Raw genomic sequence first — 57,289 nt, 5'->3', positions numbered from 1 at the left:
CCGCAACACCCCGTTGCTTCAACAATCAGCTCTAGATTCACACGACGGAAGACCTCAACCCATTGCTTGCTGCTCGCAGGCACATTGGTCTTCTCCGTACAGTGGGCCAGCAAACGAAATGTCCCAGGCATCTTGTGAGTAGGAGCTTGTCTCAAACAATCCAGTAACCACTCTTGAGGCAACTCAACCGCGGGAGGCTCCGCCAGGCCCGGTACTTTTGAGTACTCCTGGCGGTATACCAATGTCATCGCAGGATCCAGACCGACCAAGCGCACACCCGATTCACTCAAGGCTTGGAGCTGCCTGGCATTGCGCACCGCAGCCTTGTTGAATGCCGCTAGAAAGCCCTGTACATGAAGCGGCTTACCGTTGGGGCTGTACGGCGCGACAAAGACTTGAAAACCCATGCGCGATGCCAGTTCGATAAACGAGGCCAGCAAAGGCGTCTCGAAATACCGTGTGAAAGCATCTTGCACGATCACGACACTTTTATCGGCCTGAGCAGGACTCAGCATTGCCAGTCGTTCGGGCGTTGCCGATTCGACATTCCAACGGTCCAGCACAGCTTGGAAGTTGAAGCGACTGAGCAGTGGGCTGTCGACCATGCCTACTTTTTCGGCCAACCAGCGCTTCACAAATGGCGAAATCATCAGCTTATTGTAAAAGCCGGGAACCTTCGCAAAGTACGGGATACTGAACTCCAGCGAACCAATCAGGTAATCGCGCAAAGGTCGAAGGTAACGGCCATGGTAAAGCTCCAGAAACCGTGAGCGAAACTCCGGCACATTGACCTTGATCGGACACTGGCCCGCGCATGATTTGCAGGCAAGGCAACCGGCCATGGCGTCATAGACTTCATGGGAGAAATCGGGACTTCCCTGGCGCTGCGCCTGGCTGTTGCGCCAGCGTTGCGGCAAGCTTTTGAGAAAATGCGGGCGCCGCAGATGGGTTGAAAGAACATCGACACCTGCGTTCCCCTGTAGACGCAACCACTCACGGATCAGGGAAGCACGCCCCTTCGGTGAATGTTGTCGCTGCCGCGTAGCCTTCCAGGAGGGGCACATTGCATCGTCCGGATCGTAGTTGTAGCAGGCGCCATTACCATTGCAATGCACCGCAGACTCGTAGCTATTCCAGACGCGCTCGTCTATCTGTCGATCAAAATCGCCACGCATGATGGCCTCATCGATTTTGATTAATGATTCGGTGCTCTCCAGCGGGGTGGCAATTTTTCCGGGGTTGAATTGGTTGTAGGGATCGAAGGCCGACTTTACCGCTTGCAAGGATGGGTACAGTTCACCAAAAAATGCCGGGGCATACTCGGAGCGAATTCCTTTCCCATGCTCTCCCCAGAGCAAGCCGCCATAGCGCTGCGTCAGCGCTGCCACGCCATCGGAAATAGGCCGAATCAATGCGGCCTGCCGTGGGTCCTTCATGTTCAGTGCAGGGCGCACATGCAGGACACCGGCGTCGACGTGCCCGAACATTCCATACTGCAAACCAAAGCCGTCCAGCAATGCACGAAACTCGGCGATGTAATCCGCAAGGTTTTCAGGTGGGACTGCCGTGTCCTCGACAAAGGGCTGAGGTCGAATTTCGCCTTGTACATTACCCAGCAAGCCGACCGAGCGTTTGCGCATCGCATAGACTTGCTTTACCGCCTCGTCACCTTGCGCCAACGTATGACCGAGACGCTCTACGGTTTCATCCGTATGCAAATGCTCAACGAACGCTGCCACCCGACTTTCAACTTCCGAAATGTCGTCGCCACTGAACTCGACCAGGTTAATGCCCAATGTCGGTCGATCAGGGTTCTCTGGAAAATATTCAGCGACGCTGTGCCAGACAATGTCTTTCATTGCCAGCATCAGCACTTTCGAATCGACCGTCTCAATCGACAACGGTTTATGCTCGATCAATGAGCGAGCATCCCGCAAAGCATCCATGAAACTGACGTAGCGCACATTCACCAGCACCGAGTATTCGGGAATGGGCAAAACGTTCAATAGCGCCTCGACCACAAAGCCCAATGAGCCTTCGGCACCACACAGCACACTATTGAGGTTGAAACGCCCGTCTTCGCCACGGATATGCGCAAGGTCATAGCCGGTGAGGCAACGATTGAGTTTGGGAAACCGGGCCTCAATCAGATCGGCCTTGTCGGTGTGAATCCCTCGCACGACTCGGTGAACTTCTCCAATCCGATCATCGCGAGCACATTCGCCTTCCAGCTCATCTTCATCCAAAGGCCGGGAGTGAAGATGTTCACCGCCTAGCAGGATACTGTGCAGTTCAAGCACATGGTCCCGGGTCTTGCCGTAGGTGCAGCTGCCTTGTCCACTTGCATCGGTGTTGACCATTCCGCCGATAGTCGCCCTATTGGAGGTGGATAGCTCAGGAGCAAAAAACAGTCCATGAGGCTTGAGCGCAGCATTGAGCTGGTCTTTGACGACACCTGCCTGAACTCGTACCCACCTGCTCAGCGGATCGATTTCCAGAATTTTGTTCATGTGCCGCGAAAGATCCACCACGATCCCATCGGTCAGAGACTGCCCATTGGTGCCCGTGCCTCCGCCCCTCGCCGTGAGTTTTATTGCGCGATAATCAGGCGCAGCCAGAAGCCGTGCCACACACGCCACGTCGTCTTGATCCAAGGGAAAAATGACGGCTTGCGGCAGACGCTGATAAATCGAATTGTCCGTCGCCAGGACCGTGCGACTGGCGTAATCGGTTCCTACCTCACCTTTGAATCCTTTCGTTTTCAAGGCCGCAAGAAAATCACTGTAGTCAGGTGTTGTCAGGCTCGGCGGGAGCTGGGCAATCATTGAAGAAGTCTCACGAAGACGGGGACGACAACGCCACCACGCCAGTACAAGGGACCAAATGCACTGGGGTGGATGACATCCGTTGGCTTTTAGAAAAGTGTTCCGATTATTCGCCGAGGTAGGCTTTCTGCACTTGCTCGTTATGCAGCAATTCGTCCGCCTGCCCTTCCAGCGCAATGCGGCCACCATCAATCACATAGGCACGCTGACAGGTCTGGAGGGCGAGTTTCGCGTTCTGTTCCACCAGCAATAGCGTGACCCCGCCCTTCACCACTTCGCGAATGGTCTCGAAGATTTTTTGCACAATGATCGGCGCAAGCCCCATGGATGGCTCGTCGAGCAAGAGCAACTTGGGTTTGCCCATCAGCGCACGGGAAATAGCCAGCATCTGCTGCTCGCCGCCTGACATGGTGCCGGCAAGCTGGAACGCCCGCTCTTTGAGTCGGGGAAAGATGCCAAACATGCGCTCGATGTCGGCTTCGATGGCTGTCTTGCCATCGGTGCGTGAAAAGGCGCCCATTTCCAGGTTTTCGTAGACCGTCAGCTTAGGGAAAATGCCACGCCCTTCAGGGACCAGCGCCAAGCCTTCGCGTATCAAGTCGAAGCTCTTGATCTTCGAATGGACTTTTCCATCAAAGGTAATTTGTCCTGCGGTCGGCGTCAGCAGCCCGGCAAGCGTCTTGAGCGTCGTGGTTTTACCGGCACCGTTGGCCCCGATCAAGGCGACCATCTCACCCTCACCCACATGAAAGTCCAGCCCTTTGATCGCCTGAATGGCGCCATAGGAAACCTTGAGATCGTTCACCTGAAGAATATTTTTCATGCTCAAGCCACCGTCTCTGTGCCCAGATAAGCCTCGATTACCCGAGGATCTTTTTGTACCTGCGCAGGCAGGCCGTCAGCGATTTTCTTGCCAAACTCCAGCACCGTGACGTGATCGCACAGGCCCATCACCAGCTTCACGTCATGCTCGATCAGCAAAACCGTCTTGCCATCGCCTTTCATCTTGCACATCAGCTGACGCAAGCCCTCGGTTTCCGAGGCATTCATACCGGCAGCCGGCTCATCCAGGGCGACCAGCAGCGGCTCCGTTGCAAGCGCTCGCGCTATCTCCAGTCGACGTTGATCACCGTATGAAAGGTTTTTTGCCAACTCACCTCCGAACCGCCCAATGCCGACATAATCGAGCCAGTAGCGCGCCGATTCATGAATCTCGCGCTCCTCCTGGACACAACGACGGGTCCGCAAAATAGCGCCGAACACACCGCTTTTCGTCCGCACATGACGACCGATCATGACGTTCTCCAACGCCGTCATGTTGTGAAACAGGCGAATGTTCTGGAAGGTGCGGGAGATGCCGGCCTCAACCACTTTATGGGGTTTGCTGATCCTCAACGGCTTGCCATTGAAATTAACCTTGCCTTCCTCGGCGCGGTACAAGCCGGTCAAGACGTTGAATAACGTCGTCTTGCCTGCACCGTTCGGCCCCAGCAAGCCACGTATTTCACCGCGCTTGATACTCAGGTCAATGCCATGCAAGGCCTGTAGCCCGCCAAAAAACTTGCTGACTTTATGCAACTCCAGCAGTACGTCGCTCATACCTTATTCACCCCTTTCAGTCTGAACTCGGCTGTCGCTGGTTCCAGATGTTCTACGGTGCTATCCAGCACAGGTGCAGGAACCAACGGTTCGCCTTCATCTTCATGCAACTCGGCACGACGGCGGCTCGATGGCCAAAGTCCCTCTGGCCGGAATCGCATGACCAGGATCAAGGCAAGACCGAATACCAACATCCGCAACGTTGAAGCATCGAGGATATTGCGCAGTACTTCGCGGCTGATGAAGGTCACGTTATCCATGATGAAAGGTTGCACCCAGTTGACCAGGTCGCGGAATACTTCGGGCATGATCGACAGAATCAACGCGCCCAGCACCACGCCGCGGATTGAGCCCATCCCACCCAGCACCACCATCGCCAGGACCATGATCGACTCCATCAGGGTGAAGGATTCCGGACTGACAAACCCTTGGTAAGCGGAAAACAGTGCGCCGGACACGCCACCGAAGGTCGCGCCCATGGCAAAGGCCAGCAGCTTGAGGTTGCGCTTGTTCAGGCCCATGGCCTCGGCAGCTACTTCGTCCTCGCGCAACGCCATCCAGGCACGACCGATGCGCGACACTTCCAGACGCTTGGACAAAATGATTGCGAGGATGACGACCGCCAAGAAGAACAGGTAGTAGCTGATCACCGGTGAAACCTGCAAACCGAACAGACTCCACTTTGTCTGCAACGTCAGGATGGTGTCCGGCGCATGCCCGCTCGCGTAGCTCCAGGCGCCGGCATCGATGTGCAACGGGGCTATTCCTGAAATGCCCTGAGGACCGTTGGTGATGTTCACCGGCTGGTCCAGGTTGTTCATGAAGATCCGGATGATTTCGCCAAAGCCCAGCGTAACAATCGCGAGGTAGTCACCGCGCAACTTAAGCACCGGTGCACCGATCAAAACACCACATATCGCGGCAATGACGGCAGCCAACGGAATAATGATCCACAACGGCCAGTTCAATACCCCTTCAGCTAATCCCGCCATGTTCAGGTGAGGAGACGAGAGCAACGCGTACAGGTAGGCACCAATCGCATAAAAGCCGATGTAACCCATGTCCAACAGACCGGCGTAGCCGATCACGATGTTCAGCCCTAGCGCCAACAGCACATAGAGCATGGCAAAACCAAGTATTCGTACCCAGGTCGGTCCGAGGAAAGGAATCGCATCGACCACAAACGGCAGAGCAACGAATGCCAGTGCGAGTAGCGCGTATTGAGCGTAATTGTTCTTCATGGCGAAGCCTCCTATGCGCGGTCGGCCTGGCGCTCGCCCATCAGACCGTTAGGCCGGAAAAGCAAGACCATGATGAGCACCATGAACGCAAAGATGTCCTGGTAATTCGCACCGAGGAATCCTCCGGTCAGGTGGCCGGTGTAGCCTGCAGCGAGGGACTCGATCAGCCCCAGCAGGATGCCTCCGGCCATCGCGCCGAAGAGGTTGCCAATGCCGCCCAGCACCGCCGCCGAAAAGGCCTTGAGCCCCAGCAGTAATCCCATGTAGGCATCAGCCTGGCCATAGTTGACTGCCCGCATGACGCCAGCGACGGCACCCAGCGATGCACCGATAACGAAGGTGGCTGAGATAACCCGATTGATGTTTATACCCATCAAGCCAGCGACTTCCTGGTTCTGTGCCGTGGCCCGCATGGCCTTGCCGAGCCGGGTTTTGTCCACCAGCACCCAGAGGGCAAACATGATGACGACCGAGATGATCATGATGCTCATCTGGATGTTGGTAATGGTGGCGCCGAACACTTCGACAGGCCGGGTTTCAACAACCTCGGGAAAGGTCTTGTAGCCTCGCCCCCAGATCATCATCGCCAGGTTCTGCAGAAAAATTGAAATCCCGATCGCCAGGATAAGGGGTGTCAAGCGCGGTGCTTTGCGCAACGGTCGGTAGGCGAATTTCTCCATACCTTGTGCCATCAGCATGCAGACGACAGCCGCAATCATGATTGCGAACATCAGCGTCAATACACCTGGTGCAAATCCAAACCCTGCCAGCATGGTCAGCACCGAAATCGTCACCATCGCACCGACCATGACGATCTCGCCATGGGCGAAGTTGATCAGACCGATGATGCCGTAAACCATGGTGTAGCCCAGCGCCACAAGGGCGTAGATACTGCCGAGCACCAGACCATTGAGGATCTGCTGCAACAAGATACTAAGATTGGCGTCCACTTGGTGAATCCTCAAAGCTGCGTTGTATTCACCGGCGATCTCTTGCGAGAGCACGCGATGAAACTCATGGCAGATCAGAAAAAATATCTTCTTGTTGTTGTCGCGGGCCGTGGGGGCCCGCTTATCGTTCTAGATGTCGCTAAATCTTTATTCGCGTTCTACAGCCAAGGTTTTCCATTTACCGTTTTCGAACTGGAAAATTGTCGCGGCGGCATTTTTAAGATTGCCAGCCTCGTCGAAGGCAATGGTTCCGGTCACACCGTCGTAACTGGAACTTTTCAACACCGGCAGGTAAACGGCAGGATCGTCCGATTGCGCCTTGACCATTGCATTGATCGCAGCCCAGGTAGCGTCGTAAGCGGCCGGCGAAGATTGCACGACACCCATGCCATACTTGTCCTTAAGCTTTTGCTCGAACGCGGCGCCCTTCGGCATTTCCTGCAAAGGCGTTCCGTAGTTCCAGGCATAAGCCCCTTCAGCTGCGCTGCCGGCCATCTTCTTGAACTCGTCGTTCGGCAGGTTGCCGATGTTCATGAACTTGGCCTTGATACCCAGGTTTTTCATCTGCTTGGCCATGGGGGCCGCCTGGTAATCCAGGGCGGCAAAGAACACCGCGTCTACTTGTTGTGCTTTAGCGGTGGTCAGGATGGCGTTGAAATCTGTGGCCTTATCGTTGGTGTATTCACGCACCACGACATTGCCGCCAGCCGCCTTGACCGCCTTGTTCACCTCATCGGCCAGCCCCTGGCCGTAAGCGGTACGGTCATCGAAGATCGCAATGCGTTTGGCACCGAGTTTGTTGACCAGGTAATTGCCGGCGTAACGACCCAGCGTGGCGTCATCGTTGACCACACGGAACACCGATTTGATGCCTTGCTTGGTCAGCGCTGGATTGGTGGCCGAAGGAGAGATTTGGGGAATGCCGGCGTCGCCGTATATTTTCGAAGCAGGGATACTGGTGCCCGAATTGTAATGGCCGATGACGACCGCCACCTTGGCATCGACCAATCGCTGGGCCACCGCGGTACCGGTACGAGGGTCAGCCACGTCGTCCTCTGAGACCAACTTGAACTCGGCAACCTTGTCGCCAATTTTCAGTTTTTGCTGGTTGGCCTCTTCGATGGCGATGCTCACGCCATGTTCAACATCCAGGCCCTGGTGGCCGGAGGGGCCGGTCAGTGGCCCGGCAAAACCGATTCGGACCAGCTCGGTCTCGGCAGCAGTGGCGACCCCGACACTGAGCGCCGAAGCCATGGCCGCAGCAAGTGCTGTGCAGATCAGGTTGTGTTTACGCATATACGCCTCCCAGAAATCATCGGACAAACGAATTGAGCACGTTGGCGTGCAAGTCTTCTTTTCCACGCCCGGCGCCCTGTCACGGCAACCAGACCTTATTCGGGACAATCTCACTGCATTGCAAAGTCGCATTGGCGACTGCACTTGTAAGATAACAGTCAGCAGGCAACTGTCAATGGGTGTATGCTAGGTGTTAGCGAAAATGAGAAAGAAGAATTTCTGGCGGCGGGAAAAATGCACAAATCCGACGCGCACCCATCGCCAAGATGGGACGTTCGCACCATGTGAGGTCAGTTGTTTGATAACATACGGGTATCGGTCAACTGGCAGGAACATCGGCCAAATGACGAAAGAAACAAAGACTTTGCATTTATTTGACGAGGTCCAGTGAGCTGTACAACCATTCATCTTCCGTGATGAGCATTCAGTTTCAGGAGCAACAAAATGGACGCGACGACTGGTACGCGCAGGGAAAATCTTGCAGAGACGGTGATTCGTGAACTGTCCAATCGTATTGATGTAGGCACATACGGTCCTGGTGAAAAGCTGCCTTCCGAACAGGCGCTGTGCAAGGAATTCAACGTCAGCCGACCGGTGATCCGCGAGGCCGTCGCTTCGCTACGCCTGGGTGGCCGCCTGATTGCACGCCAAGGTGTGGGCGTGTTTGTGGTGGAGCAGGACGTAAAGCGCATCGGCTATGCACTCAGCACCGCCGTGGATGATGTCCGAGCAGCAGCCCAAGTGCTGGAGCTTCGCCTGGGCATTGAAACCGAGTCTGTTGCCCGGGCCGCCGAACGCCGAAGTCCCACCAGCATGGCCGACATCACCCAGGCTTTCGATCGCTTCAATGCACTGGACGGCACCGACCTCGAAGAAGAAGCCAAGGCCGATTTCGAGTTTCACCTGGCCATCGCCCGCGCCACCAATAACCCACATTTCACCCAGCTGCTAGAGGCATTGGGGCCGGACATCATCTTTGACCTGCACCTCAAGCACGGGCAATCCACAGGCAAGAGCCGCCAGGCACACATCAAGAAAATCGGCCGGGAACACGGCGCGATTCTTTCGGCGATCACCATGGGTGACATCAACGGTGCCCGCAATGCACTGCGCAAGCACCTTGAAGAAAGCCTGTCGCGCTATCAGCGCCTGGTACAGAGCGGAGAGTGATCTCCGCCCTGCGGTTCCAACTGATCAGCCAAGCCCCAGGCACAAGTATTTGATCTCGACGTAGTCTTCGATACCGTAGCGCGAACCTTCGCGCCCCAGGCCAGAAGATTTGACGCCGCCAAAGGGTGCAACTTCCGTAGCCAGCACGCCCACGTTCACACCCACCATCCCGTATTCCAGCGCCTCAGACACACGCCACACGCGCCCCAGGTCACGGGCGTAGACGTAGCAGGCCAGGCCGAACTCCGTGTCGTTGGCCAGGCCGATCACCTCGCTCTCGCTACTGAAGCGGAACAAGGGCGCCACCGGGCCGAAGATTTCCTCCTGCGCCACACGCATATCGGCGGTCACATCGGCCAGCAGGGTCGGCTCGTAAAAAGCGCCGCCCAAGGCGTGACGCTTGCCGCCCGCCACCACCCGCGCGCCGGCCTCACGCGCATCGACCACCAGGGCCTCGACACCGGCCAGCGCCTTTGCGTCGATCATCGGACCGACTTCGATACCAGCCTGGGTGCCGTCGCCGACTACCAGACTATTGATCCGCGCAGCAAATTTCTCGACGAATTGGTCGTAGATGCCATCTTGGATAAAGAAGCGGTTAGCGCACACACAGGTCTGGCCTGCGTTGCGGAATTTGGCAATCACAGCACCTTCAACCGCTGCGTTCACATCCGCATCGTCAAACACAATGAAAGGTGCGTTGCCCCCCAGCTCCATCGTGACTTTTTTGACCGTAGCGGCGCATTGCTCAAGCAGCTTGATGCCAATCGGCGTAGAGCCGGTGAACGAAAGCTTGCGCACGATGGGACTTGAGGTTAGCTCTCCGCCGATCGCTCCGGAATCACCCGTGACCACGCTCAGTACACCTCGGGGAATGCCCGCCCGCTCAGCCAGCACGCAGAGTGCAAGCGCGCTGAAAGGCGTCTGTGACGCCGGCTTAAGCACCAACGTGCATCCCGCCGCCAATGCTGGTGCAGCCTTGCGGGTAATCATGGCCGCCGGGAAGTTCCACGGCGTAATCGCGGCACAGACACCAATGGGTTCCTTGGTCACGATCAGCCGTCGATCAGCGTGGGGTGACGGGATCACATCGCCATAAATGCGCTTGCCCTCCTCCGCATACCACTCCACGTAAGCCGCAGCGAAGGCAATTTCTCCGCGCGCCTCGGCCAGTGGCTTGCCTTGCTCGGCCGTCATGATCTGCGCGAGATCTTGCTGATGGTTCATGATTTCGCGAAACCAGGCTTGCAGGCGCGACGCCCGCTCTTTGGCGGTGAGTGCACGCCAGGCAGGCAGTGCGGCCTGGGCAGCGTCAATCGCGCGGCGGGTTTCACTGGCGCCCATACGCGGCACACGCCCTATCACTTCACCGGTGGCCGGATTGGTGACGTCGATGGTTTGGGCATTGTCAGCCGCCACCCATTGACCATCGATGTAGCAAAATTCACGCAGCAGTTCAGGATCGGCAAGTCTCATGATGAGGCGCTCGTATAAATTGAAGGCAAAAAAAAGGCGGGACGATCAATCCGTCCCGCCCGAGGTCAATCAGCGCGAAGCGAGGGCTTTTTCGCGTATCTGGCTCAAGGTCATTCGCGGTGTCAGCGCTTCCGGATCGACCTGGATTTCGATCAGTGCCGGCTTCTGCGAATTGACACACCGCTCGAACGCCTCGGCGAACTGTTCGGTCGCCACGACCGTCTCGGCATGGAAACCGTAGGAACGGGCCAACATGGCGAAATCCGGGTTGTGCAGTTCGGTTCCGGAAACGCGACCCGGATAGCTGCGCTCTTGGTGCATGCGGATGGTGCCGTACATGCCGTTGTTCACCACGATCACCACCAGACGGGCGTCGTAGTTGGCAGCCGTTGCCAGCTCCTGACCGTTCATGAGGAAACAGCCATCGCCAGCAAATGCCACGACTGTACGATCTGGAGCGGTGATCTTGGCCGCCACCGCCGCCGGCACCCCATACCCCATCGAGCCATTGGTTGGGCCCAGCAGCGTACGGAAGGTGCGGTGCTGATAGCCGCGATGCACCCAACCGGTGTAGTTGCCCGCACCGCAGGTGATGATGCTGTCGTGGGGCAGGCGATTATTGAGCCAGGCAATGACCTCGCTCATTTGCACAGGACCCGGCGAAGCTGGGCAGTCAAAATTGGCGCGGTAACCACGGTTGAGTTGTTCCGTCCAGTCAGCCAGCCCTTGCGGGTTGACGGCTGGCAAGGCTGCCACCTGCGCCGCGAAGGTTTTCATCCCGGCATTGATCGCAAGGGTGGGTTGATAGACCCGACCCAGCTCTTCAATACCCGGATGCACGTGAACCAGCTTTTGCTTGGGAACCGGAATGTTCACCAGCGAGTAACCGCCCGTGGTCATCTCGCCGAGACGAGCACCGATCACCAGCAACAGATCCGAATTTTTAACAGCCTCAACCAACTCAGGTCCGGCAGCCAGCCCTAAGTCACCCGCGTAATTGGGCAGCGTGTTATTGAACAGATCCTGGCAGCGGAACGAAGCGGCTACCGGCAAATTCTGTTTCTCGATAAACGTGCGGATATTGTCAACCGCCTCCCCGCTCCAGCCGCCACCGCCAAGCACCACCAGCGGACGCTGCGCCTGACCGATCAGGCTTTGCAGTTGTTCGAGCGAAGCAGGCGAAGCGGCCGGCTCGATGGCCTGCGCAGGACCGGCATCCGCAACATCCACCAGATCCGTCAGCATGTCTTCCGGCAGCGCCACGACGACCGGACCCGGCCGACCGTTGGTGGCGCGATGGAAGGCCTGGCTGAGTAGTTCCGGCAAACGCGCAGCGTCGTCCACTTCGACGACCCATTTGGCCATTTGACCAAACATGCGGCGATAGTCGATTTCCTGGAAGGCTTCGCGCTCTACCTGATCCCGGGCAACCTGACCGATGAACAGGATCATTGGCGTGGAATCCTGGAACGCCGTGTGCACGCCCACCGAAGCATTGGTTGCGCCCGGACCACGAGTCACGAAACAGATGCCCGGCTTGCCTGTCAGCTTGCCGTACGCCTCGGCCATGTATGCCGCCCCGCCTTCCTGACGGCAGACGATCAGTTCGATATCGTCCTTAGCATCATGCAGCGCATCGAGTACTGCCAGATAGCTTTCGCCGGGCACACAGAAAGCACGCTCGACGCCGTTGATGCGCAATGCATCGACCAGCACCTGACCGCCTGTGCGGGTCGCTATGGAATTGTTGTTAGTCATCGTTGTTCTCCATCAGGCCTCGCGGTCAGATGACCGAGTCTTCCAAAAAGGGACGGTTTTCCACCACGCGGTCGTAAGACAGCGCGCTCAGATCCAGGCTGCGGTATTCACCGTAAGTGATCAGTTCACTCAGGCCGCGACCAATCGCAGGCGCCTGTTGCAGGCCGTGACCGCTGAAGCCATTGCAGAAAAGGAAGTTGCGCACCTCATTGTGCGGCCCGACGATTGCGTTGTGATCCAGCACGCAGAAGTCGTAGTGCCCTGCCCAGGAGTTCACCACCTTGATCGCCTCAAACGCTGGGACACGTTCAGCAAGGATCGGCCAGACCTCTTCGTCGAATTCGTCGTGCAAGACCTCGAAGTCATCGAAATCCACTTCGGGATCGACTTTGGGATAAGTGCCGCCGAGGTACAGATGGCCTTCCGGACGAAAAAACACGCCGGTCGGATCGATCGTCAGCGGGACCACACCTTGCAGCGGTGTGTGGCAGTCGAACACGAACAGCGAGCGCCGACGCGACTCGACCGGGATCTGCAAACCGGCCATTTTTGCCACTGTGGGGCCGCGGGTGCCGGCAGTGTTGACCAAGTATTCACAGGTGATGCGCTCACCACCGGCCAAGGTCACGCCAGTGACCCGATCGCCCTTGCGCAAGACTTCAACCACCTCGTTCTCGATGTACTCGACACCCATCGAGCGCGCTTTCTTGCGAAAGCCGTTCATGATGCCGTAATTGTCGAACCAACCCTCGTCCTTCTCACCATAGGTTCCGCCAGCCAGGCTGTCGGGGTTGACCCAGGGGAAACGTTTGATCAGCGCTTCCGTGTCCATGAGGGTCACATCGGCGCCGTTGTCCAGCTGTGTCTGATGCAGACGTTTGAGCACGTCGAAGCCCTTCTGGTCGGCCAGGAACAGATAACCGTTTTCCTTGAAGGCCAGGTCAGGCTTATCGCCATTGACCTCCATCAGTTGCGGGAAATCCCGGATAAACTGGGCACCAAACCGAGAGATCTGAATATTGATCGGGTTGGAAAACTGCACGCGGATCGAGCTGCTGGAGAGCGCCGTGGCCGACTGCGCATAGGTCCAGTCACGCTCGATGACCAGCACCGACCCGGTGAAGTCCGGGTTGTTGGCCAGGAAATAAGCCGTCGCACTGCCGTTCACCGCGCCGCCCACGATCACCACGTCGTAGTGTTGCTTTGTAGCTGTCGAAGCCATGGTTCGGACCTCTAAGAATTCGATAGGGAAACGTTACTTCGGATCTTCGAAATGACCCGCGCCGGCAAAGTTGCCACCGTGGTAGCGCGCGGCAGGCTCATTGGGGTCGAGGGGCGGGAATTTCGCTTCGACTTTTTCCCGGTAATCATCGGCGCTATCCTTTGGCACGTAGCCAATCGAGGAGGCCGTGCGGTTGTCCCACAGCGATTCTCGGTTGGCCGACATGCCATAGACGATCATGTGCGCAACGCGCGGCGCGGTCAGCGAGCGCTCCACCAGTTGAGCAAAGTCGGCGAACGACAACCAGGTCGCCAGCATGCGGCGATCCAAAGGCTCCTCGAACGAGGAGCCAATGCGCAGATTCACCGACTCGACCCCGAACTTGTCCCAGTAATAGCGACCCAGATCCTCGGCAAAGCATTTGCTCACGCCGTACAGGCTGTCGGGACGATGCGCAACAGTGGAGTCGATGGTTTCGGTACGGTCGTAGAAGCCAATGGCATGGTTGGAGCTGGTATAAACCACTCGCTTCACACCATGCTGACGCGCGGCTTCGTAGATGTTGTAGGTGCCGACGATGTTGCCATTGAGGATCGCGGCGAAGGTATTTTCCAGCGGTACACCACCGGCGTGGATGATCGCATCAACACCCTCGGCCAGCGGTAAAACATCGGCCAGGTTGCCCAGATCGCAGCGCACCAGCTCCTCGTGCGGTGCCGCCGCGCCCATGTCAGCGATATCGGTCAGGCGCAGCTCATCGGCGAGGTCCCGCAGGTGCTCGCGCAAGACCTTGCCCAGGCGGCCGGCAGCACCGGTGATCAACAGTCGTTTGAAAGGCTTGCTCATCAGATCAATCTCGAATTAGTCAGTGACTGCAACGCTTAAACCAACAGGGCCAGCGCATCGCGCATCTGCACGATGGCCTGCTCAAGCTTTTGCCGGGACGTTGCGAAAGACAGACGGATGTATGGCTCAAGACCAAACGCAGAGCCCGGAACCGTTGCAACCTTGCCGACCCGCAGCAGGTAGTTGGCGAGATCGGTGTCGGTCTCGATCACTTGCCCATCGGGCGTACGCTTGCCGATAAACGCCGAGCATTTCGGGAAGGCATAGAACGCCCCTTCCGGCATCTGCAATTCCAGTCCGTCGATTGCCGCGAGACCTTCGACGACCATTGCGCCTCGGGCCTGATACTCACGGTTGGCGTCACGCACGAAGTCTTGCGGACCGCTCAACGCTGCCGCGGCTGCCAACTGCGAGATGGCCGAGGGGCATGTTGTGGTCTGCGACTGGGTTTTGTTCATCGCGACGATCAGTTCTTTCGGACCCGCTGCATAACCCAGGCGATAGCCCGTCATGGCGTAGGCCTTGGACACCCCATTGATCAGCAGGGTGCGCTCACGCAACTCAGGGCACGCAATCACAAATGGGACGAAGGGCTTGTCGCCGAGAATGATGTGTTCGTAGATCTCATCGGAGATCACCAGGATCTGCGGATGCTTCTGCAATACGGCACCCAGTGCCGCGAATTCTTCCTGGGTATAAATCGCCCCACAGGGATTGTTCGGCGAGTTGAGCATCAGCCAGCGCGTCTTCGGCGTAATGGCCGCTTCAAGCCGTGCAGCATCGAGCTTGAAACCGAACTCGGAACCACAGGGAATGACCTTCGGTACACCACCGTTGAGCAGCACCATATCGGTGTAGGACACCCAATAAGGCGCAGGCGTGATGACCTCATCCCCTGGTTCCAGGGTTGCCAGAAAGGCATTGAACAACAACTGCTTGGCACCGTTGGCCACGCAGATTTCGTCCAGACCATAGTTCAGATCGTTTTCACGGGAGAACTTGTCGACAATGGCCTGACGCAACACCTCGTAGCCGTTGGGCGCGGTGTAGTGGTTGTTGCCGTCAAGCATGGCCTGGTAGGCCGCTTCGATGACGTGGGCCGGGGTGTTGAAATCCGGCTCGCCCAGGCTGAGGTTGATCACCGGCTCGCCTTGAGCGAGCATTTTCTTGGCCAGGACCGACACCGCCATGCTTGGCGAACTCTTGACCGTCCTGACCCGCGAACTTTGAAATTCCATTACTTGGTCCCCTGCCCGGCCTCATAGCCATAATCGTCACGTGCCTGCTCGGCACTGATGTAGCCAAAGCGCAGATCGCGCTCGACCTCTTCGCGAGGGCGTTGACGCGGATCGCCGTAACCTCCACCGCCCGGCAAGCTGAGAATCAGACGCCGATCCGAAGGCACGAACTGCTGCCCTTTGCCACGCAGCAGCGTGCCATCATCCAGACCGACATAACCCTTGGCGCCCTCCTTGCCCCCCTCAAGACCACGAGCCGGATAAAGAATGCGGTCAAACATGGCGCTGAAGCGGAACGAATAGCCCTCTGCGGCGGACACTTCGATCTCTTGCCCCAATCCACCGCGCAACTGTCCGGCACCGCCAGAGCCATTACGCAGCTCTTTACGCCAGACAATGACCGGCCCGGCATGCTCGGTGGCCTCGACCGGCATGGTGTGCACGCCGCTCGGGAACGCCGTGGCACTCAAACCATCCTTTGCCGCGCGCGCCCCCATACCACCACTGTTGAACATCAGCATCTCGGCATTGCGTCCATCCGGATTGCTTTCCAAAGGACGGACACTCAAATGCAGATTCCACAGCGCACTGGCACCCTCGGCCGGAACCTGCCCGTGCAGGCACTTGTGCAGTGCACCGAGCACCAGATCAGGAACAAAGTGACCGAGCACGTGACGAACCGAAACCGGAGCCGGGTGCTTGGCATTCAGAATGCAACCTTCGGGAGCCACGACATCGAACGGCGCCAGGGACGCGGAGTTGTTCGGGATCTCGGGAGCGACGATGCACTTGAGGCCATAGCAGGCGTAGGCCTTGGCATAGCCCAGCGGTACGTTGATACCGAACTGGCTCATCCCGGAGGTGCCATTGAAATCGGTCAAGATGCCGTCCGGCCCGACCGTCAGCGTCACCGACAAGGTCACTGGAACGTCGTAGCCGTCCAGGGTCATGCTGTTCTGGTAAGTACCATGCGGCAGCGACTTGAAGCACTCCAGCGTCGCACGACGACTGTGCTCAAGGATGAAGCCGCCGATGTGCTCCAGGTCTTCCAGGCGGAACTCTTCAAGCATACTCAACAGGCGCTTGTGGCCAGTCTCGTTGCAGGCTGAAAGCGCATAGAAGTCGCCCACCACCCGATCATTCTCACGCACGTTATTGCGCAAAATGTTGATCAAGTCGCGGTTGACCTTGCCACGCTCGAACAACTTCATGATCGGGATGAACAGGCCTTCTTCGTAGACTTCGCGAGCATCCGGGCCAAAGCCACGGCCGCCGATGTCGACCACGTGAGCAGTGCTGGCGAAGTATCCGATCAGCTTGCCCTTGTAGAACGAGGGCGAAACGATGGTGATGTCATGCAGGTGACCGGTGCCCTTCCACGGGTCGTTGGTCACGTAGACATCACCTTCGAAGATGTTGTCCTGGCCGATTTCATTGATGAAATGCGCCACCGCCTCAGCCATGGTGTTAACGTGCCCGGGGGTACCTGTAACAGCCTGGGCAAGCATGTTGCCGGCACGGTCGAAGACGCCGGCGGACAAGTCGCCGGCTTCACGCACGCTGGTCGAGAACGCGGTGCGGATCAGCGTCAGGGCTTGCTCTTCAACCACCGAAATCAGGCGATTCCACATCACCTGCATTTGAATATCGATCAAGGTATCGCTCATGGGAAAATCGCCTTGTATGCAAGTGACGCTTAGCGTCGAACAACCAGCAGGCAGCCATCAGGCTGGACCGTGGCGGTGAAGGAGGACGACACGAAGGTCGATGTTTCGCGCTCGGCGATGATGGCCGGACCATCGATGCGAGCCCCCGGTTGCAGCTCCTCGCGCTGGAAGATGCCGGCGTCGACGAAACCGCCACTGACAACGTCGAAGACCTCACGACGCGACACCTCGTGGGCGCGGTGCGAAGCGCTGATCTGCTCGACCGGTTGCACCGGCAACAGCGGCGAACTGGCCTTGACCGACCAACTGACGATCTCGACATCCGGACCTTCGATTGGGCGACCGAAGAACTGGGTGTAGGCGGCTTCAAACAGGGCCTTGAACTGCGCGGTGTCGCTGTTGCTGAATGGTTTGAAAGGCAGAGAGACGGGAATTTCCCAGCCTTGGCCGACATATCGCATGAATGCCGTGCATTCCAGCTCTGGCTCGCCTTGAGGCATACCTTGGCGCAGGAAGCCAATGGACTCGGCCGTCATGTCATCGATCAACGCATTAACCTGCGGCGCATCGAACTGCGACAGGCGCACAAACGCACTGCGAACCGCCTCATAGCCGAACGGCGCACGCAGGAAGCCAATGGCCGAACCAACACCCGCGCCTGCCGGCACCAGGAAGCGCGACACGCCCATTTTTTCGCACAGGCGCGCGGCGTGCAGCGGACCACCGCCACCGAATGTGATCATGGTGTATTCGGCGATGTCTTTGCCGCTTTCGACTGCGTGCACACGACCGGCGTTGGCCATGTTCTCATCGACCACTTCACACACGCCGTAGGCAGCGGTGACCGCTTCCATGTTCAGAGGTGCACCAATGACTCGCGCGGTGGCGGAAGCGGCGTTATCGATGGAGAGCCGCATGGCTCCACCGGCGAAGTTGTCCGGATCGAGGCGCCCCAGCAAAAGGTTGGCATCGGTGATGGTTGGCTCCAGGCCGCCACGACCGTAGCACGCCGGACCCGGTTCGGAACCGGCGCTGTGCGGCCCGACCCGAATCTGGCGCATGCTGTCGATGCTGGCAATCGAGCCGCCACCGGCACCGATCTCAACCATCTCCACAACCGGGATCGAGATCGGCATGCCACTGCCCTTCTTGAAGCGGTAGGTCCGCGCAACTTCAAAGGTCTTGGCGGTCTTGGGCACCTGGTTTTCGATCAGGCAAATCTTCGCCGTGGTACCGCCCATATCGAAGGAAACCACCGAATCCAGCGAGTACTTGCGTGCGATATCGGCAGCGAAAATCGCACCACCGGCCGGGCCAGACTCGACCAACCGCACGGGGAACTCTGCCGCACTCTGCACCGAAATAATTCCGCCACCTGAGTGGATCATGAACACCGGACAATCGGCACCGGATTGCTTGAGGGTCACCACCAGGCGATCCAGATAGGACTTGATCAACGGCTTGACGTAAGCATTGGCACAGACGGTATTGAAGCGTTCGAACTCGCGCATCTGCGGCGAAACTTCGCTGGAGATCGACACTGACACCTTTGGCAAGCGGCGCTGCAAAGCATCGCGCAGCAAACGCTCGTGGGCACCGTTGACGTAGCTGTGAATCAGGCCGATCGCGATGCTCTCGTAATTGCCTTCGGCCACTTGCTCAACCAGTGCATCGATATCAGCCTGCTCCGGGGCGATCAACACATCACCGTGTACATCCAGGCGCTCGCGCAGGGTGTAGCGGTGCTCTCGCTCGATCAGCGGCGGCGGCAAGGTGATATTGATGTCGTACTGTTCGAAGCGGTTTTCCGTGCGCATTTCCAGCGTGTCACGAAAACCTTCGGTAGTGATGAATGCAGTCCTGGCCCCGCGTCGCTCGATCAATGCGTTGGTGGCCAGCGTGGTGCCGTGGATCAGTTGATCAATGTCGGACAGCTTCAGGCCGGCGGCCTCGATGACACTTTTCACACCGGTGAGAATGGCGCGCTCTGGCAGCTCATAGTCGGTAAGAATTTTGGTTGAGTGCAATACCCCGCCTACATCAAGCGCGATATCGGTAAAGGTCCCACCTATGTCCACGCCGACCCGGCATGAAGTAGCAGTCATCGTCGTATCCCCTGAAATTCCTGATTTCATGACAAGAGGCAATCAAGCCCGCTTATAATGTAAGTTATATGTTGTCTTACAGGTAGTCAAGCATTGTCACTCAGTATTCGGCTGCTTCAGACACTGATAAAAGTGTCGGCCGGGATCGATGAAATCCCGGCCCTCGGTCATCACCCCTTGGTCTTGACCATACGTCCACCGCCTACCGCTTGAGAGGTCGGGAAAACCTCAAGGCGCGACACATCCACTTGCTGTGGCAGGCTCAGCGCTGCCAACAGCAAGGTCGCGATATCCTCCGGCATGATCGACTCATAGCCATCGTACAATTCGGCGCCAGCGGCCTGCATACCCATGGCGTTTTTGTACAGTTGAGTCTGAACCCGTCCGGGGGCGATTTCCGTCACCCGCACCCCGCTACCGAGCAAGTCGCAGCGCAAGGCGTCGCAGAACAGGCTGATACCAGCCTTGGACGCGCCATAAACCGCAGCGCCTGGATGCGGCGCCCGCCCGGCACTGGAGCCAATAAAGAATAGATGGCCGAAGCCACGCTCGATCATTCCTGGTAACGCCAGGCGCGCCAGATGCAAGGGTGCCTTCAGATTGATATCGAACATGTTGTCGATTTCAGCCGGATCCATCTCCTGGAAGGACGAGCGCGTCGACAGCACCCCGGCGTTGTTGACCAGCACATCCACCGGATAGCGCGCGAGCACCTCTGCGAACGCTTCGACCTGGCGTACATCAGCCTCGACCACTGTCACGCCCGGCTCGGCGCGCAACTCCGCCAGCGCCTCCGGGCTGCGACCAACAGCAATCACCTGCAATCCGGCATCACGCAATGCCAATACCACAGCCTTGCCGATACCGCTGGTGGCGCCCGTTACCAGCGCTCGACGATAAATCGCCGGCACCGACACTGAATCAGGCATAGATGTATCCCCCGCTGACAATCACGTTTTCACCGGTGGCGTAGCTGTTACGACTGCTACCCATCATGACGATCCACTCGGCGATCTCGGCAGGTTCGGCGGCACGTCCCAATGGGTTGGCCGCAGCCAGTTCACCGAGGAAGCCCAACTGCTTAGCGCGTTCGGTGGCAAACCCGGCCGGCGCTACGGAATTGACCAGAATCTGGTCCTTGGCACACGCCTGGGCGAATGACTTGGTCAGACTGACCACAGCGGCTTTGGTCGCGGCGTAGTGGGCGTTTTGCGGGTGGGCTTTGAATGCATCAACCGAAGTGACGTTGACGATGCGACCGGTCACGGCGGGGGCCGCCACATAGGCCTGCATGTGTTTCACCGCGGCGACCATCATGTGGTAAGTGCCTTTGATGTTCACCGCGTTTTCCAGGTCCCATTCCTCGTCAGTTATCTCGAAAATGTCCTTGCGCGGATAAATCGCGGCGCTGTTGACCAGACAATGTACGCGTCCCAGCGCATCGACGATTTGCTGGAAAGCGCCATGAGCGGACGCCTGGCGTGAGATGTCACCCACTGCCGTGGCAACCTCGCAACCATCGGCACGCAAAATCTCCGCTGCTGCTGCCATCAACTGCTCATTTCTATCGATGATGCCGATTTTTCCTGCGCCGCGCTTACGCATCAGCTTGGCCGTTTCCAGCCCAAGACCCGAGGCGCCACCGACGATTACGACCGTTTGCCCATCCATAAAACACCTCCGCGATTAGTCTTTACGTAAGATGCCTGTTGTCTTACATTTGGTCAAACCGAATTTGCCCGACAATAGTCGGCAAGTTCCCAGATCAAGCACACAGGACAGCACAATGCCTGCGGCCGCCGTTTCCGCGAAACCAGTATCCAACAGCGCCCGTGACCGCCTTCTGGATGTGGCGCTGGAACTCTTTGCCACGCGCGGGTACCAGGCCATCGGCCTGCGTGATCTCGCCAGCCAGCTGGGGCTGCATGCGGGCTCGTTGTACAACCATATCGAGAACAAGCAGTGTCTATTGTTTGAACTGATCGAAGGCGCGGTATCCGACCTGTTGACCGATACCAAGCGCCGAATGCGCGGCGCCAGAACTCATCGCGACCGCCTCCAACGCTTTGTGCATGCATTTGTGGTTTTCAATCTGGCCGAGAAGCACCGGCTGCTACTGGTAACCCGAGAGTTCGTCAATTTGAGCGATGAACAACAACAGGAAATCAACCAGCTCAAGAGCAGTTACGCCGCCCTGTTGAAAGCCATCGTTTCCGCGGAATGTGGCGAAACCGGCTGTATCAGTGACCGGACAGGCCTGATCACCGAGGCCGTTATCGGGATGCTCTACGGACAGTCCCTCTGGCAAAGCATTGAAGTCCCGGAGCAAAAACTCACCGATGCCCTGACCCACTTTGTTTTGGGCATCATTACCTGCGGCAAAGACTCAGCGCTCAAGGCATAGTCACCATGCACCCGCTAAGACATGCGCTTCACAACGAACTGCACGCCCGCCCTTCCCTGTACTTCAGCGAGCCGGCCCATGTATTCCATCTGGCCATCATGGGCAGTGAAGCCCAACGACAGGTACTGCTCGACAGTCTATACACCGAGCCAGTTGGTGATGACCTACCCCAAGGCATCATCAGACTCGATGGGCATTGGCTGAAATGGGAGCGACATGCTGAATTCTTTACCCTCACTTACGTCGTCACCGCAACCACGGATAAGCCGGGCTGGAGCTCTTTGCCCGATGCCTTGGCAGCAAAAATCAACCCTTACACGCAGTTGTTGATCAACAGGGTACAAGTTGTTGTTCGCAACAAGCACTCCTGGGAAGGGGATCACACGGAATACGGGTTCAAGGACCCTTGCGGGTCATCCATTGGCGGCGGCGATGCTGCGGTATGGAGCGATTTTCGATTAAACGAATGTGGCGAGAACAGGTTTCTATTCATCAACCATCACCTGAATTCCTACCGACAGGGGCGAATGATTCGCCGACTACTCGAAATCGAAACTTATCGCATGATGGCCTCGCTCTCGCTTCCAGCAGCAAAACAATTGAGTTCGCAACTCGATACTTTCGATGGAACCCTGGCCGAACTGTCGGAGCGCAACGCCGCTCCCGACACGAGCAATGCAAAGGTACTGCTTTCAGAAATTGCAGCGTTGTCGGCACAAGTCGTCAGTCTCTCCGCCAGGCACCGTCACCGCTTCAGTGCCACCCAAGCCTACGCACAGCTCGTATTCGAACGACTGGCAGAACTGCGGGAACATCGCGCGGGTCACTTCCAGCGCCTGGGCATCTTTATCGAGCGGCGCTTCAAACCGACGGTCAGGTACTGTGCCGTGACGGAACAACGACTAGACGTGCTGGCCAAGAGCGTGGCTAACCTGGGTGAACTTTTACAGGCCCGCGTCCAGGTCGAAATGGAGGAGCAGAACGCCGAAATCCTCAAGAGTCTGAACACCCGGGCCGATGCGCAAATCAAGATTCAGCGAGCGGTTGAAGGACTCTCAATTATCGCCATCACATACTACGTGTTGAGCTTGTTGAAACTGCTGTATTCGGGCATCCACGTGCTGGGTGTGAACTGGTCGCCACGATCAGCCGTAATAGTAGTGGCGCCCGTCGCAGCACTCATACTGCTGCAAATATTGATACGGATAAGAACGGTAAAACAGCACTGAACTGGTGACAGACTGACTCTATTTCTGGATTGACAGCAGAAGGGCCTTTTCACCCTTAGGGTTATTGAATCGGTCGACCTGTCACGTTCCGAAGCTCCATGGAGGCCGCGGGTAGCGACCAAGCCATAAAATTACTCCAGGAAGCCGGCATGAAGGCGGGATTCCGGTCTGTCGCCTTTTAACCGAACCATCGGCGGCAGCGATAACCTACCACTACCACTACCAATCACCTGTCGCGCATCGCACTGTGGTGGTCGACATAGGTGGCGGTACGACCGACATCGCGCTCAGGGATGTCGCAAGCTTGAAGCAACATGGGGAATGCCAAAAGGCGGCACAGATGTCGACTTGGGGCTTTCGCTTCGAGCAGTCATGCCGCAATTTGGTAAGGCCGTAAGCGGACTCCTGGCCCCCGTTTACGTGAACGCCGCGATGGTGAGCGATCTAAATCGCCAGGCGGATTTTCGGAAAACCCCTCTCACTAAGATTCCTGAACCATTCCATAGCCGCCTCCTCACACTTCAACGCAACGGCTATACAGTTCGCCTGAACCGCGATGTGAAATGCTCAAGGCATCGCTGACGTGTCTTTCCCAGCAGCCGCACCCGACTTAAAAGATCGCACGTTGATCATCAATGGTGCCTCGAAAGGTTATGCAATGACGGGTTGGCGTCTGGGCTTCGGCGCTGGCCCTAAATGGTTGATAACTGCCATCGGAAAATTGCTCTCGCAAAGCACTACGTGCCCGAGCTCGATCAGCCAAGCGACCGCTGTAGCGGCATTTGATGGCGACCAGACGCCAGTCAAGGCCATGGCGAGGCTCTATAAAGCGCGCCGAGATCTGATGATCAATTTGCTAACAGGTATCCCTAGTCTGACGTACACAGTGCCTGAGGGCACTTTCTACGTGTTCGTGAACGTTCAAGGCCTGCTCGGCAAGAAGACTCCTACTGGCGTCACTTTGGATAGCGACGGGGACGTCGTTCGCTACTGGCTGGAACAGGCTGGTGTGGCCACTGTCTTGGGCGAAGCATACGGGATCAGTCCGTACGTTCGCCTCTCCTTTGCCAGCGGAGAGAAAATGATCGAAGAAGGCTGCGCCAGGATTCGCCAAGCCTGTGAAGCATTGATTTAAACCATAGCGATGGACTGCTTCGAGGGGGCATTTGCCCCGATATTATATTCAACAAAACCCCTGTCGCTGTACAAGCTGCGAGACGGACATGGATACTCGCCTGTTGCGATGATCGAATCGATTCGATCTGGCTCGCTACCGAACCCATGGTCATGCTCGTCAGTACAGAGACAGCTTTGGCACGGGCCGTGGTGGTAGTCGGTGCTGCGCAGTAGCGCTGTGCTTATCTGTTGCGTTTCAGGGGCGGTTTTGATCTTGTGACCCGCGATGCGAGAAAACTCACCACGAGGCGTTAGCGCTCTCTGAAACGGTATTGCTTGCCACGTTGCCAATTTCTGATGTTTAACAAAACATCGAATTAACCCGTTTTAATAACCCAAAACCGCCCAGCTTTCGTGGACTGAGCGGTCTTGGGGCTGTCTTGCGACAACTCGTTCAGGACTGTGCCTCAACCTCCCGGGCACAGCCATTGCGCAACTCTGACGCTAACTTCTGTTCGTCCAGCGCCCCTTCCCACTTGGCAATGAACAGCGTGGCGACACCATTGCCGATGACGTTGATCAACGCCCCACCCTCGGAAATAAACCGGTAGACCCCAAGCACCAACACCAACCCGGCCGCCGGAATCACATCCAGGCTGCCAAGGGTGGCCGCGAGGGTAATGAACGCACCACCGGTGACACTGGCCGCCCCCTTCGAGGTCAGCAGCAGAATCAACAACAACGTGACCTGGTGCCAGAGGTCGAGGGGGATATCCAGCGCCTGGGCGATGAAAATCGCCAATACCGTCATGTTGATACAACTGCCATCGAGGTTGAAGCAGTAACCCGAAGGTACCACCAGCCCCACCACCGACTTCTCACACCCCAGGCGCTCAAGCTTGCCCATCAACCGAGGCAAGGCCGACTCCGAGGATGAGGTACCCAACACCAGAAACAGCTCATCGCGGATGTACTTGAGAAACTGCCACAGGCTGAAACCGGCCAGGCGCGCGACCAGATTAAGAATCACGAACACAAAAAACAGCGCTGTCACGTAGTAGCAGATCAGCAAGTTGCCATACGCCCCCAGGGAGCCGACGCCGTACTTGCCGATGGTAAAGGCCATACCGCCGAAGGCCCCGAGCGGCGAGACATACATCACGATCTTGACCATGCGGAAGAACGCCTGGGCCACCAGATCGATCAGGTTCAGCAGTGGCTTGCCGGCAGCACCGAGCATCTGCAAGGCGAAGGCAAACAGGATGGAAATGAACAGCACCTGGAGAATATCGCCTTCGGCAAACGCGCCAAACACGGTACTGGGCACGATATGGGTGAGAAAGCCCACCACACTCTGTTCATGGGCCAACTTGCTGTAGCTGTCGATGGCATGGCCATCGAGGGTCGCCGGATTGATGTGCATGCCCGTACCAGGCTGCATCAGGTTGACCCCGATCAACCCGATCACCAGCGCCAGGGTGGTCAGCACTTCGAAGTACAGCAACGACTTGAAGCCGACCCGGCCGATGCGCTTGAGGCTCTGCATGCTGGCAATGCCGCTGACCACGGTGCAGAAGATGATCGGTGCAATCAGCATCTTGATCAGCTTGATGAACGTATCGCCCAGGGGCTTCATTTCTTCGCCGAGGCTGGGGTAGAAATGACCGAAGATGATGCCGAGCACAATCGCCAGTAGCACCTGCACATACAGATGGCGGAACACGCGGCGCATCCGTGAATGGTTCGGCTTTTTTTCGGCAATCGAGGGTGTAATTGTTGTTGTCATGATGGCTTCCTCGCAGGCGTGATGCATTTCCCCAGGCAGCGGACCACCCCATCGGTGCACGACCGATCGCCTGGGAAAGAGTGTTTCGGGGGGATGGTTACTTCTGGACGTACTCGGAAATTTCGATCAGGTTGAGATCGGGATCCCGCAGGTATACCGAGCGAATCGGTCCCCTGGCCCCGGTCCGAGCTACCGGGCCGTCGACCAGAGGCCAGTTCACCGCTTTGAGGTGGGCGATGACCTGATCCAGTGGCACGCTGGCAATAACGCACAGGTCCAGGGAACCCGGCACCGGCAGGTGGGCCTTGGGTTCGATTTCATGACCGCGCACATGCATGTTGATTTTCTGGTTGCCGAAGGTGAAGGCCACCCGGCCTTCGCCGAATTTTTCCAGGTGCATGCCCATCACTTCGGTGTAGAAATGAATGGTCGCTTGCGGGTCAGAAGCGGTCACGACGATGTGGTCGACGTGATCAATCATCCCCGCCACCGGGGCGCCTGGCGGTGCGATGGCCGCGGCCACGGTAGGCGTTACCTGCAACAATGCGCCCAGGGACAGTGCGGCAATGAACAACGAGACAAGCTGACGGACCGGTGTGATTGTTATTGTTTTCATAAGTGGACCTTCTTGTTAGGTGGTGAAGCATTTACGACACGAGGTTGATCAGGTTCCCCGAGTGGTAGCCCTGCAGGTTTCCAAGGATGCCGTCGGCCAGCCGTTGCAGGCTGCTCTGGCTGGCCCAGGCCACATGAGGAGTGACGATCAGGTTGGTGTGATGGCTGTTGAGCAAGGGGTGGTCGGCCGGAGGTGGTTCCTGGCACAACACATCGAGAGCCGCGCCACCGAGGCGGCCGCTGTCCAGTGCATCGAGCACTGCGGCCTCATCTACCAACGGTCCGCGAGCGGTATTGATCAGCAAGGCGCCGGGTTTCATCTGTGCCAGTTCCGGCGCGCCGATCAGGTGTCGGGTGTGTGCGGTCAATGGACAGTGCAGAGAAATCACGTCGCTTTGCGCCAGCACCGTTTCAAAGGCCTGGTAACCCTTGCGCACCGGGACCACGCCACGGTGTTCGGCAAACAGTAATTGCATGCCGAGGGCGCTCGCCAGACGCGCAGTGGCCAGACCGATTCCGCCCCGGCCAACGATGCCCAGCACGCTGCCTTGAACATCCTGAATCGGCGCGCGATGCACGCAAAAATGTCGCGAGTCCGGCCAGTCCCGCAACGCGGCAGCCTGATAGACGAACAACTGTCGACGCAGGGCGAAGATCGACGCGATCACCGACTCGGCGACGCTTTGCGCCGAGTACGCCGGGACGTTACACACCGTCACGGCAAAATCGCGGCAGGCCGCCAGGTCGATGCAGTCGTAACCGGTGGCCGCGACACAAATGAATCGCAAGTTCGGCAGTTGCTCAAGTTCGGCCCGGCCAATGCGCACCTTGTTGGTGATCACGGCATCGGCATCCCGGGCGGCGTCCACCACTTGGTCCGGCATCGTGTCGGGGCGGTCCTGCCAGTCCGTAACCCAGGCCGGCCGGGCAATGCTCACGGGCAGGCTGTCGCTGTCAAGAAACACTACTTTCATGCTGCACGCTCCGGCTGGACGGGTTCGGAAATCTCGATCAGGTTCAGGTCCGGATCACGCACATACACCGAACGGATCGGCCCGGTGGCACCGGTGCGCAACACCGGGCCTTCGATGATTGGCCAGTCGACACGGGCCAGGTGGGCAATCACCTGGTCCAGGGGGATCGAGGCGATAAAACACAGGTCCAACGCTCCCGGCACCGGTAAGTGCGCCTTGGGCTCGAACTCGTGGCCACGTACGTGCAGGTTGATTTTCTGCTGACCGAAAGCGAACGCCTTGCGCCCACCGGCGAAGGTTTGCACCTGCATACCCATGACTCGCACGTAAAAATCCTCGGCAGCCACAGGGTCGATGGTGGTCAGCACCAAATGGTCGAGATGGTTGATCATGGGCGCAGCTCCTGGGTTCGGACCGACGGCACCTGTTTTTCCAGGCTGGCGACGTGGGCGGGTATCGGGTGCAGGTCCAGGCGTTTGCCGGCCTTGAGGATCTGGCTGGGAATTTCGTGGCCGATCAGACCCGGCAACTGCGCGGCGACCGCCAACACTCGATCCAGATCAACCCCGGTGTTGAAACCCATCAACTGCAGCATGTGCAGCAAATCTTCAGTACAGACATTGCCGCTGGCCCCCGGCGCATAAGGGCAACCGCCCAGGCCGCCAAGGGACGAATCGAAACGATCGACCCCGGCCTCGATGGCCGCCAGCGCATTGGCCAGGCCCATGCCACGGGTATTGTGGAAATGCAGGGTCAGTTGCAGCGCCGGAAAACGCTCACGGACTGCCCGGGACAGCACCTCGACCTGACTCGGGTACGCCATGCCTGTGGTGTCGCACAGGGTCACGCCGCGAGCACCCAGGTCAGCAAAACGCTCGACCCAGTGCAACACCTCCCCCACCGGCACATCGCCCTGCATCGGGCAACCGAACACCGTCGACAACGACACATTGATCGCCACCGGTCCCTGACCGATCACGCTGACCACTTCGCTGAGCTGGGCAAACGACTGCTCGCGGCTCATGCGCAGATTGGAACGGTTGTGCGGTTCGCTGACCGACATCACCAGGTTGGCTTCATCGATGTTGCACGCCAGGGCACGTTCGGCACCGCGCACGTTAGGCACCAACACGGTGTATTCCACCGCCGGGTTGCGGCGGATGCCTTGCATCACCGCTTCAGCGTCGCGCAGCGCGGTAATGGCTTTGGGCGAGGTGAACGAGGTGACCTCGATCTTGGCGAAACCACACTGACTGAGGGCGTCGATCATGGCGATCTTGTCGACGGTTTCGATAAACCGCGCTTCATTCTGGAAGCCGTCACGGGTCGCGACTTCCTGCAAGAAAAGACGTTGCATGTTCATTCTCCGGTTCAAATGATGCCGCGTTGGCGCCAGTCGGCTTGCTGCGCAGCGTCGATGCCAAGCTCACCGAGAATCTCGGCGGTATGCTGGCCAAGGGTCGGCGCCGAGCGAGTCACGCTGCCAGGCGTTGTACCCAGCTTGGGGACAATGCCGGGCAAGGTCACCGGCGTGCCGTCGTCCAGCTGGCTATCGATCAGCATGTCGCGCGCCCGGTAATGTGGGTCCTGGGCAATGTCGGCAGCGTTGTAAATCCGGCCGGCCGGGATGCGCGCTTCAGTCAGGATCGACAAGACTTCGTCGAGGCTGAGCCGCGCGGTCCATTCGGAGATGGCGGCATCGATGCGCTCGACCTGCAGCACTCGGCCGTGGTTCTGCGCGAGCTCGGGATCGGCCCCCAGATCACGGCGACCAATCACTTCCATCAGGCGCTGATAAATGCTGTCGCCATTACCTGCGATCAAGGCAAAACCACCGTCACGGCAGCGATAGGCATTCGTCGGGGCGATACCCGGCAAACTGCTGCCGGCGGGCTCACGAACGGCATTGAACACCGAGTATTCGGGCAACAGGCTTTCCATCATGTTGAACACCGACTCGTACAAAGCCACATCGATTTGCTGGCCGTCACCGCCGTTTTGCTCGCGATGACGCAGGGCAAGCAAAATGCCGATCACTCCGTGCAAGGCCGACAACGAGTCGCCAATGGACACGCCAACCCTGACCGGGGTCCGACCGGGCTCGCCGGAAAGATGCCGCAACCCGCCCATCGCTTCACCGATCACGCCAAATCCGGGGCGGTCACGGTAAGGCCCGGTCTGGCCGTAACCGGAGACCCGGAGCATGATCAGTTTCGGATTCAGCGCGTGCAGTGTGTCCCAGCCCAGCCCCCAGCTTTCCAGGGTGCCTGGGCGAAAGTTCTCGATCAGCACATCCGCATCGGCCAGCAACTGGCGCACAACCTGTTGGGCTTCACCCTGGCGCAAGTCGAGGGTCAGCGAGCGCTTGTTACGAGACTGCGCGGCCCACCAGACGGAAGTACCGTCATGCAGCAGGCGCCATTTGCGCAATGGGTCACCGGTGACCGGAGGTTCGATCTTGATCACGTCGGCGCCAAATTCACCGAGCATTTTCGCCGCAAATGGCCCGGCAATCAGTTGACCGAGCTCCACGACCTTGACACCTTGCAGAGGTAACCTCATGACGTTTCCCGTTCTTGTTGAGTGCTTGTGGCATGGATAATCGACACAAACCGGGCAGATGAAAATTTCATATTCCGCCACTACCCTTTCCAGAATGGAAAACCTTGGATCCTCTTGATGATCAATCCTCTGCATTTCGATCTGCTGTCGTTACGCCTGCTGATCTTCGCCGCCGAATCCGGCAACCTGACCCGCGCCGCCGAAAAGGCCAACATGACGGTCTCGGCGGCCAGCAAACGTCTGGCCGAGCTGGAACGAACGACCCAGTGCCCGCTGTTCGTGCGTCTGCCAAGGGGGCTCGAATTGACCGCGGCGGGACAAGGGATCGTTGAACATGCCAGAACGATTCTGGAAGGCGTGAACCGGATGGCGTGCGACGCCAGTGATTACGCGGTCGGGGTGCGCGGGCATGTGCGGTTGTTCGCCAACACGTCCGCCGTCGTCCAGTTCCTGCCGGATGACCTGGCGTCGTTCCTGCGGGCGAACCCGAATGTACGTATCGGACTGGAAGAAGCACTCAGCGAACCGATTATTCAAGCCGTGGAAAACGGCCGTGCCGACATCGGCATTTTTGCCGATAACGTACCGGCTGAGGGTCTGTACAAACTGCCCTATCGTGATGACCGACTCGTGCTACTTGTGCCCGTCGGCCATGAACTGGCCAATGAGCGCCGCGTTTCCTTCGCCGATACGCTTGGCTTCGATTATGTGGGGCTCAACCAAGGCAGCTCGTTGCTGCGCAGAATCACCGATGCCGCCGTGAGTGCGGGTAAGATTCTCAAGGTCCGGATTCAGGTCAGCAGCTTCGACGGCATCTGTCGCATGATCGAAGCAGGCTTGGGTATCGGGATTTTGCCGTTGTCATCCGTACGTGCCGAACTGCTCGGTACCCGCCTGATTGCTGTCGACTTGAGCGATGACTGGGCTCATCGCACCTTGTTCGTGGGAGTCAGCAGTCAGACGCAACTGGCGCCGGAAGCGGCCAAGTTGTTTGAGTATCTGAGCGGCGTGCGTGGCTGACCCTGTCGCTGGTTCAGCGCTGTTCTTTTCACACCAGCCGAATGAGCAACAAGACCAACAGCACATTCAATACGGCCAGAGAAGTCAGGCCCGCCAGCACACCGCCAGCGCCCCAGGTCTGCAACAGGTATCCGCCAGCAAGGGGGGTCAAGGCTTGTCCAATGAGCGAAGGCCGAGCCATGCGCCCCATCAGCAAAACATAATGGATGGGCGACATCAGGGTCAGTGGCAGCAGGCCTCGAACGATCGCGCGCAAACCATTACCCGCGCCGTAGATCACCAGGCCCAGCGCGGACATTTTCGGCGAGACCGTCACAAACAGCAGACCGATTGCCACGAATACCACCGAGATCAACGTCGTCCAAATGGGATGTCGCTTTCGCGAAAACACTTGTAGAACACGCGAGCCGACCTGGCTCGGGCCCAGCAAGGAGCTCAGCCCGATGGCGGCGGCAAGCGAGTAGCCCTGCCCCTGCAACAATGAAATCAGCTGGACAGAAATCGCCGTCATGATCACTGCGCCTAACGCAAAGATCAGTGTGAGCAACAGGTAGATCCGCCGGTCGATTGAAAGGTTTTCATCACTCATTGCCTGGCTTTTCGCGAGTGGCCCCGCACCCCGCGCCAGCACCCAGAGATAAAGCGGTGCCACGGCAATGACCAACAACGCCCCATAAGCCACGCACGTGGTGCGCCAGCCAACGTGCTCGATGACCAGCGCAACCGCGGGCCATGACAGCGTTGTCGCAAACCCTGAAATAAGCGTGATCCCGGTAATCGCGCTGCCCGCACGCTCCCCGTATAGGGAACCTAAGGCGGCGAATAGCGCTTCGTACAGCCCCAGTGCCATACCGACGCCAATCACTGCCCAGGACAAAAGAAACATCGGCAACGAGGTCGAACTGGCCATCAGAAACAATCCGATGGCGACGCCCAGGCCGCTACTGGCCAGGATGGGGCGACCGCCGTAGTGGGCGATAAGTCGACTGGTCAATGGCGCCAGCATCGCAGAAACCAGAATGCTCAGAGACAGCGCGCCATACACCCATTGGCTAGCCCAGCCGGTCTCTTTCATGATCGGATCGGCCATCACGGCCATCAGGAAGAACGAGCCTCCCCAGACCAGAACTTGCAGCATCCCCAATATAAAAATGCCGAATACGCCAGGCAGTCGCGTTTGATGGTTCAAGGCAGTGTCATCAGTGGTGAGAAGCTATTACACGGCGGGGCTAACAGATCGAACGAGAATTCAAAGCATGTGCCCGGCCCAAATCTTGCGATTGACCAGGTCTGCAGCAATTTCGATGAAGACATCTCCGACGAATTTGGCAGCCGGACTCACCCGTCTGTCTGCAGGAAAGACCTGAACCAATTTGCGCATTGGAACGGGGTCGACCAAGGGTGCGGCACTGAGCACGCCAGCTTCGATTTGCGTGTAAATCGATGCCAAAGGCAGAGCGGTCAAACCGAAGCCATTGCAGACCAAGGCAATCATCGCGCCAAAGGAGTCGGCTTCAACGCTGGTCTTCAGCTTGATGCCGACTTCACGCGCACAATCATCCAGAATCACGCGAAGGCTATGTCGAGCACTTGGTAATACCAATTGCTGCTCAGCCAAAGACTCGAACGACACCGGCGTATCAAGACGCAGGTTGGCGCTGGCGGGACCGACCAACAGCAGATTCTCCATCATCACCGGCACGATACGCAGCGTATGCAGGGGCTGGGGATCGTAAGAAATCGCCAGCTCCAATTCGCCTCGCTGCACCCAATCCAGCAGATAGCCGCTGAAGGCCGAGGAAAACCTGACAGCGAGATTCGGATGCGCTTCTTTGATCTTGCGCACCAGAGGGACGGTGACAATTTCCGCTACCGTCGGCGTCGTACCGATAACGACCGCTCCCCGAAAAGAGGTCTTTCCGCCTACAACAGAACTTCGAATGGACTCCATTTCTTCCATGATGCGGGTGGCATGCGCCAGCACTTCGCGACCGGCATCGGTAATCTCCATGCCTCGCCCATGTCGATCAAACAGGTAGGTGCCAAGCTCTTTTTCCAACAATCGAATTTGTCGGCTGAGTGCCGGTTGTGCGATGTGTAGCCGGTCGGAGGCCTTGCTGAGACTGCCCAGTTCGGCCACATGAATCAGGGTTTTGAGTTGAACGACATCCATTACCAGGCCAGTCAGCATCGGGCTCGGCGCGATATGCGTCGAAAGTGTTGTGAGTGTAATCGCATTTTCGAACCCTGGAGTGCCCCGCAAACCGTGTGTCGTGAGGTTTCAAGGCTTTCGAGCCGGCTGTATCCCCCGGCCCGCTGGGGCTGCATGCCAAGCTATAGAATTTAGGTATATCAGTTAGGCCTGCCTGACGGCTTATTACCCACCTGACTCTGCGGTAGCGTGCAATCAACGTCGGCGCCAAAGAGCGCTCGACTCACTACAAGAATAAGATTCGAGGGCTTGTGCCATGATTTACAACCTTTCTCGCTACCTGACCGACCCGTCTTACACAGTCAGCGAACTGCTGACCTCTCGTATACATCCCTCCTCTTCATGTGCCTTGGTCGTCAAAGGCTCACAACAACTGCGTTAAGCACATCAACCCATCGAGCTAGCAACGTCGGACACGCATCAGCGTGCGCCTCGTATCGTCTCGCCTTGAAAAAAGGGTGAACAACATGTCCGCATCAACCAGCGACTCAACCATCCACACTGCCAAGACTGATCCGGTGAAAAGTCCGAATCGCGTCAGAGCCATCATGGGTGCCTGCTCGGGCAATCTGGTGGAGTGGTACGACTTTTTCATTTACGCCTATACCGCCATCTACTTTGCGGCTTCGTTTTTCCCCAAAGGCGACACCACCAGTCAGTTGCTCGCAACCGCCGGCGTCTTCGCCGTCGGCTTTTTCATGCGCCCGCTCGGTGGCTGGATTTTTGGCTGGATCGCTGACACTCGCGGCCGCAAGGTCTCAATGATTATCTCGGTGTTCATGATGTGCGCCGGCTCGCTGCTGATCGCCGTCATGCCGACCTACGCAACCATAGGGGTCGCGGCGCCGATCCTGCTCGTGGTGGCCAGGCTGATCCAGGGCCTGTCGGTCGGTGCGGAATACGGCACTGGCGCCACCTACATCAGCGAAATAGCGACACCGGGCCGGCGCTGTTTCTATGGCTCGTTTCAGTATTTCACCATCATTGCCGGTCAGTTGCTGGCCTTGATGACCGTAGTCATTCTCCAGCAAACCCTGACCGGCGAAGAGTTGCGCGAATGGGGCTGGAGGATCCCGTTCTTCATCGGCGCGCTGAGCTCGATCGTGGTGGTGTATCTGCGCCGCGCCATGCATGAAACCGCCACCAAGAAAGACATGAACCGCAAAGACGCCGGCTCATTGCGCGGTATGCTCAAACACAAACGTGCAGTCGCCCTCGTGGTGGCGTTCACCATCGGCGGTTCGCTGTATTTCTATACCTTCACCACCTACATGCAGAAGTTCCTGGTGATCTCCGCCGGTTTCAGCCCGGAAACGGTCAGCTTCATCATGACCGCGGCCCTGGTCGGCTTCATGTTCTGCCAACCGCTCTTTGGTTTGCTCGCCGACCGTATCGGGATCAAGGCACACATGCTGATGTTTTCCGGATTGGCCATGCTGCTGGTGATCCCCCTGCTCTATTCGCTGCAGTCAGTTAGCAGCCCGTTTACAGCGCTCCTGCTGGTGTTCGGCGGTCTGGTCATTGCGTCGCTCTACACACCGATTGCCGGGATCGTCAAAGCTGAACTGTTCCCGCCTGCGGTGCGTGCGCTGGGCGTAGGCTTTCCGTACGCCGTCGGCAACGCCGCATTCGGTGGCACTGCCGAATACGTGGCCCTGTCACTCCGATCACAGGGTGTCGAGGCGTATTTTTTCTTCTATGTCGCGGCGGTAGTGACCATCACCTTCATCGCTGCGATGTTGATGCCGAACCTGTCTCGCTACGGGTACATCAGCGGCTCCGGTGAAATCGAGGAGCGCACGGGGCTCAAGGGTTGTTCAAAACCGAGCACTGCCAGAGTCTGACCATTACAGCGGCACGATTAAGAAGGGCCCGTCGGGCCCTTTTGGCATCATTGCGCAGTACTTTTCTGAAAATCGGCAATTTGCTGCCACATCACAATCGGGTTGGAGTACATCGGGAAATGCCCGCAATCAGGAATTTGCGCCAACCGCACACCCTCGGCCTGGATATGCGAGAGATAGGACAATGAAGCGTTCTGTTCGCCGTACATGAACATCCTTGGGCAATTCAACCCGAGGAATTTGCCCATCAGATCGGCGTTATCGGAGAGATCGACCATCGACTGGAAAATCCCTCGCACCGCACCAGCACGCACCTTTTGCCGCAAGCTCGCGGAATAAAGCGCACTGGCATAGGCCGGGGCGTGCCGGGCACGCTCAATGAAGGCCGCAAAAAACGCCTCGGGATCGTTGCTCGGATAGTCGACGATCTGCCGGCTGAGGAAGCAGTCTTCCGGGGCGATATTGCCCTCGATATCGACGAAGCTGAGCACCCGACCCGGGAACTGAAAGGCCAGCATCAGCGCGGTCAGCCCCCCCATGGAATGGCCGACCAGATGGAAGCGTTCGATGCCAAAATGCTCGAGCACCTGCAGCGCCGTCTGCAGCAGAAAGGGAATCGATATCCTGGACAGGTCACTGCACTGGCTTTCGCCGCAACCCGGTGCGTCGTATGCCACGAAAGGGTGACCTGCGAATGCGGGCCGCTGCACGATGTCGGCATAGTCTTCTTTGGTCGAACCAAAACCATGCAGGAACACGATCGGCGCCAGGACGCCGTCGCGATGGAGGGCGGCCACGTTCAGTTGGACACCCTCCACCGTCAGGGGGAGTTGCACGTGAGTGAACGTTTCTGGTGAGGGCAACTTGTTGACTCCTTGAGCGAAAAGGTTGGGCCGAACCTGGGTCGCCGGCAGCCAGATTCCCAATTTCAAGGGAATCGAGCCTTCTGTAAATTCCTAATACGGGAAGGCTTACATACGCCAAACCTATCACTCGTATTCACGCAAGGGCCTTGGTCAACTCACGCCCGGGATTGGAGCAGGGTGACCAGCTCCTCCACCAGCGGGTTGGACCGCTCTGCATTCCAGGCCACCGCTGTGGTCACGACATTGAGCTTCTGGCTCAGCGCTCGAAACACCACGTTGTCGGGCGCCAGTTTTTTCAGCGACGCCGGTACCAGCGCGATGCCCTGGCCGCAGCTGACAAAGGCAATTTGCGAGGCGACCGAGCGCACTTCATGCAGCACGCGCGGGGAAAAACCGCTGGCGCGGCAGGTTGCGATCAGATTGTCAAAGTAGACCGGACTGACCTTTCGGGAAAACATCACCAAGGGTTCAGTGGCCAGGCTGGACAGGCTGATTCGCGTGCGCGCAGCCAAAGGGTGATCGCTGGGCAGGGCTACAACCAGGCGGTCCTGAGTCAGCGGCAGTGATTTGATCGAGGCCCCCAAATCGCCGTCCAGCCGGGCGAAGGCCAGATCGATGTCCCCTGCTTCCAGCGCCGGCACGGCTTCGACGCTGTCAATCTCCCGCACAGACACAGTGAGGTGCGGGTAATCACTTTTCAATTGCTCGATCAAACCCGGCAAGACATCAAACATGGCCGTGGAAATTGCGCCAATGGTCAACATCCCCGACTGCCCCGCCACCGCCTCCTCCACGGCGAGTTCCAGGCGTTCCAGTTGGTCAGCGAACTTGCGCACCGCCGGCAGAATCGCCGCCCCCACCGGAGTCAGCTTCGCACCGCGTCGTGAGCGATCAAACAGCTTGACCTTGAGCGCTTGCTCCAGCACCTGGATCTGCTCGCTCAGCGGTGGCTGGGACATGCCCAAACGCTTGGCCGCGCGGCCGAAATTCTGTTCTTCGGCCACCGCCAGGAACAACCAGAGATGACGAATCAGACGAAAATTGATCATGATTAATCCATAGGTTTAGCGTATCTAATGCTTCTGTGATTCGTAATATACCTATCAAATTACCTCGCCGACACTGGGCGCCTCCGTCACCACAGAGGCTTCCCCATGACCCATAAAAGTTTGCTGGATCGCTTGGCAGCGCTGGATACCAATACGGTTTCCGATGCGCTCGACTTCCTCGGCCTGCCGGGTGCCACCGTTGGGCTCCGCCCGTTGTGGAACTGCCCAAAGATTGTCGGTCGCGCCAGTACCGTGTTGCTGGCTCCTAAATCCGACAACGTCCCCACTGTGCACCTGATTACCCCAGTGGTGGAACAGATCGACAGTGACGATCGTGTGCTGGTGATCGCCGGCGGCATCGAAGGCATCTCCTGCTGGGGCGACATCCTCGCCAATGCAGCAGCCAGCAAGAAAGTGCGCGGCACGGTAATCGACGGCTTCAGCCGCGACATCGATGGCAGTGAGTCAATTGGGTACCCGGTTTATGGCCGCGGCGTGACCATGATCAGCGCACGCAATCGGGTGGTGCAGATCGACGCTGCCGTGACCGTCAAAGTGGCCGGCGTCGATGTCAGCGAGAACGATTATGTCATCGCCGATACCTGCGGCACCGTGTTCGTGCCCACCGCCTATATCGAGAAAGTGGTCGACCTTGGTGAGCGCATCGCCCGCCGCCAGGACGGCATGGTCGAGGCTGTCCGCAGCGGTCGCTCGGTCGCCGAAGTGATGCATGACACCCAATTTGAAGCGATCCACGTGGAGCACGCCTGATGAATATCGAAGACAAAGAACTGGTCGCCTTGTTTGAAGGCCTGGACACCCCGGGCGTGTCTGACGCAATGGACAAACTCGGCCTGCCCGGTCAATGCCTCGGCGTGGCACCGTTGGACAATTACAGCAAGGTCATCGTCGGTCCGGCGTTTACCGTGCAATACGTCTCGGCCAGCGTACCTCCGGGCACCGTGGGCGATTTCATCGAAGACGTGGCGCCTGGCGATGTGGTGGTGATCGACAACGGCGGCCGCACCGACTGCACCGTCTGGGGTGACATCATGACCCAGTACGCCGGTACTCGGCAGATTGCTGCCACGGTCATCGACGGTGTTTGCCGTGACGTGAACAAAGCACTGGGCGATGGCTACCCGATCTTCAGCAAAGGCCGTTTCATGCGCACCGGCAAAGACCGCGTACAGGTTCAGTCAGTCAACCAGCCGGTGTCCATCGGTACCGCCCGAGTGTGTGCCCGCGACATTGTGGTCGCCGACGCCAACGGCGTGGTGATTGTCCCCCGCGCTCGTGCGGCTGAAGTGGCGGCGTGTGCCCGTCAGATCGAATCGATCGAAGCCGACATTCGCGCCCTGATCACTCAAGGCAAAACCCTTAAAGAAGCCCGGGCCGCACTGGGTTACCACAGCCTGCAGAGGAAAGTCTGATGACCGCGCTCCCGCTCCCTCTGGATTTTCACGCACGGGCAAAATTGCTGGGCAGTTCGACGCTGTATGAAGCATCCCATCTACCTTACGCGGTCGACAGTGCGATCCGCCCGATCTGGGATGGTGCCTTCATCTGCGCTCCCGCCTACCCGCTGGAATGCTCGCCCGGCGACAACCTCGCCCTGCACCTGGCGATGGAACGTGTTCCCCGTGGCAGCGTGCTGGTCGTGGGTACGGGTGGCTTCATCGCCGGTTACTGGGGCGAAGTGCTGACCGTGGCGGCCGAAGCGGCTGGCGTGGTCGGACTGGTGATCGATGGTGGCGTACGCGACATCGCTGCGCTGAAGAAACGCCAGTTCCCGGTGTTTGCTCGCGGCATCTCGGTGAAAGGTACGGTCAAGGCCAGTGCGCCTTCGGTGGGGCAACCATTCAATTTCAACGGTGCTTTGGTGGCTCAGGGTGACTGGGTGGTGGCCGACGATGACGGCGTGATCATCATTCCCAAGGCGGATGCGGCACGTACCCTGGCCGAAGGCGAAGCGCGCGCGAGCAAGGAAGCGCAGATGATGCAGGCGTTGACCGAAGGCCGCTCGACCCTGGAACTGATGAACCTGACTGAGTGGAGAACCCGCGCATGAGCGCCGATATTCAACGGCTGAATCAGCGCCTGGCCAGCGCACAGCCGTCTGCGACTTACCGAATCATGGACCGCGTTGCAGAGCGCCGCGCGCAAGGTGCGCAGATCATTTCGCTGTGCGCCGGCGAACCTGATTTTGATACGCCCAAACACGTACGGGAGGCCGCCATTCACGCCATCGAGCATGGCCACACCCGCTACACCCAGGTCGCCGGTGTACGTTCACTGCGAGAAGCGGTGGCCGCCAAGTTCCGCCGTGAGAACGGCCTGGACGTTACCTGGCAAGACACCCTTGTCTGTAACGGTGGAAAGCAAGTGATCTACAACGCCTTGGCCGCGACCCTCAATGAGGGTGACGAAGTCATCGTGCCGGCGCCGTACTGGGTCAGTTACCCGGAGATGGTGCAACTGTGCGGCGGTGAAAGCAAAATCGTCACTTGCGATGCCTCTACCGGTTTCAAGCTGACGTCCGCGGCGCTGGCCGCAGCGATCACCCCGCAGACCCGCTGGTTGATCCTCAACTCGCCGTCCAACCCGACGGGCGCGGTGTACAGCCGGGAAGAATTGCACGCACTGGCTGAGGTGTTGTTGGCTCACCCTCACGTGTTGATCCTTGCCGATGACATCTACGAACACCTGATCTTCGACGATCAAGCGTTCCATACCCTGGTCCAGGTTGAACCACGGCTGGTGGCGCGTACCCTGACCATGAACGGCGTTTCCAAGGCCTACGCCATGACCGGCTGGCGCATCGGTTTTGCCACAGGACCACGCTGGCTGCTGGAGGCCATGGAAAAACTGCAAGGTCAGCAAACCTCAGGGGCAAGCTCGATTTCGCAACAGGCCGCACTCGCCGCGCTGGAAGGGCCCAAGGACTTCATCCGCGAAAGCCGTGCCGCGTTCCAAGGGCGTCGCGATTTGATGGTGGAGCTTTTGAACGCCACACCAGGTCTTGAATGCGTCAGCCCAGCGGGGGCGTTTTACGCGTTCGCTTCCTGTGCGGGGCTGATCGGTCGTACCTCGGCGGGCGGTCGAGTGCTGCACTCTGACGAAGATGTCGCCCATGCACTGCTCGACGAAGCGAATGTGGCGGTGGTGCATGGCAGCGCTTTTGGCCTCGGCCCCTACATTCGCATTGCCTACGCCCTGGATGACGCTTCATTGCGCAAAGCCTGCGAGGCCATCCGCTCGTTCTGTACCAGCCTGCGTTAATCCGCCGCTGAAAAACCAACCCGGCCATGGCCGGGTTTTGCTGTTTATCAGCGGCGTTGACTCGATGCTTCTGGCAAACAATCGATCACGTTCTTCAATCGAGCCTGAGCCATGATCACGTTCAAGCAACTGGAAGCCATCTACTGGATTGTGGAACTGGGTAGCTTCGAATCCGCAGCCATGAAACTGAACATGTCCCAGTCAGCCATTTCCAAGCGTATTCAGGAGCTGGAAGATGCCTTCGACATGCCGATTTTTGATCGCTCCAAACGCAGTGCGCGCCTGACGGAAAAAGGCACGGAATTGTTCGAGCAGGCCACGGAGATTCTGCGCCAGCGCGATTACCTGCTTGAACGCATCAGCTCCAAGGAAGTGCTGGTCAGGCGTTTTCGCATCGGTGTCACCGAGCTGACCGCCATGACTTGGCTGCCGGCGCTGGTAGAGGGTATTCGCAGTGCTTATCCCAAAGTAGTACTGGAGCCCTCGGTCGAACTCAGCACCGAACTGGTGGCCAAACTGGAGAACGATCAGCTGGACCTGATCATCGTTCCCGACATTTTTGCCGACGCACGCTTCGCCAGCACGCCGTTGAGTGCAGTGGAGAACGCCTGGATGTGTGCACCCTCGCTGCATCAGGGGAACCAGGTCATGGACATGCAGGCCATCTCCTCGTTCACCGTCCTGACTCAGGGCGGTGGCTCCGGCACCGGGTTAATCTATGAACGCTGGTTTGCCCAGAATGACGTCCGGGTCAACCGTACGATCAAAAGCAACTACCTGATCGCCCAGTTGGGCCTGACCCTGTCCGGTGTCGGCATCAGCTACCTGCCACACCAGTGTCTCTCGCCGCTGGTGAACCAGGGCCGTCTGCAGGTCATCGAAACCGAGCCCGCGCTGCCTCCCATCCACTACATCGCGGTGCACCGCGCCGATCGTCTTCAGGGCCTCAGTGTCGAGGTTGCACGTCTGGCAGCACGTTGTTGTGATTTCAGCCGCATGGTGTGGTAACACGGGCGCTGAATACGAGAAAAAAAGCGATGCTTTTGCATAGATAAATATCGCTAATAGTGCCGAGCGACCTTTCTTACTATGAACGCATAGCCCACAAGGGTTCAGTCGTTCATGGAGGTCGCTATGTCATTGCCCGGTTCACGCATCTACCCTTCTCCGCCCCAGGCGCCACGCTCGCTGCTGGACGCTTTTCAGAGTGTCGTCACGCCGCATATCAGCGACAACCTCGGGCGTCACATCGGTGCCCGGGGGCTGACGCGCTATAACCACACCGGCAAACTGGTGGGCACCGCCCTGACGGTGAAGACGCGCCCCGGCGACAACCTCTACATTTACAAGGCCCTGACGCTGATCGAACCGGGGCATGTGCTGGTGATCGACGCCCAGGGTGACGCGACCAATGCGGTCATCGGTGAGCTGATCAAGCTCTATGCGCAGCAACGTGGCTGTGTCGGTTTTGTCGTCGACGGTGCCATCCGCGATGTCGCCAGTTTTGAAGACACGCCTTGCTATGCACGCAGCGTGGTGCATTGCGGCCCCTACAAAAGCGGCCCAGGGGAAATCAACGTCCCGGTGTCAATCGGCGGGATGATCATCAATCCGGGCGACATCATTGTCGGTGACGAGGATGGGCTGGTTGCCTTCTCGCCCGACCATGCCGAGCAGGTGTTGGTCAAGGCGCGAGAGCATGACGCGCATGAACAGCAGGTCAAAGCCGAAATCGCCACTGGCGCCATCGATCAGTCATGGCTGGACAAGGTGCTGGAAAAGGCCGGTCTGGCAAACTGAGTTCTGCTATGAAGCGATCCTGAATTCCCTTCAGCACGTTATTGACTGCGCTATTTTTGCCGGGCTTTCAGCCCGGTTTTTTTTTGCGCGCACATTTTATACAGCGCGAATCAGGCCTCACAGTTTCATCAATAAAAGCGATCTTTTGACAGGAGTATTTGTCGCTTTTTTTACGGTTTCATAATTATTACTTTGGCCGGACAACACCGACAAAAACAAGGTCCGCCCCATGTCTATGCCTGAAGTCATAAAACTAGCCGTGCGCAGCAAATACCGTTGGGTGGTTGCGGCCCTGATTTTTCTAATTTACACCATTGCTGCCGCCGACCGAGCCAACCTGGGTGTCGCGCTACCGTTCATTCGTAAAGAGTTTGAAATGAGTAATGCCGAGGCCGGCGGGTTGATGAGTTTATTTCTGCTGGCCTATGCATTGGCACAGATCCCTTCCGGTTTTGCCTTTGGCCGTTTCGGTGTCAGCAAGATCCTGCCGGGCGCCATGGTGCTGACCTCATTGCTGACCGGCCTGGTAGGAACCGCCGGCTCACTGTTGGCATTAAAGCTGTATCGCCTGGGTCTTGGCCTCGCTGAAGGGCCGCTGCCGATCAGCATGACCACGACCATCAACAACTGGTTTCCAGCGCGGGAAAAAGGCACTGCGTCAGGGATCTTTCTGTCTGCGGTCAAGTTCGGGCCGGTGATCGTGCCACCACTCTGTGCCGTGATCATTTCGGTATGGGGCTGGCGAGAGATCTTCTACTTCTTTGCCGTGCCCGGCATCGCACTGGCAGTCGTCTGGTATTTCATGGTCACCGACCATCCCTCCCGAAGCCGGTTCGTCAACGCGGCCGAGCTCAGCTACATCATCGAGGAAAGCGGCAGTACTAAAGCGACTCAGCAAACCCGCCCCAAAAAGACTCCAGCCTGGGTGAGCAAACTCGATCGAGTCATACGTGCCCGCCACGAAACGCCCCTCGAGACCAATCGGCAGGTGTTCAAGTCCTGGAATATCTGGGGATGTGCCACCAGTTATTGCTTCCAACTGGGCGTGTCGAGCGTACTGCTGGCGTGGATTCCGACCTACCTGATGACCGTCAAACAGTTCTCGATCATGAACATGGGCCTGGTGTCGGCTGCGCCATGGGTGGGCGCCGTGCTCGGCAACCTGCTGGGTGGTTTCTGCTCGGATCGACTGATGGGCGGGCGACGCAAGCCCGGCATGCTGCTGTCAGCACTCGGCACTTCACTGATGATGTACCTGCTGATCAATTCGCCCGCCGAACCGATTCCCTACGGCTTGCTGCTGTTGTTGACCGGTGCCGTTCTCAGCCTGGGGTTCTCTTCCTACATGGTTTATCCGATGGGGCTGACTACCAAAAAAACGTTCCCTATCTCCAACGCCGTCGTGAACATGGTCGGTCAGTTGGGCGCGGCGGCCACACCCTTCATCACCGGGCTGTTGCTGGACAACTATGGCTGGAACTACGTGTTTGCCTGGCTAGCGGTGGGATCATTTATGAGTTTCATCCTCTTACTGACCATTTCAGAGCCACGGGAGAGATCGAGCAACGTTGATTGAACCGCACCCTGAATAAAGCCGCGCCGCTCGTTTGAGCGGCTTCTGTCTGAACGATTCTGTCATCGCTACGAGGTGTTTAGACATGTCCCCCCAAGACAGCCCTGTTTGAAGGCCTGGATATACCGGGCGTGTCCGACGCCTTAGACAAACTGGGTCTGCCTGAACAATGCCTGGGAGCCTTTGGCTCCCAGGCATTGTTCACAAATGCACAGTTGATTCGATGGGAGCAGGGAACTGTTCGCGCACGATATCGACAAGCGCGTCGACCAAAGGATTACTGCGGGCTGCATTCCAGGCCAAAGCACTGGTTACCAGCCGAAATTTTTGCTGCAGGGGTCGAATCACGACGTTTTTGGGCGCCAGCTTTTCGAGCGCATACGGCACCAGTGCAATACCTTGACCGCAACTTACAAAGGCTATCTGCGAGCCGATCGAGCGGACCTCATGCATGATTTTTGGGCGGAAACCGCATTGCTGACAGCAGCTAACGATATAGTCAAAAAAAACAGGACTGCCGCTGCGGGCGAACATGATCTGTACCTCTCCCGCCAAGTCTCGCAGATCCACAGACGCTTCATTAGCTAGTGGATGATTTCTGGAAAGCGCTACCGCAAGCTGGTCTTGGACAAGAGCAATCGAGCGGATGGGCTCATAGTAGCCGCCTTCAATTCGTGCGAAAGCCACATCGATGTCGCCAGACTCCAGTGACGGGATGGCCTCCCCGCTATCTATTTCCCGAATAAATACTGAAATATTCGGGAACCTCTCCTTGAGCTGCTCGATGAGATCAGGGAGCACCTCAAGCAAGGCTGCGTTGATAGCGCCTATCGTCAGGACTCCCGTTTGCCCTGCAACGGCTTCATGTACTGCAAGCTCCAGGCGCTCCAACTGCTCTGCAAATTTTCGTACTGCCGGCATGATCGCCATACCCGTTGGGGTGAGGATCGCGCCCTTGCTGGTGCGCTCAAACAGCTTTACCCGTAGGGAAGTTTCCAGAACCTTGATCTGTTCAGTCAAAGGTGGCTGTGACATGCCCAGCCTTTTGGCTGCACGACCAAAATGCTGCTCTTCGGCGACTGCAAGGAACAGCCAGAGATGCCGGATAAGTCGAAAGTTGATCATAGAAATCCTGAATCAGACTCGCAAAGCGGGTATGAGCGGTAGCGCGTTCGGCGGGTTGGAAAGCCAGGCGACCATGCCCCAACGTTGCGCAGGCACTCCCGATACGACTGGCGTATCGGGACGTTAGCATATTCGTAATGTACCTGTGGATCATGGCCGTAAATACTTGGGCCCATCGTCAACACAGGGTTTCACAGCCTGCAGAGCAAGAGCTCGTGAGCATGCCCCCGGCAGTCACCCCAGTTACTCACCACAAGGAACTTCGCCGTGCAAAAGTTTGATTTGGACCTGATTCTGAAGGCACAACGCCGACTTCAAGGACAAGTAGTGCGCACCCCACTTCTGAGCTCTGCGATGCTGAATGATATCGTCGGCGCGGATGTTTACGTGAAGGCTGAATGCCTGCAAAAGACCGGGGCGTTCAAGTTTCGCGGTGCCATGTTCAAATTGGCCGAACTGGCACCCAGTGACAGAAACAAGGGAGTTATCACTTATTCGGCGGGCAACCATGGCCAAGCAGTGGCTGCGGCCGCTCACCAGTGGGGCTGCCCGTCAGTAGTCGTGATGCCCGAGCACGCGCCAAAAATCAAGCAGGACAACTGCCGCTGGTGGGGAGCAGAGGTTGTCCTTTACAACAAAGACGTCGAGGACCGTGAGGACGTTACCCAGCGGCTGATTGAAAGCCGCGGCCTGACCTTCGTCTCGCCTTTCGATGACCCCCTCATCATGGCGGGCCAAGGCACCATCGGTCTCGAAATCGCTGAGCAGTTGGCTGAAGTGGGGGCAACTCCCGACTCTGTGTGGTTGGGTTGCAGCGGCGGCGGCTTGGCATCCGGAACATTGACCGCAATGCGCGCCAAGTGTGGTCATTTCGAGAGCGTTCTTGTCGAGGCAGAAGGCTATACGAAATGGCAAACAGCCCTGCAAAAGGGGGAACCGGTGAAACTCCAGCTGTTGCCAAAAACGCTGCTCGACGGGATTGCCGGTCCCGCTGTCGGTGCACTCCCCTTCGAAGTATTGAAACCTGTTCAACCGCGTACTGAAGTCGCCTATCTGGAAGATGCCTTCCAAGGCATGCGTGCAGCATTTCAGTACCTCAAGCTCGTCCTTGAGCCGGGCGGTGCAGCCGCCCTCGGAACGCTGATACGAGAGAAGCAGCGCTATGAGGGCAAAACTGTCGTGGTGGTTTGCTCTGGCGGGAACGTTGACCCAGAAGTATTCCTACAAGCCTGGACTCACTGATTCATTCATTTTTGAAGCGTTTGGCATCGCCAGAGGCGTGAAGAAAACCATTGGAGACTTTGATCATGAATAGTGTTCTGGAAAAACTGACTGCATTGGGTTTGGAGTTGCCTAAGTTCAATACGCGGGGCGGCAACTACCAGTTGTACACCCGTTTTGGGAACCTGATCTATACCGCGGGTCAAGTATGCCTGCAAGACGACGTCTTGCTATACAAAGGAACCGTGGGAACGGAAATTGATATCGAGACGGCCCAGGCCGCGGCGCGAGTCTGCGCACTAAATCTTCTTTCCATTGCCAATGAAGCGAGCGATGGCCAACTCGACCGCATACGTGTTTTGAAGGTTAATGGTTATGTTAAGTGCCTTCCTAGCTTCGAGCAGCAAGCGAAGGTGATAGATGGGGCCTCAACTCTTTTTGTAGAGCTTTTCGGCCAAGAGCGCGGCGGCCATGCCCGGGCAGCTGTAGGCGTTGCGGCCATCCCGCGAGGGGCGCCTGTAGAAGTTGAAGCTATCTTTGCGATCGACTGATCACAGCGGACGAAGCATCTCAATACGATCCGGCTATGAAAGCTGGCTGACATAATAAAAACACCCTGCAGTTCTAGAAATCTGCCGTTGATGTACAACAAATAGAAAATCATGCAGTTGCCATTGAGCTCATCTTGGCTCGGGCTTCATTTCTGGAGGTTTTATGCGTACTCGCAATGTTGCCAAATTGATGGCTTTGTCTGTTGCATTTCTGTCCCACGAAGGGATGAGTGCAGAGCTATCCGGCACACTACAAAAAGTGAAAGAATCAGGCACGATCACACTAGCCTACCGTGATGCGGCGATTCCTTTTTCCTACCTCGCCGACGCCTCTGGCATACCGGTTGGCTACTCCCAGGACATTCAATCCAAAGTTGTCGAAGTATTGAAGAAAGACCTCGGCTTACCCAACTTGAAAATACAGTACAACCTTGTCACTTCACAAACCCGAATACCGTTGATTCAAAATGGCACCGTCGACATTGAATGTGGTTCAACGACAAACAATGCCGAACGTCAGCAGCAGGTCAGCTTTTCTGTTGGCATATTTGAAATCAGCACCCGACTACTGACAGCCAAGCAATCTTCTTATAAAGATATTGATGACCTTAAAGGACGCAATGTAGTAACCACTGCGGGTACAACCGCTGAGCGACTGCTGCGCTCAATGAATGTTGAAAAACAGTTAGGCATGAACATTATCTCAGCCAAGGACCACGGCGAATCATTCCAACTGTTGGAAACTGGCCGTGCAGTTGCTTGGCTGCAGGACGACGCGCTGCTGGCGGGTGAACGCGCAAAATCAAGGAATCCCGATCGATGGGCTATATCCGGTGTTGCGCAATCTCGTGAGATCTACGGATGTATGTTGCGCAAGGGTGACGATGCGTTCAAGCAAGCAGTGGACGGTGCTATCAAGGCTCTTTATGCATCAGGTGAAATCAACGACATCTACAGCAAATGGTTTCAGCACCCCATACCGCCTAAAGGCTTGAGCCTGGATTATCCGATGCCCAATGAGGTCAAGGAACTTTATGCCAACCCTACAGATCAGCCCGCGCCTGCAACAATGCCGTAAGTCTCCGTTGCAGAGATTCAGGTAACGACTAAAACAGCTATTCAGGAGTCAACATGAATTCTTCAAGCATTAATACTGTTCAGGCGATCACTCCAGAGACTCGCGACATCCACACTGCATTTCGCTCGGTGGTAACCCCACATATCAGCGATAACATGGGGCGTTACATTGGGGTTCGAGGTCTTAATCGCTACAATAAAACGGGAAAAATGGTCGGGAGCGCGCTGACTGTTAAGACCCGCCCAGGTGACAATCTCTACATCTACAAGGCATTGACGTTGCTCGAGCCTGGCCACGTGCTTGTTGTGGATGCTCAGGGTGACACCACCAACGCCGTGATTGGCGAACTCATCAAACTCTACGCTTTACAGCGGGGCTGTGTAGGTTTTGTCGTAAACGGTGCAATTCGCGATGTCGCAAGCTTTGAAGACACCCCGTGTTATGCCCGTGATGTGGTGCATTGTGGTCCCTATAAAACGGGTCCAGGGGCAGTCAACGTTCCGGTATCCATTGGCGGGATGATCGTAAACCCGGGAGACATCATCGTCGGCGATGAGGATGGAATTGTCGGCTTTCCCGCGTCGGCCGCAGACCACCTGCTTGCCATGGCCCGCACGCATCAAGCCGCCGAGGATCGCGTAAAGGCAGAAATCGCAACGGGGGCATTCAACCAGTCGTGGATTGAAAGTGTCTTGATCAAGGCCAATCTTGCTTAAACACGAAAGGTCGGTAACAGGAGGCAGTCACCATCGGCCCCTCGATACAATAAAGTTATACTTGACGTGTATCTCTGGCATTTACCTTCAATGCGCCAGCTAGAGCGCCTTGGCATAGCTGCTATTCATCACGAGCCATACCACGCGCTGCGTGGCAATGGTAGTTTGAATCCGTCATATGTCAAAATAACAACAACAGGATACGGCAATGATCACAGCTACCAGCAAACACCTTCTATTGCTAAAAAAAGACACCACGCTGGCCACCAAAGTAAAACCAGAGTCAGATAAGTATTGCCAACAATACTGGGCACTCTCCTATAAGCCTCGCGCCAAAAAAATAGCATTTCACTCACATCATTAAAGCCTGCCAAAAATTAAGTAGAATCGATGCTGGCAAACTCGGCGTGTCCAATTGCCGTATTAGCTGGCGCATGGGTCTAGAAGAACCCGTTAAGTTAATTTGAGGATTTCCTGATGCGTATGTTCACTAAACTGTTGAGCGCCGCGATTGCAGCAGCCATCATCAGCCCATCATTAATGGCGGCTGAACTCACCGGCACGCTTAAAAAAATCAAAGAGTCGGGCACCATTACGGTCGGCCACCGCGACTCATCGATCCCCTTTTCCTACATCGCGGACGCCTCCGGGATGCCGATCGGCTATTCCCAAGACATCCAACTTAAAATTATCGAGTCCATCAAGAAAGAGTTAGGCATTCCCAACCTGAAAGTGAAGTACAACCTGATTACCGCCCAGAACCGCATCCCCCTGGTTCAGAATGGCACCGTAGACCTGGAGTGTGGTTCGACGACAAACAATGCAGAACGCGCACAACAGGTTGACTTCTCAGTAGGCATATTTGAAGTAAGCACTCGTCTGTTGTCCAAGAAAGACTCCGTCTACCAAGACTTTGACAACCTGAAAGGCAAGAACGTGGTCACCACCGCCGGGGGTACATCCGAGCGCCTGCTTAGGGCGATGAACGCTGAGAAGCAGATGGGTATGAACATCATCTCGGGGAAAGACATCGGCGAGTCATTCCAAATGTTGGAGACCGGTCGTGCCGCTGCATTCATGCAGGACGATGCCCTGTTGGCAGGTGAAAGAGCCAAAGCCAGGAATCCCGGTGAATGGGCAGTCACAGGCACCGCGCAATCACAGGACATGTACGGCTGTATGATGCGCAAGGGGGACGAACCTTTCAAAAAAGTGGTGGATGACACGATTAAAGCCATCTTCTCCTCGGGTGACATCAACGCTATTTATGATAAATGGTTTAATCAGCCCATCCCCCCGAAAGGCCTGAACCTTAACTTCCCCATGAGTCTTGAACTCAAAGAGCTCATTGCCAACCCTGTCGACAAGCCTGCACCTGCCGCAACTCTTTAACTACCTCATTGATCTGCTCATGTCCGCCAAACGTGGACATGAGGCATGTTGCATGCACAAAAATATATGTTTGGAAGGTGTTTTCTATGAATTACAACTGGGATTGGGGCGTATTCTTAAAATCCACTGGAGTGGGACATGAAACTTATTTCAATTGGTTTATTTCAGGTCTGGGCTGGACCATTGCGATTGCAGTAGTAGCCTGGATGATAGCGTTGCTGTTGGGCTCAGTGCTCGGTGTCATGCGAACCGTGCCAAATCGTATCGTGTCGGGCATTGCCAGCCTGTATGTGGAGGTGTTCCGAAATGTCCCACTTTTAGTACAACTATTTATCTGGTATTTCCTGGCACCTGATCTGCTGCCTGAGCACCTGCAGGAGTGGTACAAGCAGGACCTGAACCCGACCACCTCGGCCTACTTGAGCGTCGTCGTATGCCTCGGTCTTTTCACGGCCGCTCGTGTCTGTGAACAAGTCCGTACAGGCATTCAGGCGCTGCCAAAAGGCCAGGAATCCGCGGCCCGCGCCATGGGTTTCAAGCTGCCGCAAATCTACTGGAACGTGCTGCTGCCCCAGGCTTACCGGATCATCATTCCGCCGCTTACCACCGAGTTTCTGGCCGTGTTCAAAAACTCATCGGTGGCTTCGCTGATCGGCCTGATGGAACTGCTGGCGCAAGCCAAACAAACAGCTGAATTCACCGCCAACCTGTTCGAAGCCTTCACCCTGGCCACGCTGATCTACTTCACCTTGAACATGGGCCTGATGCTGCTCATGCGCAAAGTCGAGAAGAAAGTCGCCGTACCCGGCCTGATTTCCATAGGTGGTAAATGATGGAATTCGATTTCAGCGACATCACTTCTGCCCTTCCCGGCTTGTTGAACGGCATGGTCATGACCTTGCGACTGATGGCGATGGGCGTCGTCGGAGGGATCATCCTCGGCACGATCCTGGCATTGATGCGCCTGTCCCACAGCAACGTGTTGTCGCGCATTGCCGGCACCTACGTGGACTACTTCCGTTCCATCCCACTGCTGCTGGTCATCACTTGGTTTTACCTGGCGGTCCCGTTCGCGCTGCGCTGGATCACTGGCGAAGACACGCCGATCGGCGCGTTCACCTCGTGTGTCGTGGCCTTCATGATGTTCGAAGCAGCGTATTTCTGCGAGATCGTCCGGGCTGGCGTGCAGTCGATTCCCAAGGGCCAGATGGGCGCTGCCCAGGCACTGGGCATGACTTACGGCCAGATGATGCGCCTGATCATCCTGCCGCAAGCGTTTCGCAAGATGACCCCACTGCTGCTTCAACAAAGCATCATTCTGTTTCAGGACACCTCGCTGGTTTACACCGTTGGCTTGGTGGACTTCCTCAACGCCTCTCGTTCGAGTGGCGACATCATCGGTCGCGCCAATGAATTCCTGATCGTTGCGGGCCTGGTGTATTTCACTATCAGCTTTGCCGCCTCGCGGGTGGTCAAGCGTCTACAAAGAAGGTTCGCTGTATGATTTCTATCAAGAACGTCGACAAATGGTATGGAAACTTCCAGGTGCTTACGAATTGCAGCGCTGAGGTCAAAAAAGGCGAAGTGATCGTGGTGTGCGGGCCGTCCGGTTCCGGCAAATCCACCCTGATCAAATGCGTGAACGCCTTGGAACCGTTCCAGAAAGGCGACGTGATCGTCGATGGCACGTCCATCGCCAACCCGAAGACCAACCTGCCGAAACTGCGTTCGCGCGTGGGCATGGTGTTCCAGCATTTCGAACTGTTCCCGCACCTGACCATCACCGAAAACCTGACCATCGCGCAGATCAAGGTGCTGGGCCGCAGCAAGGAAGAAGCCAACAGGAAAGGCCTGCAACTGCTCGAGCGCGTCGGCCTCTCCGCCCATGCCCACAAGCACCCCGGCCAACTCTCCGGCGGTCAGCAGCAGCGTGTGGCGATTGCCCGTGCGCTGGCGATGGACCCGATCGTCATGCTGTTCGACGAACCGACCTCGGCACTGGACCCGGAAATGGTCAACGAAGTACTCGACGTGATGGTGCAACTGGCCCACGAAGGCATGACCATGATGTGCGTGACCCACGAAATGGGCTTCGCCCGAAAAGTGGCGAACCGGGTGATTTTCATGGACCAGGGCCAGATCATCGAAGACTGCCCCAAAGAGCAATTCTTCGGCGACATCAGCGCCCGCTCCGAACGAGCGCAGCAGTTTTTGGGCAAAATTCTGCAACATTAAACGAGTGATCCTGCGTCCGACTTGTCGGGCGCAGGCCGTCGTTTTGAGCGCCGGTTCGCGGCCGATGATCACCTGCCGACCACCGTACCGCGGATAGACGCCATCTCTTCCATGATTCGCGTCGCGTGAATCAGCACGTGCCGGCCAACGTCGGTAATCTTCATCCTCGCCCAGTCTTCCCATCCCCCCAACCTATGCTCAATGGGCATATCTCAAAGACAAAAACGGTAGTCGTCGTTCTCCCCCAGCGCTCCCAGAATGAGTGAAAACACAAAGGCAGCACTGCTTGGGAGATAGGCATGTCAACAGAAGCTGAACAAACCGTGGGACAGGATTGGCAGGAGGACGTATTCCGCGTGCTCAAGGCCCACGACGTCAAACACGTGGTCTTCGTACCGGATGCAGGCCATTCGGCGGCGATCCGCATGTCGTACGCAGACCCGGACATCAAGGCCGTTGTCCTCACCACTGAGGAAGAAGGCATCGGCTACCTCGCCGGCGCCTGGTTGGGCGGTGAGCGCGGCGCCCTCTTGATGCAATCCAGTGGTGTCGGTAACTGCATCAACACCCTGGCCCTTCAAGTCTGTGCCGGTTTTCCGCTGTTGATGGTGGTCACCATGCGCGGTGACTGGGCCGAATTCAATGCGTGGCAGAACCCCATGGGCCAGGCCACAGAAGCCTCCCTGAACCTGATGAAAGTGATGACCTGGCGCGCGGACGTCCCGGAAGACGTCGCCCCGTTGCTGCACGGTGCCGCGACCATGGCCTTCAACGGTGATTCCGCCACTGCCTTGCTGCTCGGCCAGCGCCTGATTGGAGAAAAGAAATGGGTCAAGTAAGCGCAAACCACACCCTGTGCCGCCGTGAAGTGGTCAAGGCTTTGCTGGCCGACCGCAAAGACGTGCTGGTCGTGACCGGCCTGGGATCGGCATCCTATGACGTCATGGCGGCCGGTGACAATGATCTGAATTACTACCTCTGGGCCGCCATGGGCAGTGCGATCACGGTGGGCCTGGGCCTGGCCAATGCCCAGCCGGACAAATCGGTGGTGGTCGTCACGGGTGACGGTGAGTTGCTCATGGGCTTCGGCGCACTGGCGACCGTCGCGCTGCAAAAGCCCGCCAACTTGACCATCGCAGTGTTGGACAACGGTCACTTTGGCGAAACCGGCATGCAGGTCAGCCACGCGGGTTTTGGCATTTCCCTGGACCAGGTGGCGAAAACCTGCGGCTTCAGCTGGACTGATGAAATCCGCGACATGGAAGGCGTACACAACTTGCGCGAGCACTTTGCAACCCGCGATGGCGTCAAGCTCGCAACGATCAAGATCAAAGCGGAAAACCCGCCACGGGTGCTGCCACCGCGCGATGGTCACTACATCAAGAATCGCTTTCGCGCTGCCTTGGGCTTCAACCCGATCTGATTGCTCTATGCCGGACCCGGTCACGCAGGGCAAAAGCCGTGCGTGACGCACTGAGGAGAATAATAATGACCGACCGCAACGCTGAAGAACTCAATGCCATCCGCGAAGGCGTACGCGCCCTGTGCGCTGAATTCGATGCTGCTTACTGGCGCAAAGTCGACGAAGAAAAAGGCTTTCCGGAAACCTTCGTCAAGGCCCTGACCGACGCTGGCTGGCTGGCCGCGATGATTCCTGTCGAATATGGCGGCTCCGGCCTCGGGCTGGCCGAGGCCTCGGTGATCCTCGAAGAAGTGAACCGCTGTGGCGGTAACTCCGGCACCGTTCACGGACAGATGTACAACATGTTCACTCTGCTGCGTCATGGCAGCGAAGCGCAGAAAAGCTACTACCTGCCAAAACTAGCCAACGGGGAATTACGCCTGCAATCGATGGGCGTGACCGAGCCCACCACTGGCACCGACACCACCAAGATCAAGACCACCGCCGTACGCAAAGGCGACAAGTACGTAATCAACGGTCAGAAGGTGTGGATCTCGCGGATCCAGCATTCCGACCTGATGATCCTGCTGGCGCGCACCACGCCGTTGGCCGACGTAAAGAAAAAATCCGAAGGCATGTCGATCTTCCTCGTCGACCTGCGCGAGGCCATCGGCAATGGCATGACCGTGCAGCCGATCGCTAACATGGTCAACCACGAAACCAACGAGTTGTTCTTCGACAACCTGGAAATCCCTGCCGACAGCCTGATCGGCGAGGAAGGCAAAGGCTTCAGGTACATCCTCGACGGCCTGAATGCCGAGCGGACCCTGATTGCCGCCGAATGCATTGGTGACGGTCGCTGGTTCATCGAAAAGGCCAGCGCTTATGCCCGCGACCGTGTGGTGTTTGGGCGCCCGATCGGGCAGAACCAGGGTGTGCAGTTTCCGATTGCCGAAGCGCACATCGAAATCGAGGCGGCCGACCTGATGCGCTGGCGTGCCTGCGAGGAATACGACAGCGGCATCAACGCCGGGGCCAGCGCCAACATGGCCAAGTACCTGGCGGCGAAAGCCTCCTGGGAAGCCGCCAACGCCTGCTTGCAGACCCACGGCGGTTTTGGCTTCGCCTGCGAGTACGACGTCGAGCGCAAATTCCGTGAAACCCGCCTGTACCAGGTCGCGCCCATCTCCACCAACCTGATCATGTCCTACGTGGCCGAACACCTGCTCGAGCTGCCGCGCTCTTTCTAATAACAAGAGAGATAACACCATGAGCCAGCCCAAAGGCCTCCGCCCGCTCGATGGCATGACCGTCGTCAGCCTTGAGCACGCTATTGCAGCGCCCTTCTGTACCCGACAATTGGCCGATCTCGGCGCCCGGGTGATCAAGGTCGAACGTCCAGGAACAGGCGATTTCGCCCGGGGCTACGATCAACGTGTCAACGGTCTGGCCTCGCACTTTGTCTGGACCAATCGTTCGAAAGAAAGCCTGACCCTGGACCTGAAGCAAGATTCGGCCGCCGAGGTACTGGACCGTTTGCTGGGCACCGCCGATGTGCTCGTGCAGAACCTGGCGCCCGGTGCGGCCGCGCGTATGGGGCTGTCATTTGAGGTGCTGCACCGGCGTTTTCCGCGCCTGATCGTCTGCGACATTTCAGGCTATGGCGCCGGTGGCCCCTATGAAAAGAAGAAAGCCTACGACCTGCTGATCCAGAGTGAAGGCGGATTCCTGTCGGTCACCGGCGGCCCGGGCGAGGAAGAAATGGCCAAGGCCGGTTGTTCAATTGCCGATATCGCGGCCGGCATGTACGCCTACACCGGCATCCTGTCTGCGCTGTTGTTGCGTGAACGCACCGGTGAAGGCAGCCACCTCGATGTTTCGATGCTCGAAAGTCTGGTCGAGTGGATGAACTACCCGATGTACTACGCCTACGACGGAGCGCCGCCACCCCCTCGCGCCGGTGCTGCGCACGCCACCATTTACCCCTACGGCCCCTTCCCTGTCGGTGACGGCACCACCGTGATGCTTGGATTGCAGAACGAGCGTGAATGGCAGCTGTTTTGCGAGAAGGTGCTGCTTGCGCCCGAGTTGGCCCAAGACCCGCGTTTTTCGGCCAACTTCAAGCGGGTCGAAAACCGTCACGCGCTACGACAACTCATCGTCGAAGCGTTTTCCACGCTCAACTTCGATGCGGTGATCGATCGCCTGGACCATGCGCAAATCGCTAACGCCCGGGTGAACGACATGCAAGGTGTCTGGGACCACCCGCAGCTTCAGGCCCGTGACCGTTGGCGAGCAGTCGAAACCTCTGCCGGCCCCATTCCGAGCCTGGTCCCGCCCGGCAGTAGTAGCGCGTTCGAACCTCGCATGGATGCCGTGCCGGGCCTTGGCCAGCACACCGAACAGCTGCTCAAGGAGCTGGGACTGGGGGCCGAGCGCATTGAACAAATGCGTGCCGCCGGTGCCGTCTGACTGCAACGATCAAAGTTTTTCGAGAGAACACTGCCCAATGAAGATCCTGGTAGCTGTGAAACGCGTGGTCGATTACAACGTGAAAATTCGCGTGAAAGCGGACAGTTCCGGCGTCGATCTTGCCAACGTCAAGATGGCGATGAACCCGTTCTGCGAGATCGCCGTGGAAGAAGCCGTACGCCTGAAAGAGAACGGTATTGCGACTGAAATCGTCGTCGTCTCCGTCGGCCCGTCCACCGCTCAAGAGCAACTGCGCACCGCGCTGGCTCTGGGTGCCGACCGCGCCATCCTCGTCGAGTCCGCCGAAGACCTGACTTCCCTGGCCGTTGCCAAGCTGCTGAAGGCCGTTGTCGACAAGGAACAGCCTCAGCTGGTGATCCTTGGCAAACAAGCCATCGACAGCGACAACAACCAGACTGGCCAGATGCTCGCTGCCTTGAGCGGCTACGGTCAGGGCACGTTCGCTTCGAAAGTCGAAATCAGCGGCGACAGCGTTGCCGTGACTCGCGAAATCGACGGCGGCGCGCAGACAGTTTCCCTGAAACTGCCGGCCATCGTCACCACCGATCTGCGTTTGAACGAGCCGCGCTACGCGTCTCTGCCAAACATCATGAAAGCCAAGAAGAAGCCTCTCGAAGTGCTGACTGCGGACGCTTTGGGCGTTTCCACCGCCTCCACCAACACAACCTTGAAAGTCGAAGCGCCGGCTGCACGCAGCGCGGGTATCAAGGTCAAGTCGGTGGCTGAACTGGTCGAGAAACTGAAAAACGAAGCGAAGGTGCTTTGAGTTAAGGAGCCGGATCATGACTATCTTGGTAATCGCCGAACACGACAACAAAGTGCTGGCTCCGGCCACGCTGAACACTGTGGCTGCCGCCGCCAAAATCGGTGGTGACATCCACGTTCTGGTTGCAGGCCAGGGCGCTGGTGCCGTGGCTGAAGCTGCTGCGAAAATCGCTGGGGTGGCTAAAGTGCTGGTAGCCGATAACGCTGCCTACGCTCACCAACTGCCGGAAAACGTTGCTCCACTGGTCGCCGCTCTTGTTCAAGAAGTAGGGGGCAAGGGCTACAGCCACATCCTGGCTGCCGCCACTTCCAACGGCAAAAACATCCTGCCGCGCGTTGCCGCTGCACTGGACGTTGACCAGATCTCCGAGATCATCTCGGTAGAAAGCGCTGACACCTTCAAGCGCCCGATCTACGCCGGTAACGCCATCGCTACCGTTCAATCGAACGCTGCAGTGAAAGTGATCACCGTGCGTGCCACCGGTTTCGACCCGGTTGCCGCTGAAGGTGGTTCGGCTGCTGTTGAAGCGGTTGCTGCTGCCCACGACGCTGGTATCTCCAGCTTCGTCGGCGAAGAACTGGCCAA

54 protein-coding genes and 1 pseudogene (2 of these 55 only partly in view) are annotated in these 57,289 nt (G+C 57.6%); 29 read left to right on the top strand and 26 right to left on the bottom strand.

All coding sequences use genetic code 11. The features are described from left to right. The 6 genes from KW849_RS13805 to KW849_RS13780 all read right to left on the bottom strand — a co-directional run. Positions 1-2,825, bottom strand: partial view of an FAD-binding and (Fe-S)-binding domain-containing protein gene (locus KW849_RS13805; RefSeq protein ID WP_218429876.1) — the 5' portion only. 208 nt of this gene lie to the left of the window's left edge; the window shows 2,825 of its 3,033 coding nt (coding positions 1-2,825); it begins with the start codon at positions 2,823-2,825; its stop codon lies off the left edge, out of view. A gap of 106 nt (positions 2,826-2,931) precedes the next feature. Further along, positions 2,932-3,648 carry an ABC transporter ATP-binding protein gene (locus tag KW849_RS13800; RefSeq protein ID WP_218429875.1) on the bottom strand — a complete coding sequence of 239 codons (717 nt, stop codon included), beginning with the start codon at positions 3,646-3,648 and terminating at the stop codon, positions 2,932-2,934. Between the two features lie 2 nt (positions 3,649-3,650). Continuing rightward, complete coding sequence (locus KW849_RS13795; protein ID WP_218429874.1) at positions 3,651-4,424, bottom strand: ABC transporter ATP-binding protein; 774 nt, start codon at positions 4,422-4,424, stop codon at positions 3,651-3,653. Continuing rightward, positions 4,421-5,665 carry an ABC transporter ATP-binding protein gene (locus KW849_RS13790; RefSeq protein ID WP_218429873.1) on the bottom strand — a complete coding sequence of 415 codons (1,245 nt, stop codon included), beginning with the start codon at positions 5,663-5,665 and terminating at the stop codon, positions 4,421-4,423. The genes KW849_RS13795 and KW849_RS13790 overlap by 4 nt, the downstream gene beginning before the upstream one ends. 11 nt (positions 5,666-5,676) lie before the next feature. After that, positions 5,677-6,615, bottom strand: a complete 939-nt coding sequence (locus KW849_RS13785) for a branched-chain amino acid ABC transporter permease (RefSeq protein ID WP_108231930.1) — start codon at positions 6,613-6,615, stop codon at positions 5,677-5,679. A gap of 147 nt (positions 6,616-6,762) precedes the next feature. Next, positions 6,763-7,911 (bottom strand): branched-chain amino acid ABC transporter substrate-binding protein, encoded by a 1,149-nt coding sequence (locus KW849_RS13780; RefSeq protein WP_218429872.1) that lies wholly within the window; start codon positions 7,909-7,911, stop codon positions 6,763-6,765. A gap of 444 nt (positions 7,912-8,355) precedes the next feature. Between KW849_RS13780 and KW849_RS13775 the strand changes: the two genes are divergently transcribed. Further along, complete coding sequence (locus tag KW849_RS13775) at positions 8,356-9,081, top strand: FadR/GntR family transcriptional regulator (RefSeq protein WP_218429871.1); 726 nt, start codon at positions 8,356-8,358, stop codon at positions 9,079-9,081. Between the two features lie 24 nt (positions 9,082-9,105). Here the strand turns inward: KW849_RS13775 and KW849_RS13770 are convergent, their stop codons facing one another. The 9 genes from KW849_RS13770 to KW849_RS13730 all read right to left on the bottom strand — a co-directional run bounded on the left by KW849_RS13770 (position 9,106) and on the right by KW849_RS13730 (position 21,064). Continuing rightward, entirely contained in the window at positions 9,106-10,557 is a 1,452-nt protein-coding gene (locus KW849_RS13770; RefSeq protein ID WP_218429870.1) for an NAD-dependent succinate-semialdehyde dehydrogenase, read from the bottom strand. Between the two features lie 69 nt (positions 10,558-10,626). Further along, positions 10,627-12,315, bottom strand: coding sequence for a thiamine pyrophosphate-binding protein (locus KW849_RS13765; RefSeq protein ID WP_218429869.1), 1,689 nt, complete (start codon positions 12,313-12,315; stop codon positions 10,627-10,629). A gap of 25 nt (positions 12,316-12,340) precedes the next feature. Beyond that, complete coding sequence (locus KW849_RS13760) at positions 12,341-13,537, bottom strand: FAD-binding oxidoreductase (RefSeq protein WP_218429868.1); 1,197 nt, start codon at positions 13,535-13,537, stop codon at positions 12,341-12,343. A 33-nt stretch (positions 13,538-13,570) separates the two neighbouring features. Then, the gene (locus KW849_RS13755) at positions 13,571-14,383 is read right to left on the bottom strand and encodes an NAD(P)-dependent oxidoreductase (RefSeq protein WP_108231907.1); all 813 of its coding nucleotides are present in this window, start codon (positions 14,381-14,383) and stop codon (positions 13,571-13,573) included. A 35-nt stretch (positions 14,384-14,418) separates the two neighbouring features. After that, positions 14,419-15,621: a pyridoxal phosphate-dependent aminotransferase gene (locus tag KW849_RS13750; RefSeq protein ID WP_218429867.1), complete on the bottom strand. Its 1,203-nt coding sequence runs from the start codon at positions 15,619-15,621 to the stop codon at positions 14,419-14,421. Continuing rightward, positions 15,621-17,288 (bottom strand): hydantoinase B/oxoprolinase family protein, encoded by a 1,668-nt coding sequence (locus KW849_RS13745; protein WP_218429866.1) that lies wholly within the window; start codon positions 17,286-17,288, stop codon positions 15,621-15,623. The genes KW849_RS13750 and KW849_RS13745 overlap by 1 nt, the downstream gene beginning before the upstream one ends. 29 nt (positions 17,289-17,317) lie before the next feature. Further along, a complete protein-coding gene (locus KW849_RS13740) occupies positions 17,318-19,393 on the bottom strand; it encodes a hydantoinase/oxoprolinase family protein (protein WP_218429865.1) in 2,076 nt (691 codons plus the stop codon). Positions 19,394-19,563: 170 nt separating this feature from the next. Further along, positions 19,564-20,322, bottom strand: a complete 759-nt coding sequence (locus KW849_RS13735; RefSeq protein ID WP_218429864.1) for an SDR family oxidoreductase — start codon at positions 20,320-20,322, stop codon at positions 19,564-19,566. Further along, positions 20,315-21,064, bottom strand: a complete 750-nt coding sequence (locus KW849_RS13730; protein WP_218429863.1) for an SDR family NAD(P)-dependent oxidoreductase — start codon at positions 21,062-21,064, stop codon at positions 20,315-20,317. Before KW849_RS13730 ends, KW849_RS13735 begins: the two co-directional genes overlap by 8 nt. 115 nt (positions 21,065-21,179) lie before the next feature. On the opposite strand from KW849_RS13730, the gene KW849_RS13725 reads away from it, so the two are divergent. The 4 genes from KW849_RS13725 (at position 21,180) to KW849_RS13710 (ending at position 24,161) form a co-directional block, all read left to right on the top strand. Beyond that, the gene (locus KW849_RS13725; RefSeq protein WP_218429862.1) at positions 21,180-21,797 is read left to right on the top strand and encodes a TetR/AcrR family transcriptional regulator; all 618 of its coding nucleotides are present in this window, start codon (positions 21,180-21,182) and stop codon (positions 21,795-21,797) included. Between the two features lie 5 nt (positions 21,798-21,802). After that, the gene (locus tag KW849_RS13720; RefSeq protein ID WP_218429861.1) at positions 21,803-23,026 is read left to right on the top strand and encodes a DUF3422 domain-containing protein; all 1,224 of its coding nucleotides are present in this window, start codon (positions 21,803-21,805) and stop codon (positions 23,024-23,026) included. Positions 23,027-23,156: 130 nt separating this feature from the next. Then, positions 23,157-23,423: an Hsp70 family protein gene (locus tag KW849_RS31865; RefSeq protein ID WP_141249770.1), complete on the top strand. Its 267-nt coding sequence runs from the start codon at positions 23,157-23,159 to the stop codon at positions 23,421-23,423. 186 nt (positions 23,424-23,609) lie between these two features. Next, positions 23,610-24,161: an aminotransferase class I/II-fold pyridoxal phosphate-dependent enzyme gene (locus KW849_RS13710; protein WP_371319138.1), complete on the top strand. Its 552-nt coding sequence runs from the start codon at positions 23,610-23,612 to the stop codon at positions 24,159-24,161. A 435-nt stretch (positions 24,162-24,596) separates the two neighbouring features. On the opposite strand, the gene KW849_RS13705 is transcribed toward KW849_RS13710, so the two are convergent. The 6 genes from KW849_RS13705 to KW849_RS13680 form a co-directional block, all read right to left on the bottom strand. Continuing rightward, complete coding sequence (locus KW849_RS13705) at positions 24,597-25,928, bottom strand: dicarboxylate/amino acid:cation symporter (RefSeq protein WP_095966554.1); 1,332 nt, start codon at positions 25,926-25,928, stop codon at positions 24,597-24,599. Positions 25,929-26,025: 97 nt separating this feature from the next. Further along, the gene (locus tag KW849_RS13700; protein ID WP_218430068.1) at positions 26,026-26,409 is read right to left on the bottom strand and encodes a VOC family protein; all 384 of its coding nucleotides are present in this window, start codon (positions 26,407-26,409) and stop codon (positions 26,026-26,028) included. A gap of 166 nt (positions 26,410-26,575) precedes the next feature. Continuing rightward, a complete protein-coding gene (locus KW849_RS13695) occupies positions 26,576-27,517 on the bottom strand; it encodes a D-2-hydroxyacid dehydrogenase (RefSeq protein WP_218429860.1) in 942 nt (313 codons plus the stop codon). Next, positions 27,514-27,909, bottom strand: a complete 396-nt coding sequence (locus KW849_RS13690) for a VOC family protein (RefSeq protein WP_218429859.1) — start codon at positions 27,907-27,909, stop codon at positions 27,514-27,516. The genes KW849_RS13695 and KW849_RS13690 overlap by 4 nt, the downstream gene beginning before the upstream one ends. Continuing rightward, complete coding sequence (locus KW849_RS13685) at positions 27,906-28,874, bottom strand: hydroxymethylglutaryl-CoA lyase (protein WP_218429858.1); 969 nt, start codon at positions 28,872-28,874, stop codon at positions 27,906-27,908. Before KW849_RS13685 ends, KW849_RS13690 begins: the two co-directional genes overlap by 4 nt. A 14-nt stretch (positions 28,875-28,888) precedes the next feature. Beyond that, complete coding sequence (locus KW849_RS13680; RefSeq protein WP_218429857.1) at positions 28,889-30,079, bottom strand: CaiB/BaiF CoA-transferase family protein; 1,191 nt, start codon at positions 30,077-30,079, stop codon at positions 28,889-28,891. Between the two features lie 117 nt (positions 30,080-30,196). Here KW849_RS13680 and KW849_RS13675 point away from each other — a divergent pair, with 117 nt between their 5' ends. Further along, positions 30,197-31,099: a LysR family transcriptional regulator gene (locus tag KW849_RS13675; RefSeq protein ID WP_218429856.1), complete on the top strand. Its 903-nt coding sequence runs from the start codon at positions 30,197-30,199 to the stop codon at positions 31,097-31,099. Between the two features lie 28 nt (positions 31,100-31,127). On the opposite strand, the gene KW849_RS13670 is transcribed toward KW849_RS13675, so the two are convergent. Together KW849_RS13670 and KW849_RS13665 are read right to left on the bottom strand one after the other, a co-directional pair. Further along, positions 31,128-32,237: an MFS transporter gene (locus tag KW849_RS13670; RefSeq protein WP_218430067.1), complete on the bottom strand. Its 1,110-nt coding sequence runs from the start codon at positions 32,235-32,237 to the stop codon at positions 31,128-31,130. A gap of 111 nt (positions 32,238-32,348) precedes the next feature. Next, a complete protein-coding gene (locus KW849_RS13665; RefSeq protein ID WP_172435732.1) occupies positions 32,349-33,290 on the bottom strand; it encodes a LysR substrate-binding domain-containing protein in 942 nt (313 codons plus the stop codon). Positions 33,291-33,778: 488 nt separating this feature from the next. On the opposite strand from KW849_RS13665, the gene KW849_RS13660 reads away from it, so the two are divergent. After that, on the top strand, positions 33,779-35,155 hold the full coding sequence (locus KW849_RS13660; protein WP_218429855.1) for an MFS family transporter: 1,377 nt from the start codon (positions 33,779-33,781) through the stop codon (positions 35,153-35,155). 47 nt (positions 35,156-35,202) lie between these two features. Here the strand turns inward: KW849_RS13660 and KW849_RS13655 are convergent, their stop codons facing one another. Further along, positions 35,203-36,018, bottom strand: a complete 816-nt coding sequence (locus KW849_RS13655; RefSeq protein WP_218430066.1) for an alpha/beta fold hydrolase — start codon at positions 36,016-36,018, stop codon at positions 35,203-35,205. Between the two features lie 158 nt (positions 36,019-36,176). Beyond that, positions 36,177-37,070, bottom strand: a complete 894-nt coding sequence (locus KW849_RS13650) for a LysR family transcriptional regulator (RefSeq protein WP_218429854.1) — start codon at positions 37,068-37,070, stop codon at positions 36,177-36,179. Positions 37,071-37,175: 105 nt separating this feature from the next. On the opposite strand from KW849_RS13650, the gene KW849_RS13645 reads away from it, so the two are divergent. The 8 genes and pseudogenes from KW849_RS13645 to KW849_RS13610 form a co-directional block, all read left to right on the top strand. Continuing rightward, complete coding sequence (locus KW849_RS13645; RefSeq protein ID WP_095966561.1) at positions 37,176-37,841, top strand: RraA family protein; 666 nt, start codon at positions 37,176-37,178, stop codon at positions 37,839-37,841. Further along, positions 37,841-38,503 (top strand): RraA family protein, encoded by a 663-nt coding sequence (locus KW849_RS13640; RefSeq protein ID WP_095966562.1) that lies wholly within the window; start codon positions 37,841-37,843, stop codon positions 38,501-38,503. The genes KW849_RS13645 and KW849_RS13640 overlap by 1 nt, the downstream gene beginning before the upstream one ends. Continuing rightward, entirely contained in the window at positions 38,503-39,141 is a 639-nt protein-coding gene (locus KW849_RS13635) for an RraA family protein (protein ID WP_218429853.1), read from the top strand. The genes KW849_RS13640 and KW849_RS13635 overlap by 1 nt, the downstream gene beginning before the upstream one ends. Next, positions 39,138-40,352 (top strand): pyridoxal phosphate-dependent aminotransferase, encoded by a 1,215-nt coding sequence (locus KW849_RS13630; protein ID WP_095966564.1) that lies wholly within the window; start codon positions 39,138-39,140, stop codon positions 40,350-40,352. The genes KW849_RS13635 and KW849_RS13630 overlap by 4 nt, the downstream gene beginning before the upstream one ends. Positions 40,353-40,463: 111 nt before the next feature. Continuing rightward, on the top strand, positions 40,464-41,360 hold the full coding sequence (locus KW849_RS13625; protein WP_218429852.1) for a LysR family transcriptional regulator: 897 nt from the start codon (positions 40,464-40,466) through the stop codon (positions 41,358-41,360). A gap of 126 nt (positions 41,361-41,486) precedes the next feature. Then, positions 41,487-42,152 (top strand): RraA family protein, encoded by a 666-nt coding sequence (locus tag KW849_RS13620; protein WP_095966566.1) that lies wholly within the window; start codon positions 41,487-41,489, stop codon positions 42,150-42,152. Between the two features lie 229 nt (positions 42,153-42,381). Further along, on the top strand, positions 42,382-43,728 hold the full coding sequence (locus KW849_RS13615) for an MFS transporter (RefSeq protein ID WP_256357216.1): 1,347 nt from the start codon (positions 42,382-42,384) through the stop codon (positions 43,726-43,728). 101 nt (positions 43,729-43,829) lie between these two features. After that, positions 43,830-43,904, top strand: a pseudogene (locus tag KW849_RS13610) (RraA family protein); the annotation flags it as partial. Positions 43,905-43,926: 22 nt separating this feature from the next. Here KW849_RS13610 and KW849_RS13605 read toward each other — a convergent pair. Continuing rightward, positions 43,927-44,850 (bottom strand): LysR family transcriptional regulator, encoded by a 924-nt coding sequence (locus tag KW849_RS13605; RefSeq protein ID WP_095966568.1) that lies wholly within the window; start codon positions 44,848-44,850, stop codon positions 43,927-43,929. Between the two features lie 267 nt (positions 44,851-45,117). On the opposite strand from KW849_RS13605, the gene KW849_RS13600 reads away from it, so the two are divergent. From KW849_RS13600 to KW849_RS13535, 14 genes are all read left to right on the top strand, one after another. Then, a complete protein-coding gene (locus tag KW849_RS13600) occupies positions 45,118-46,092 on the top strand; it encodes a threonine/serine dehydratase (protein WP_095966569.1) in 975 nt (324 codons plus the stop codon). Positions 46,093-46,157: 65 nt separating this feature from the next. Beyond that, positions 46,158-46,622 carry a RidA family protein gene (locus KW849_RS13595; protein WP_095966570.1) on the top strand — a complete coding sequence of 155 codons (465 nt, stop codon included), beginning with the start codon at positions 46,158-46,160 and terminating at the stop codon, positions 46,620-46,622. A 190-nt stretch (positions 46,623-46,812) separates the two neighbouring features. Next, positions 46,813-47,700: a transporter substrate-binding domain-containing protein gene (locus KW849_RS13590; RefSeq protein ID WP_256357231.1), complete on the top strand. Its 888-nt coding sequence runs from the start codon at positions 46,813-46,815 to the stop codon at positions 47,698-47,700. 53 nt (positions 47,701-47,753) lie between these two features. Then, positions 47,754-48,416 carry an RraA family protein gene (locus KW849_RS13585; protein WP_095966572.1) on the top strand — a complete coding sequence of 221 codons (663 nt, stop codon included), beginning with the start codon at positions 47,754-47,756 and terminating at the stop codon, positions 48,414-48,416. Between the two features lie 477 nt (positions 48,417-48,893). Continuing rightward, positions 48,894-49,808 (top strand): glutamate/aspartate ABC transporter substrate-binding protein, encoded by a 915-nt coding sequence (locus KW849_RS13580; RefSeq protein ID WP_095966573.1) that lies wholly within the window; start codon positions 48,894-48,896, stop codon positions 49,806-49,808. Positions 49,809-49,894: 86 nt separating this feature from the next. Continuing rightward, on the top strand, positions 49,895-50,641 hold the full coding sequence (locus KW849_RS13575; protein WP_095966574.1) for an amino acid ABC transporter permease: 747 nt from the start codon (positions 49,895-49,897) through the stop codon (positions 50,639-50,641). Continuing rightward, entirely contained in the window at positions 50,641-51,312 is a 672-nt protein-coding gene (locus KW849_RS13570; RefSeq protein WP_095966575.1) for an amino acid ABC transporter permease, read from the top strand. Before KW849_RS13575 ends, KW849_RS13570 begins: the two co-directional genes overlap by 1 nt. Continuing rightward, a complete protein-coding gene (locus KW849_RS13565; protein WP_095966576.1) occupies positions 51,309-52,043 on the top strand; it encodes an amino acid ABC transporter ATP-binding protein in 735 nt (244 codons plus the stop codon). The genes KW849_RS13570 and KW849_RS13565 overlap by 4 nt, the downstream gene beginning before the upstream one ends. 299 nt (positions 52,044-52,342) lie before the next feature. After that, entirely contained in the window at positions 52,343-52,882 is a 540-nt protein-coding gene (locus KW849_RS13560) for a thiamine pyrophosphate-binding protein (protein WP_007896342.1), read from the top strand. Beyond that, positions 52,870-53,466: a thiamine pyrophosphate-dependent enzyme gene (locus KW849_RS13555; protein ID WP_095966577.1), complete on the top strand. Its 597-nt coding sequence runs from the start codon at positions 52,870-52,872 to the stop codon at positions 53,464-53,466. The genes KW849_RS13560 and KW849_RS13555 overlap by 13 nt, the downstream gene beginning before the upstream one ends. A 65-nt stretch (positions 53,467-53,531) precedes the next feature. Then, on the top strand, positions 53,532-54,695 hold the full coding sequence (locus KW849_RS13550) for an acyl-CoA dehydrogenase family protein (RefSeq protein ID WP_218429850.1): 1,164 nt from the start codon (positions 53,532-53,534) through the stop codon (positions 54,693-54,695). Between the two features lie 19 nt (positions 54,696-54,714). Then, positions 54,715-55,917 (top strand): CaiB/BaiF CoA-transferase family protein, encoded by a 1,203-nt coding sequence (locus KW849_RS13545; RefSeq protein ID WP_218429849.1) that lies wholly within the window; start codon positions 54,715-54,717, stop codon positions 55,915-55,917. 37 nt (positions 55,918-55,954) lie between these two features. Continuing rightward, the gene (locus KW849_RS13540; protein ID WP_218429848.1) at positions 55,955-56,704 is read left to right on the top strand and encodes an alanine racemase; all 750 of its coding nucleotides are present in this window, start codon (positions 55,955-55,957) and stop codon (positions 56,702-56,704) included. A gap of 16 nt (positions 56,705-56,720) precedes the next feature. Further along, positions 56,721-57,289 carry the 5' portion of an electron transfer flavoprotein subunit alpha/FixB family protein gene (locus tag KW849_RS13535; protein WP_218429847.1) on the top strand. Its footprint extends 376 nt past the window's final position, so the window shows 569 of its 945 coding nt (coding positions 1-569); its start codon is at positions 56,721-56,723; its stop codon lies beyond the right edge, outside the window.

The sequence above is a fragment of the Pseudomonas sp. PDM26 genome (genome assembly GCF_019219185.1).
Lineage (GTDB): Bacteria > Pseudomonadota > Gammaproteobacteria > Pseudomonadales > Pseudomonadaceae > Aquipseudomonas.
The sequence above is the reverse complement of the archived record's forward strand: the minus strand, read 5'-3'. Positions and strand labels throughout refer to the sequence as shown.

What these genes read in the sequence shown, in the direction of transcription:
- KW849_RS13800 (WP_218429875.1), bottom strand. Translation starts at nt 3,648, where the DNA reads ATGAAAAATATTCTTCAGGTGAACGATCTCAAGGTTTCCTATGGCGCC.
- KW849_RS13795 (WP_218429874.1), bottom strand. Translation starts at nt 4,424, where the DNA reads ATGAGCGACGTACTGCTGGAGTTGCATAAAGTCAGCAAGTTTTTTGGC.
- KW849_RS13790 (WP_218429873.1), bottom strand. Translation starts at nt 5,665, where the DNA reads ATGAAGAACAATTACGCTCAATACGCGCTACTCGCACTGGCATTCGTT.
- KW849_RS13780 (WP_218429872.1), bottom strand. Translation starts at nt 7,911, where the DNA reads ATGCGTAAACACAACCTGATCTGCACAGCACTTGCTGCGGCCATGGCT.
- KW849_RS13775 (WP_218429871.1), top strand. Translation starts at nt 8,356, where the DNA reads ATGGACGCGACGACTGGTACGCGCAGGGAAAATCTTGCAGAGACGGTG.
- KW849_RS13770 (WP_218429870.1), bottom strand. Translation starts at nt 10,557, where the DNA reads ATGAGACTTGCCGATCCTGAACTGCTGCGTGAATTTTGCTACATCGAT.
- KW849_RS13765 (WP_218429869.1), bottom strand. Translation starts at nt 12,315, where the DNA reads ATGACTAACAACAATTCCATAGCGACCCGCACAGGCGGTCAGGTGCTG.
- KW849_RS13760 (WP_218429868.1), bottom strand. Translation starts at nt 13,537, where the DNA reads ATGGCTTCGACAGCTACAAAGCAACACTACGACGTGGTGATCGTGGGC.
- KW849_RS13755 (WP_108231907.1), bottom strand. Translation starts at nt 14,383, where the DNA reads ATGAGCAAGCCTTTCAAACGACTGTTGATCACCGGTGCTGCCGGCCGC.
- KW849_RS13750 (WP_218429867.1), bottom strand. Translation starts at nt 15,621, where the DNA reads ATGGAATTTCAAAGTTCGCGGGTCAGGACGGTCAAGAGTTCGCCAAGC.
- KW849_RS13745 (WP_218429866.1), bottom strand. Translation starts at nt 17,288, where the DNA reads ATGAGCGATACCTTGATCGATATTCAAATGCAGGTGATGTGGAATCGC.
- KW849_RS13740 (WP_218429865.1), bottom strand. Translation starts at nt 19,393, where the DNA reads ATGACTGCTACTTCATGCCGGGTCGGCGTGGACATAGGTGGGACCTTT.
- KW849_RS13735 (WP_218429864.1), bottom strand. Translation starts at nt 20,322, where the DNA reads ATGCCTGATTCAGTGTCGGTGCCGGCGATTTATCGTCGAGCGCTGGTA.
- KW849_RS13730 (WP_218429863.1), bottom strand. Translation starts at nt 21,064, where the DNA reads ATGGATGGGCAAACGGTCGTAATCGTCGGTGGCGCCTCGGGTCTTGGG.
- KW849_RS13725 (WP_218429862.1), top strand. Translation starts at nt 21,180, where the DNA reads ATGCCTGCGGCCGCCGTTTCCGCGAAACCAGTATCCAACAGCGCCCGT.
- KW849_RS13720 (WP_218429861.1), top strand. Translation starts at nt 21,803, where the DNA reads ATGCACCCGCTAAGACATGCGCTTCACAACGAACTGCACGCCCGCCCT.
- KW849_RS13705 (WP_095966554.1), bottom strand. Translation starts at nt 25,928, where the DNA reads ATGACAACAACAATTACACCCTCGATTGCCGAAAAAAAGCCGAACCAT.
- KW849_RS13700 (WP_218430068.1), bottom strand. Translation starts at nt 26,409, where the DNA reads ATGATTGATCACGTCGACCACATCGTCGTGACCGCTTCTGACCCGCAA.
- KW849_RS13695 (WP_218429860.1), bottom strand. Translation starts at nt 27,517, where the DNA reads ATGAAAGTAGTGTTTCTTGACAGCGACAGCCTGCCCGTGAGCATTGCC.
- KW849_RS13690 (WP_218429859.1), bottom strand. Translation starts at nt 27,909, where the DNA reads ATGATCAACCATCTCGACCATTTGGTGCTGACCACCATCGACCCTGTG.
- KW849_RS13685 (WP_218429858.1), bottom strand. Translation starts at nt 28,874, where the DNA reads ATGCAACGTCTTTTCTTGCAGGAAGTCGCGACCCGTGACGGCTTCCAG.
- KW849_RS13680 (WP_218429857.1), bottom strand. Translation starts at nt 30,079, where the DNA reads ATGAGGTTACCTCTGCAAGGTGTCAAGGTCGTGGAGCTCGGTCAACTG.
- KW849_RS13675 (WP_218429856.1), top strand. Translation starts at nt 30,197, where the DNA reads ATGATCAATCCTCTGCATTTCGATCTGCTGTCGTTACGCCTGCTGATC.
- KW849_RS13670 (WP_218430067.1), bottom strand. Translation starts at nt 32,237, where the DNA reads ATGCTGCAAGTTCTGGTCTGGGGAGGCTCGTTCTTCCTGATGGCCGTG.
- KW849_RS13665 (WP_172435732.1), bottom strand. Translation starts at nt 33,290, where the DNA reads ATGCTGACTGGCCTGGTAATGGATGTCGTTCAACTCAAAACCCTGATT.
- KW849_RS13660 (WP_218429855.1), top strand. Translation starts at nt 33,779, where the DNA reads ATGTCCGCATCAACCAGCGACTCAACCATCCACACTGCCAAGACTGAT.
- KW849_RS13650 (WP_218429854.1), bottom strand. Translation starts at nt 37,070, where the DNA reads ATGATCAATTTTCGTCTGATTCGTCATCTCTGGTTGTTCCTGGCGGTG.
- KW849_RS13645 (WP_095966561.1), top strand. Translation starts at nt 37,176, where the DNA reads ATGACCCATAAAAGTTTGCTGGATCGCTTGGCAGCGCTGGATACCAAT.
- KW849_RS13640 (WP_095966562.1), top strand. Translation starts at nt 37,841, where the DNA reads ATGAATATCGAAGACAAAGAACTGGTCGCCTTGTTTGAAGGCCTGGAC.
- KW849_RS13635 (WP_218429853.1), top strand. Translation starts at nt 38,503, where the DNA reads ATGACCGCGCTCCCGCTCCCTCTGGATTTTCACGCACGGGCAAAATTG.
- KW849_RS13630 (WP_095966564.1), top strand. Translation starts at nt 39,138, where the DNA reads ATGAGCGCCGATATTCAACGGCTGAATCAGCGCCTGGCCAGCGCACAG.
- KW849_RS13625 (WP_218429852.1), top strand. Translation starts at nt 40,464, where the DNA reads ATGATCACGTTCAAGCAACTGGAAGCCATCTACTGGATTGTGGAACTG.
- KW849_RS13620 (WP_095966566.1), top strand. Translation starts at nt 41,487, where the DNA reads ATGTCATTGCCCGGTTCACGCATCTACCCTTCTCCGCCCCAGGCGCCA.
- KW849_RS13615 (WP_256357216.1), top strand. Translation starts at nt 42,382, where the DNA reads ATGTCTATGCCTGAAGTCATAAAACTAGCCGTGCGCAGCAAATACCGT.
- KW849_RS13605 (WP_095966568.1), bottom strand. Translation starts at nt 44,850, where the DNA reads ATGATCAACTTTCGACTTATCCGGCATCTCTGGCTGTTCCTTGCAGTC.
- KW849_RS13595 (WP_095966570.1), top strand. Translation starts at nt 46,158, where the DNA reads ATGAATAGTGTTCTGGAAAAACTGACTGCATTGGGTTTGGAGTTGCCT.
- KW849_RS13590 (WP_256357231.1), top strand. Translation starts at nt 46,813, where the DNA reads ATGGCTTTGTCTGTTGCATTTCTGTCCCACGAAGGGATGAGTGCAGAG.
- KW849_RS13585 (WP_095966572.1), top strand. Translation starts at nt 47,754, where the DNA reads ATGAATTCTTCAAGCATTAATACTGTTCAGGCGATCACTCCAGAGACT.
- KW849_RS13580 (WP_095966573.1), top strand. Translation starts at nt 48,894, where the DNA reads ATGCGTATGTTCACTAAACTGTTGAGCGCCGCGATTGCAGCAGCCATC.
- KW849_RS13575 (WP_095966574.1), top strand. Translation starts at nt 49,895, where the DNA reads ATGAATTACAACTGGGATTGGGGCGTATTCTTAAAATCCACTGGAGTG.
- KW849_RS13570 (WP_095966575.1), top strand. Translation starts at nt 50,641, where the DNA reads ATGGAATTCGATTTCAGCGACATCACTTCTGCCCTTCCCGGCTTGTTG.
- KW849_RS13565 (WP_095966576.1), top strand. Translation starts at nt 51,309, where the DNA reads ATGATTTCTATCAAGAACGTCGACAAATGGTATGGAAACTTCCAGGTG.
- KW849_RS13560 (WP_007896342.1), top strand. Translation starts at nt 52,343, where the DNA reads ATGTCAACAGAAGCTGAACAAACCGTGGGACAGGATTGGCAGGAGGAC.
- KW849_RS13555 (WP_095966577.1), top strand. Translation starts at nt 52,870, where the DNA reads ATGGGTCAAGTAAGCGCAAACCACACCCTGTGCCGCCGTGAAGTGGTC.
- KW849_RS13550 (WP_218429850.1), top strand. Translation starts at nt 53,532, where the DNA reads ATGACCGACCGCAACGCTGAAGAACTCAATGCCATCCGCGAAGGCGTA.
- KW849_RS13545 (WP_218429849.1), top strand. Translation starts at nt 54,715, where the DNA reads ATGAGCCAGCCCAAAGGCCTCCGCCCGCTCGATGGCATGACCGTCGTC.
- KW849_RS13540 (WP_218429848.1), top strand. Translation starts at nt 55,955, where the DNA reads ATGAAGATCCTGGTAGCTGTGAAACGCGTGGTCGATTACAACGTGAAA.